Below are 56472 nucleotides of genomic sequence, written 5' to 3'. Positions count from 1 at the left end.
TCATGGCCTCGCTGGAGCCGATGAAGCCGGAGAAGACGGCGATCATGATGACCGCGGCGGCGGTGACGACCCGCGCGCCGTGCCGGAAACCGGTCACCACCGCCTGGCTCGGCTTCTCCCCGTGGACGTGGGCCTCCCGCATCCGGGTCACGAGGAACACCTCGTAGTCCATGGCGAGGCCGAAGACGACGCCCACCATGAAGATCGGCATCATCGACATGACCGGCCCGGTCTCCTCCACGCCCATCAGTCCGGACAGCCAGCCCCACTGGAAGACCGCGACCACGGCACCGAGAGCGGCGAGCACGCTCAGCAGGAAGCCGAGGGCCGCCTTCAGGGGGACCAGGATCGAGCGGAAGACGACGATCAGCAGCAGGAAGGCGAGGCCGACGACCAGGGTCAGGTACGGCAGCAGCGCGTCGTTCAGCTTCTGCGAGACGTCGATGTTCATCGCCGTGGAACCGGTGACGTAGATCGTCGCGTCGGTGGCGGAGGTGATCCCGTCGCCCGCGTCCCGGATGGAGTGCACCAGGTCCTCGGTCGTGGCCGAGGAGGGCTTCGAGTCGGGGATCACGGTGATGGTGGCGGTGTCGCCGGCCTTGTTGGCCGTCGCCGGGGTGACCGTGGCGACGTCGTCCATGCCCTTGATCTCGTCGTGGACCCGGGAGAAGGCGGCCTTCGGGTCGTCGCTGCCGCCGGCGTCGACCACGACCATCAGCGGTCCGTTGAAGCCGGCGCCGAAGCCCTCCGAGAGCAGGTCGTAGGCGCGCCGCTGGGTGGTGGACGTCGGCTGCGAGCCGTCGTCCGGGAGGCCGAGTTCGAGCGAGGCGGCCGGGACGGCGGCGGCTCCCAGGCCGACCACGCCGAGCAGCAGCACCGCGAGCGGGCGGCGCACCACGAAGCTCGCCCAGCGCGTGCCCATGTTCGGGCGGCCGGGGTTCTTCGGCGGGCGGCCGCCGCCGAACAGCCGGCTCCGCTCGCCGGTCGGCTTCACCTTGCGGCCCGCGTAGCCGAGCAGGGCCGGGATCAGGGTGAGTGCGATGAGGACCGCGATGGCGACCGTGCCGGCCGCGGCGACGCCCATCTTCGTCAGCATCGGGATGTTGACGACCGACAGGCCGACCAGCGCGATGACCACCGTCAGACCGGCGAAGACCACCGCGGAGCCCGCGGTGCCGACCGCCCGCCCGGCGGCCTGCTCGCGCTCCCGCCCCTCGGCGAGTTCGGCGCGGTAGCGGGAGACGATGAACAGGGCGTAGTCGATACCGACCGCCAGGCCGATCATGGTGGCCAGGGTCGACGTCGTGGAGCCGAGGTCCAGGACGCTCGCCAGGGCGGTGATCGACGACACGCCGATACCGACGCCGATCAGGGCGGTGAGCAGGGGCAGACCGGCCGCCAGCAGCGAGCCGAAGGTGATGACCAGCACCACCGCGGCGATGGCGATGCCGATGACCTCGGTGGATCCGGTCTCGGGCACGGCGGTGAGCGCGTCACCGCCGACCTCGACGGTCAGCCCGGCGTCCCGCGCGTGCTGCGCGGCGCCCTTCAACGCGTCCTTGTCGGCGTCCTCCAGCTCCATGCCGGAGACCTTGTACTTGACGGAGCTGTAGGCGATCGTGCCGTCCTTGCTGACGGCGTTGCCGGTGTACGGGTCGGCCACGGAGGCGACCTCGGAGCCGTCGGACAGCTCGTGCACCGTCTTCTCGACGGTCGCCTTGTGGTCGGCGTCGGTCATCTTCTCGCCCGCGGGCGCCTTGAAGACGACCCGGGCGGTGGCGCCGTCGGCGCTCATCCCGGGGAAGCGCTGCTCCAGCAGGTCGAAGGCCTTCTGGGCCTCCGTCCCGGGGATGGAGAAGGACGTGGTGCCGGGTGCCGGGGCGCTGGCCGCGCCGACACCCGCGAGCGTCAGCAGGGCCACCCAGATCAGGGCGACGAAATGCCGTCGCCGGAAGGCGAGCCGGCCGAGTTTGTAGAGGAACGTGGCCACGAGGGCGTACTCCCGGTCAGGTCGTGGGGTGGTTCAGGGCAGGGGTGGTCAGCCCGACGACGTGAGCGGTCGCGTCAGGTGCGTGATGCGGGGTGGTGCGGACGGGGAGTCCGGGGCGGGTCCGTGTCTTCCCGCCGCCCGGGGCTCGGGGGCCGGGGTCCGGCCGTCACGGCAGGGTTCCGGTGCTCCGGTGCTCCGGGGGCGGGCGGATCCGCGGGTGGGGGCTCGGGGGTGTCAGGTGGTGGGGACGCCGAGGGCGGGGAGGACGACGGCGTCGATGTACGAGAGGAGGAACGCCTGCGTGGGAGGCTGGTCCTCGATCAGTGCCCGGGTGGCGAAAGCGCCGATGAGCATGTGCACCACATACTCCCGGGCCGGGTTGTCGGCGCGGACCTCGCCGCGGTCGACGGCCCGCTGGAGCACGGCGCGGAACTCCGCCATCTCCGGCTCGACCAGTAGTTCCCGGAACGCCCGCAGCAGGTCCGGGTTGCTGTGGACCGCCATGAACAGGCCCCGCATCAGTGCGGAGTTCTGCTCCATGGTGCAGTCGTCCTCCCGGGCCACCAGGGCCTGGAAGTCGCCCCGCAGGGTCCCGGTGTCGATCTCACCGGGACGGCCCGGCTTGTCGTGCCGGATCGCCCGGGCCACCAGTTCCGGCTTGCCGCCCCACTGGCGGTAGAGCGTCGCCTTGCTGGACCGGGTGCGGGCCGCCACGGCGTCCATGGTGAGGGCGTCGTAGCCGACCTCGCGCAGCAGGTCGAGCACGGCCCCGTACAACTCGGCCTCGCGTTCGGGAGTGATGCGGCTGCGGCGCACTGTCGCTGCCTCGGTCATGTCACCGCCTCCTTCCGGCGTCGAGCGGAACGGAACCGTTTCGTATGCCTCGAGAGTAGCGCACCCCGGCAACGAAACGAAACGGTTTCGTACGTGTTCCGGGTCACGAGTGTCAGCTCCGCATAAGTTGCCCGGTCCCGCACCGCGGAAAAGCATGGGGACGTGAGCTACCTGCGCCTCCCCCACCTCAACGGCGACCTGCTGTGCTTCGTGTCCGAGGACGATCTCTGGCTGGCCCCGCTCGACGGACCGGGTCGCGCCTGGCGCCTCACCGTGGACCGCACCAAGGCCGGCCAACCGCGCTTCTCGCCCGACGGCACCCTCGTGGCCTACACGAGCTGGCGCAGTCTCGCCCCGGAGATCCACCTGGTGCCCACCGCAGGCGGGGAGAGCCGCCGGCTGACGTACTGGGGCAGCACGGACACCCGGGTGTGCGGCTGGAACCCGGACGGCGACATCCTCGCCGTCGCCTCCCACGGCCAGCCCTTCTCCCACTTCACCTGGGCCTACAAGGTCACCACCGGAGGCGACCCGGGCGGGCGGCTGCCCTGGGGACCGGTCACCGACATCCAGACCGCCGACCTGGACGGGGAGCGGCGCACCCTGCTGCTCACCGGCACCCCGCCGCACGAGCCGGCCGCCTGGAAGCGCTACCGGGGCGGCGCCACCGGACGCCTCTGGCTGCACGGACGGCGACTGCTGGCCGACCTGGGCGGCCACCTCGCCTGCCCCATGCTCGTCGGCGGCCGGGTCGCCTTCCTCTCCGACCACGAGGGCGTCGGCAACCTGTACTCCTGCGCCCTCGACGGATCCGACCTGCGCCGCCACACCGACCACGACGCCTGCTACGCCCGGCACGCCTCCAGCGACGGCACCCGGGTGGTCTACCAGTGCGCGGGCGACCTGTGGATCGTCGACGACCTGTCCGCGGACTCCGCACCGCGCCGGATCGACGTCCGGCTGTCCGGACCGCGCGCCGGACGGCGCCCGTACCAGGTGGCCGCCGCGCAGCACCTGGACGACCTCTCCGTCGACCGGACCGGCCGGGCGAGCGCCGTCGTCGTCCGCGGCAGCCTGTACTGGCTCACCCACCGGGACGGCCCCGCCCGCACCCTCTCCGACACCCCGGGCGTGCGGGTACGGCTGCCGGAGATGCTGGGCTCGGGCGACCGGGTCGCCTGCGTGACCGACGCCGAGGGCGAGGACGCCGTCCAGATCGCCTACCCGCCGCGCGCGACCGGCGACCGGGCACCGCGCCTGCTGGCCGCCGGCCGGCTGGGCCGGGTGCTGGAGATGGTCGCCGACCCGCAGGGCGAGCGGCTCGCCGTCGCCTCGCACGACGGCCGGCTGCTGCTGGTCTCCCTGACCGGCGAGGCGGACGCGGCCGTGGAGGCCGTGGAGGCGGCAGAGGCAGTGGAGACGGCAGACGCGGGAGCCTCGGGAACAGCGGGAACAGCGGGAGCGACGGAATCGGCGCGAACGGCGGGTGCAGGCACAGGCACGAACGCAGGCACAGGCACGAACGCGGGCGCGGGCACGAACGCGGGCGCGGGCACGAACGCGGGCGCGGGCGCGGGCACGAACGCGGGCGCGGGCACGGAGGGAACGGTCACCGAGTTGGTCCGGTCGCTCAACGGGCCGGTGCGGGACCTGGCCTTCTCCCCGGACGGCACCTGGCTCACCTGGTCCCATCCGGGCATCGGCCGCTCACTCCGGCAGATCAGGATGGCCCGGATCAAGGACGGGCTGATCGTCGACGTCACCGACGGCCGCTTCGAGGACGAGAACCCGGTGTTCACCAGGGACGGCCGCTACCTCGCCTTCCTCTCCTGGCGCGGCTTCGACCCGGTGTACGACGTGCACACCGGCGACCTGTCCTTCCCGCTCGGCTGCCGCCCCTACCTCGTACCGCTGTCCTCGGCGACCCCCTCCCCCTTCGCGCTCAGCCCCGAGGGCCGGCCCGCCGCCGGAGGCCTGGACCCGGTGCAGGGGGAGGACGAGCGCGCGAACGGTGCGGTGACCGTCGAGGTGGAGGGGTTGGCGAACCGGGTGGTGCCCTTCCCGGTGACCGCCTCCAAGTACTCGGCGCTGCGCCCGGTCGCGGGCGGCGGGCTGGTCTGGCTGCGCTGGCCGATCTCCGGAGCGCTGGGCGAGACCTTCGCCAACCCCAACGACGTGAGCGGCAGGCCGACCCTGGAGCACTTCAACCTCGTCCGGGCCAAGAAGGCGGAACTCGTCGGGGACCTGGACCGGTTCGCGGTCAGCGGCGACGGCAGCCGGCTGGTCGTGGTCGACGAGGGCGACCTGCGGGCGGTGCCCGCCACCGAGATCGGTGACAGCGACACGACCGTCTGGATCGACGTACGGCGCATCCTGCACGAGGCCCACCCCGGCACCGAGTGGCGCCAGGCCTACGAGGAGGCCGGCCGGCTCGTCCGCGGCTACTTCTGGGACCCGGGGATGTGCGGGATCGACTGGGAGGCGGTGCTCGCCCAGTACCGGCCGCTGGTCGACCGGGTCGCCTCCCCCGACGAGTTCGCCGACCTGCTCCGCGAGGTACTGGGCGAGCTGGGCACCTCGCACGCCTACGTCGCCGCGGCCCGCCGCAACGAGGGCCCGCCGCACTACCAGCGCCCGCAGGGCCTGCTGGGCGCCAACCTCGTCCGCCGGGACGGCGGCTGGACCGTCAGGCGGATCCTGTCCGGCGACTCCTCCGACTCCAAGGCCCGCTCACCGCTGGCCGGCACCGGCATCCGGGAGGGCGCCGTCCTCACCCACGTGGACGGCCGCCCGGTGGACCCGGTCGCCGGGCCGTACCCGCTGCTCGCGGGCGCCGGCGGTACGACGGTGGAGCTGACCTTCACCCCTGCGGAGGGCGGCGGCCGCTCCCGGCGCGTCGCCGTGGTCCCGCTGACCGACGAGCGGCCGCTGCGCTACCAGGACTGGGTCGCCAAACGCCGTGAGGTGGTGCGGGAGCTGAGCGGCGGCCGCTGCGGCTACCTGCACATCCCCGACATGGGCGGCTCGGGGTGGGCCCAGTTCAACCGGGACCTGCGGATGGAGATGTCCCGGCCCGCGCTGATCGTGGACGTGCGCGGCAACGCCGGCGGCCACATCAGCGAACTGGTGGTGGAGAAACTGACCCGGACCATCCTCGGCTGGGACCTCACCCGCAACGCGCAGCCGGTGTCCTACGCCTCCCACGCCCCCCGCGGACCCGTGGTCGCCCTGGCCGACGAGGCGACCAGCTCCGACGGCGACATGATCACGGCCGCTTTCAAGCTGCTGAAACTCGGTCCGGTCGTCGGCCAGCGGACCTGGGGCGGGGTCGTCGGCATGACCGGCCGGCACCGCCTGGGCGACGGCACGGTGATCACCGTGCCGATGAACGCGGCCTGGTTCGACGCCTACGGCTGGTCCGTCGAGAACCACGGCGTCACCCCCGACGTCGAGGCGCTGCGCACCCCGCTGGACTGGGCCGAGGGGCGCCACGCCCAACTGGACGACGCGGTGCAGCTCGCGCTGGAGATGCTGGAGACCAACCCGCCGGCCACTCCGCCGGACCTCCTGGGCGTGCCCGACCGTTCACGGCCGGCCCTGCCGCCCCGGCCGGCGCCGCCCCCACCGACGTCTTGACGGCCGGGGCGACGCCGGCTGGAACGGTTCGGCCGGGACGGTTCGGCCGGGACGGTTCGGCGGCGGGCGCGGCCCGACGGCCGGGGCGATGTCGGCCGGGGGCGGCTCGGCGGCGGCCGGGAGCGGTACCCGCAGCGGGCAACGGCCGCCGGCACGACGACGGGGTGCCCCGCAGCGCGGGACACCCCGTCCACACCGGCGCCGAAGCCGGGGCCGACCGGAACTACATGTCGTAGTCCTGGTCGAAACGCTCCTGCGCGTCCCGCTCCGCGTCATCCCGCTCCGGGCGGCCGCGCTGCGGCTGCTGCGGCTGCTGCGGCTGCTGCCGGGAGGAGCGCTCGCCGGCCTCCTCCCGGCCCTGGCCGAACTTCTTCTTGGCCTGCTGCTGCATCTGCTCGGCCTGGTCCTGGAACTTGTCCTTCATACCCATGTGGGTTCACTCCCGTGGTGGGTGGAATCTGGGGGCCGCGACCGTCGTCGACGGGTCGGCCGGATCGGCCGCTCCGCGTCGAACGCGGTGCGACCTCGACCAGACTCACACGGGCGATAACCCTGCGCATGTCGATCACTTACGGTGCGTGACGCGCTCCTGTTCGTCGGCGGCGCCGCCGGCACCGACCAGTCCGGTCCGCACCTGCTGCAGCCTCTCCCCGAACCGCCGCATCTCGCGCTGGCCGACGGTTCCGATCAGTCCGGGCAGGTACCCGCGCACCCCCTGCATGCCGCGCAGCCACCACTGGCCGTAGACGTGACTGGAGCGCCGCTCCACACCGGCGACGATCCGGTCCACCGCCGGGCCGAGCGGGTACGTCTTGTTGGACGGCCAGGGCAGCCGCTGCCGCAGCTCCCGCATGACCTCGTCCTGGTCGGCCCCGCGGACCATGTCGGTGTCCGTCCACGACAGGTAGCCGACGCCGACCCGGACGCCCCGGTGGCCGACCTCTGCCCGCAGGCTGTGCGCGTAGGCCTCCACGCCCGACTTGGAGGCGCAGTAGGCGGTCATCATCGGTGCCGGGGTGATGGCGGCGAGGGAGGCTATCTGGAGCAGGTAGCCCCGGCTCTCCATCAGCGCCGGCAGGAAGGCCCGGGCGGTGACCGCCGAGCCGACGAGGTTGACCTCGATCACGCGGCGCCAGGACTCCGGATCGGAGTCGGCGAACGGGCCGCCGGTCGCGACGCCCGCGTTGGCGACGACGATGTCCACCTTCCCGAACCGCTCCCTGACCTCCCGCGCGACCCGGGTCATCGCCTCGTGGTCGGTGACGTCGGCATGCCAGTGATCGCTCTCGCTGTGGAGCCGTCCGGAGACCTCCTTGAGGGCCTCCGGCTCCAGCCCGACCAGCGCGACCTTGGCGCCGCGCGCCGACAGCTTGCGTGCGAGCAGTTCACCCACGCCCCGCGCGGCCCCGGTCACGACCGCGACCTGCCCCTCCAGACCGACCTTGCTCATGCGCCCTCCCTGATCCGTGCGTCCGCCTGCTGCCCGTCCGCCCCGTGGTCGCCCGTGCCTTGCCCGTCCGACTCACGGTCGCCCGGCCCCTGCCCGTCCGACTCGTGCTCGCCCGCCGCCCGCGCGGCAGCCCGCCGCGCGCCGGTCGCCTGCGCCTTCGGCTCCGCCTCCGCTTTCGGCTCCGCCTCGGAGGGCTGCTCTTCCTCCGCGGCCGGCGCCGCCTCCGCGGGCGTTCCCCGCGCCGCGGGCGGCTCTTCCCCTGCCGGCGCCCCCTGCGCCGCGGGGGGCGGGGGCGCTTCATCCGCCGGTGACTCCTCCGCCACCGGTGGAACTTCGTCCGCCGGTGACTCCTCCGCCGTCCGCGGCTTGGGAAGGCGCGGATCGGCCGCCCGCTGCGGCGCGGTGCACGAGTCCGTCAGATACGTCGCGGTCAGCTCCCGGATCCTCCGGGTCACCAGCTCGGGCGCCTCCATGGGAGTCATGTGGCCGAGGCCCGGCAACTCGGCGACACCGAGGCAGTCCGGCAGCATGGCGGCCAACTCCCGCGCGTGCAGCGGCGGGGTGAGCCGGTCCACCGTCCCCACGATCACCGCGGCCGGCACCCTCAGCTCCCGTACCCCTCGGTCGAGGTCGAGCCCGTCGAGCACCTGCGACCAGGCGTGCCGCACGGTGCGCGGGCAGGCGTGCACGATCCGAGCGCAGGCGTCCACCGCATACGGGGCCGAGCGGCGGCCCATGGTGCCGTACCTGAGGATGCGCCGGGCCAGTGGCGTGACCGGTCCGAGCGGGGCGCGGGTGCCGAGGATCCGCCGGGTCAGCCGGGTGCGCAGCGGGCCGGGCCGAAGGGGCAGCACGGTGGACGAGGCGACCAGGTTCGAGCTGCCGGTGCTGCACAGCAGCACCGCCGCGGCGTGGTCGCGGAAGCCCTCCCGCGCCGCGGCCGCCATCACCGTCATGCCGCCCATCGAATGCCCGGCGATCACCGCGCGCTCGCCCGGGGCGAGCGTGGCCGCGAGCACGGCTTCCAGGTCGTCGGCGAGCGCGTCCGTACTGCACGCGTCGCTCGCGGGGCTGCGTCCGTGGCCGCGCTGGTCGTAGGCGATGACCCGGTGGTCCACCGCCAGGTCGCGGATCTGCGCCGCCCAGAAGGCGGTCGAGCACGTCCAGCCGTGGGAGAGCACCACGGCCGGGGCGGCGTCGGGACCGTGCACCTCCACGTGCAGCCGGGCGCCGTCGGAGGAGACGGCGGTCAGCTCGCGCCCCGGGGCGGGCGGGGCGAAGGGGCCGGTGGCGACGTGCGTCAGGCGACTCACGCGCCCACCTCCGCACCGCTCTGCGCACTGCCCGCACCGCTCTGCGCACTGCCCGCGCCGCTCTGCGCACCGCGCGAAGCGCGCGCACCGTCCGGCCCGGGGGCACCGTCCGGCCCGGGGGCAGCGTCCGGCCCGGGGGCAGCGTCCGGCCCGGGGGCAGCGTCCGAGGCGGCGCCGGCGTGCTCGACCGCGCCCGCGCCCTCACCGGCGGTGTCCGCGTCCGCGCGTGCGTCGTGCGTCGCCTCCCCGGCGCGCAGTACCCGGTACTCGGCCAGGTCCACCCGTCGCGTCGCCCGCCGGAACTCGCTGGTGGTGCCGGGCCAGACGGTGGTGTTGCGGCCGTTCTCGTCCAGGTACCAGCTGGTGCAGCCGCCGGTGTTCCACACCGTGCGCTCCATGCGCTCCTGCACCCGCCGGTTCCAGGCGTGCACCGCGCTCGGCCGGGCGTCGAGGGCGGCGCGGCCGCCGAGGACGCGGAGCTGGCGGAGGTAGTCGGCCATGTAGTTCAGCTGGGACTCGATCATGAGGATCATGGAGGAGTTGCCCAGGCCGGTGTTGGGCCCGATGATCGTCATCCAGTTGGGGAATCCGGCCGCGGAGGCACCGCGCAGGGCCTCCATCCCGTTCGTCCAGGTCTCGGCGAGGGTCCTGCCGTCGGCGCCGACGACCCGCTCGGCGATCGGCATGTCGGTGACGTGGAAGCCGGTGCCGAAGACGATCGCGTCGACCTCGGCCTCGGTGCCGTCGGCCGCCACCAGGGTGGAACCGCGGACCTCGCTCAGTCCGCCGGCGACGACGTCCACGTTGGGCTGGGCGAGCGCCGGGTAGTACGCGCTGGACAGCAGGATCCGCTTGCAGCCGATGCGGTAGTCCGGGGTGAGCTTGGCGCGCAGCTCCGGGTCCTTGATGGCGCGGGCCATGTTGCGCTTGGCGAGCTTCTCGACGAAGCCGAGTTCGTCGGGGTGCTTGGTGAAGGCCTGGACCTGCAGTTCGCGGATGCCCCACAGCAGTCCGCGGCGCAGTTGCGTGGTGAGCGGAACCTGCCGGTGCAGCCACCGCTCGGCGCCGCTGATGGGCCGGTCGACGCGGGGCATCACCCAGGCCGGGGTGCGCTGGAAGAGGGTGAGGCGGCCGACCCGGGGCTGGATGGACGGCACGATCTGGATGGCCGAGGCGCCCGTGCCGATCATCGCCACGCGCTTGCCGGTCAGGTCGTGGTCGTGGTCCCAGCGAGCGGAGTGGAAGACCTTGCCGGGGAAGGAGTCCAGGCCCGGGATGTCCGGGATCTTCGGATCGGACAGCGGTCCGGTGGCGGAGACGACGACGTCGGCGGTGAGGTCGCCGCCGGTGGTCTCGATGCGCCAGCGCAGTCGCTCGCCGTCCCAGGTCATCCGCTTCACCTCGGAGTCCAGGCGGATGTGGGGGCGCAGTCCGAAGGTGTCGGCGACGTGCTCCAGGTAGGCGCGGATGTGCTCCTGGCCGGAGAAGGTCCGCGGCCAGTCTGGGTTGGGCGCGAAGGAGAACGAGTACAGGTGGGAGGGCACGTCGCAGGCGCAGCCGGGATAGCTGTTGTCACGCCAGGTGCCGCCGACGCTGCCGGCCCGCTCCAGGACGACGAAGTCGGTGATCCCTTCGCGGCGCAGCCGCACGGCCGCTCCGAGGCCACCGAAACCGGACCCGACCACCGCCACCCGTACATGCTCGTGCTCAGCCATGCCGAAGCTCCTTCACCGTCCTGCGACGATCGACGTCCGACTCTGCCAGTAAACACTGGCGCAATGGGGAGAGTAGAGGAGCCGCGTACCGATGGGTAGGGGGCGGGCAGGGAAAGTTACCGGCGGTACAACATAGGCTTCCCCCGTGGAAGAGAAGCGTGAATACCGCATGGAGGAGCTGGCCGACCTGGCCGGCATCACGGTGCGCACCCTGCGCTTCTACCGTGAGCGCAAGCTCCTCCCGCCACCGCGCCGCGAGGGCCGCATCGCCTGGTACGACGAGCACCACCTGGCCCGCCTGCGGACGATCTCGGCGCTCCTGGAGCGGGGGCACACGCTGAGCGCCATCGGGGAGCTGACCGAGGCCTTCGAGAACGGCCGCGACATCAGCGAGATCCTCGGGCTCGCCCAGCCCTCCGAGGAGACCCCGATCCGGCTCACACCGGAGGAACTCGCGGACTACTTCGAGGGCGAGGTGACGCCGGAGAACCTGGCCGCCGCCCTGGACCTCGGCTACATCGGCGTGGACGGCGACGAGATCGTCCACGTCAGCCGCAGGCTGCTGGAGGTGTCCTCGATCCTGGTGCACGAGGGGCTGCCGCTCGCCGCGGTCATGGCGGCGGGCCGGCGGGTGCGCGAGCACGCGGACGCACTGGCCGGCCTGTTCGCCGAGCTGCTCGACACCTACGCCTCCACCACCGACGCCGAGCGCCTGCGCCCGCTGGCCAAGGCGGTCGTGGAGGCGGAGCTGTCGATGGCCCTCGACCGCCGACTGACCAAGCGGGACTAGGTCGGACTAGGCCGCGTCGAAGAACACGGTGACCGGAGCGTGGTCCGACCAGCGCTCCGCATGGCTGGCCGCCCGCTCCACGACCGCCTTGACGGCCCTCCCGGCCAGCCCGGGCGACGCGGCGGCGAGGTCGATCCGCCACCCCGTGTCGTTGTCGAACGCCCTCCCCCGGTACGACCACCAGGTGTACGGCCCCTCCACCCCCGGGTGGAGGGCACGCACGACGTCGGTGTAGCCGCCGTCCGCGGGGTCGAGGACCCGGGTCAGCCACTCCCGCTCCTCCGGCAGGAAGCCGGAGTTCTTGGTGTTGCCGCGCCAGTTCCTGAGGTCGGCCTGCTGATGGGCGATGTTCCAGTCACCGCACACCAGGACCTCCCGGCCGTCGGCCGCCGCCCGCTCCCGCAGCTCCTTGAGGTGGGCGAGGAACTCCCCCATGAAGCGGAACTTCTCGTCCTGCCGCTCGGTGCCGACCTGTCCGGAGGGCAGGTAGAGCGAGGCGACCGTGAGCCCCGGAAGGTCCGCCTCGACGTACCGGCCGGCGGCGTCGAACTCGGCGGAACCGAAGCCGACCCTGACCCGGTCGGGCTCCCGCCGGGTGTACAGGGAGACGCCCGCGCGGCCCTTGGCGGCGGCGGGGGCGTGCACCACGTGCCAGCCCTGCGGGGCCCGGACGTGCTCGGGCAACTGGTCCGGCTCGGCTCTCACCTCCTGCAGGCACAGCACGTCGGCCTGCGTGCCGGCGAGCCACTCCGCGAAGCCCTTCTTCGCGGCGGCCCGCAGCCCGTTCACGTTGACGGAGGTCACGGTCAGCACAGCACTCTCCTCGCCGCCACCGCCGGTCCGTCGCCAGGACGCGTTCTGCGAGGCCGCGGTGAGCACCAAGGCACGATACCGGCAGGCCGGACGACGTCCCGCCGCTCCTCCACAGGCCCGAGTGTCAAAATACGATGACCCGTATGAACCTCCGCCGTGTCCCCTTCGACCACCCCGACGCCCTCGAACTCAACGACGAGGTCCAGGCCGAGTACCACGTCCGCTACGGCGACGGCGGCGACGCCACCCCGCTCGCCGCGTCGGACTTCGCACCGCCGAACGGCATGTACGTGATCGCCTACGACGAGAGCGACCGGCCCGTCGCCACCGGCGGCTGGCGCACCCAGGACCGCAACGACGAGGGCTACCAGGACGGCGACGCCGAGCTGAAGCGCATGTTCGTCGTGGCGGAGATGCGCGGCCGGGGACTGGCCCGGCGGCTACTGGCCGCCCTGGAGGAGGACGCCCGCGCCTCCGGGCGCACCCGCATGGTCCTGGAGACCGGCACCAAGCAGCCGGAGGCCATCTCCCTGTACACCTCCAGCGGCTACGCGCCGTGCGTGAAGTTCGGCTACTACCGCTCCTACGAGGAGAGCCGCTGCTTCGCCAAGGCACTCTGAGTACGGCGGGGCGGGTCGGCCCCCGCCCCGCCGGCAGCACGACAGCGCGGCAGCGCGACAGCGCGGCAGCGCGACAGCGCGACAGCGCGACAGCACCGGCTCGGGAGGTCCGGGAAGCTCGGGAGGCCGGGAAGCTCGGGAGGCCGTTCCCCGTCGGCTCATCCGAAGCGGCGCACGCGCCGCCCGCCCCTGTGAACTCCGCAGCGCACTCCCGGATGCACGCCCCGGAGCGCGTACCCGGACCGGGTCGCCGGACCGGGTCGCCGGACCGGGTCGCCGGCCCGGGTCGCCGGCCCGTGGGCAGGCAGAGCACCCCCTCCCGGAACGGCACAGCACGCAGGGCCCCGGGTCATCCGACCCGAGCGTCGTCGCCCCGCCCGGCCACACCGATGACGATCTTCCCGGCGCCTCGGGTCTCGGCGAAGGCCCGCTGGGCGTCGTGCAGACGGGTCAGCGGGAAGCGGGCGGCGATCCGCGGCGCCAGTACGCCCGCCCGTGCCGCGCCGGCCAGGGTGGCGAAGTGCGCGCGGGTGTGCATGGAGGATCCGATGAGCGTGATGTTGTGCAGGTAGAGCCGGCGCAGGTCGAACTCCACGACCCTGCCGCCCACGGCCCCCGCGATCACCCAGCGCCCGTCGTCGCGCACCTCCGGCAGCAGCATCCCGAGGAACGGCCCGCCGACGACGTCGGCCACCGCGTCCACACCGTACGGGGCGAGCGCCCTCACCCGCGCCGCCAGGTCCTCCGCGTCCCGGAGCAGGACGTGCGCGGCCCCGGACTCCCGTACGGCGTCGGCGTTGGCCGGGCTGGTGACGGCCACCACCTCGGCGCCCCGGGCGGACGCCATCTGGACGAGCGCCAGCCCCACCCCTCCGGAGGCTCCGGTGACCAGCAGCAGCTCCCCCGAGCGCACCCCGGCGCGCTCCAGCATGCCCGTGGCGGTGCCGTAGGCGACCGGCAGACATGCCAGTTGCTCGTCCGTCAGGGGACTCCCGGTCATGTCGTGCACGTGATCGGCGTCCACGACCACGTACTCGGCGAACCCGCCGTCGATCTCGCTGCCCAGGAACCCGACCGGCGGTGTGTCGTCGCCGCCGTCACGGTAGAGCCCGGGGTCGACCAGCACACGCCGCCCCAGGAGTTCCGCGGGGGCCGCCGGGCCGAGGGCGCTGACCACACCCGCGACGTCGCCGCCCTGGATCCGGGGGCAGTCGATCGGCCCCAGCCAACCCGACACCGCGTTCGGGTCCTCGGGACTGCCGTAGGCCCCCTCCCGCGTCCAGATGTCGGTGTTGTTCACCGCCGCGGCGGTGACCCGGACCCGCACCTGACGGGGTCCGGGTTCCGGCACCGGCCAGTCGCTGCGGATCTCCAGCATGTCCGGGCCTCCGTGGCCCGTGAGCACAGCAGCAGTCATCAGATCGTCCACGCGGAGAACTCTATGCAGAATGCGCCGATAGCCCCACTTGCCACCAAAGACCCCTTTTCCTGACGCGGCCACCACCGCTGGTCTCCCCCGATCACGGTGCTGACCGAAGAATCCTGACAGAGGCCACTGACAGCGGCTGCGCGGTCCGGGCCGGCGTGAAGTACGCCGGGTTCGGCAACAGCTGCCGGACATGGGCCAGGATGGCTATGGAGGTGGGTTTCGAGAACGTCTGTTGCTCGGCGGCAGGAACGCTCCGAGCTTCGGCGTGAACGGACTGCCGGCAATCCGTTCGCGTGGCTTCCTACCGGCCTCGTACGGTCTGCGCATGACGAGGACAACGCCAGCGAGACCGGTGTCCGTGGAGGCCGTGTTCCCGGAGCTGGCCGCCCACCGCGGCCGGACGACCCGGCTGCACCCCAGGCCGGGGCGGCCAGGCATGCGCGACAGCCATATCGGTGGGCCGATGCTGTGGCCGGACGGCGAGCCTTGGCCGGTATGCCACGAGCCGCACCAGCGCGAGACCGAGGGGTACGCACCGGATGAGATCCGCAGGGCCCGGGCCGCAGGCGCCCGGCCGTCGAGCAGGCCGTGGCCCAGGGCCGGAACGCCCGGGGAGGAGGGACCGGTACCGTTCGTGGGGCTCGCCCAGTTCTTCCGCCGGGACATCCCGGTCCTGGCTGCCGGCCCGGACGATGCGGACCTGGCTCAGCTTTTCCGCTGCCCCTTCGCCCACGGCCCGTACCTGGAGCGCCGCTACCGCCTGGTGTGGCGTCAGGCAGCGGAGACTGAACGCGCGGAACGCTTCCTCGCCGCTGCGCCTGAAGTGCCCCTGCTGCGATGGGAGCACGAACTTCCCGAACCGTGTGTCCTGCATCCCGAAGAGGTGGACACCTATCCCTGGGCGGAGGACGGCACGCTGCCCGCCCCACTGATCGCCCGCATCGACGCATGGGACGACGCCCAGGCGACGGAGCACGGCCCCGACGCTCCCAACTACCAGGGCGACCTTTCGATCCCGCCCGGCTGGCGGGTCGGCGGCTTTCCCAGCTGGGCGTCGACGGGCCCGATGGCCGTCGACTGTGCGGCCTGCGCAACGCCGATGCGGCTGCTGCTGACGGCCGAGGGCTACGAGATGGACGGTGGTTCGCACAGCTGGGTGCCGCTGGAGGACCGCGACCCGTCGCTGCGGGGGATGGCCTCGATCCAGGGTGGTCGGTCCGTTGCCCAACCCACGAGGCTCCGCTTCGGCCGGGACCGGGACCTGCACGTTTTCACCTGTCAGGCCGACCCCGGACACCCGCCCCAATGGGTTCTCTCCTAGGGCCTTGTGCGCTTCGGTGCGACGGACTTGGCCGGCGAGCCGACCGCTGCAGGCTGCCGCTGCGCGACACGCGCAGAGCCCTGTTCCTTCAACGGCAGGGCCGAGAAACACGGCATCGACGTCTCCGACCCCGCGAAGCGGCTCGCACACGGACGCGTCGCGCAGACCGTCCTCCTCGCGCTGATGATCTGCAGCATCAACCTGCACATCCTCTTCGCCTGGCGCCAGAACACCGGCTCCCAAACAACCGGGCCATCCAGGCGATCAAGACGCTCGCCGGATCGGTGCCCCCGCCACCCGACACGGCCGACCTGCCACCGCCCGGAAAGGCGACCTCCAGACGACTGCCTGACGCCCCAGAGCAAGCCAGCAGGATGCCGCACGCGCAGGAGTTGCCCCACCGCGTCTCACGCACTCGAATCACCCCGGATCGCCACCCGGCCCCCATCGGCAACCACCCCGTGGACCCGCCCGCATTCGGACACCACCTCGAACAGACCCCGGAAACGCCGAGATCCCGCCCGATCAATCAGATCGGACGGGATCTCGTGAACTCTCCCTGAGTGAACTTAAGAACAGTCGATGCGTGGGGGGGGTTCACGAGTACGGCTCAGCGACGTACGGTGCGAGTCGGAAATCGCTTCCCGAATGGCGAGTGATCGTTTCCCGGAAACCGAGTCGTCGAGTCAGCCCTTGATCAGCGGGTCGTAAGGCTCATTCTCGGGTGTGAAGATCAGGACGAACTCTTTGCCCTCCTCGGTGGTGACCTTGCGCAGGCAGGCAAGGACCTCGGCCTAAGTGGGAAGGTCGAGGCCGAGAGCGGCTGCCGCGCGGTCCCGCCGAACCGCCAGGTCGGGCATGTCCTCCAGGTACTCGGCAGTCACCTCGGCGCTCTCCTCAGCGGTGAACGCGCGACAGTCGCGCCACCAGGGCGCGACCAGCAGAAGCCGAAGGAGTTCCGGCATGCCGATAGCAACGAGAGCGGCACCGCCTTCGGAGTCTGCGTACAGGACCGGGCGTTACTCGGCGCCGTTTCCGCAGAAGAAGTAGGTGCCCCCGGCGCCGTCGCCTGCGAAGCCTTCCAACGCCGCACCGGATGCCAGGTGGACTGCCTCGACGTGGTCGCCTCGGTCCAGGTCGAAGTCGCCCGGCCATGCCAGGAAGCCGACAGCGTCGTCGTTTTCGCGGATGGTGGTGATCAGCGGTCGCGACATGCATCGCACCGTAGCGGCAAGGGCCGACACTGCTCGCCGCCAGGGTCTGGGGAGGGGCGGCGCTCCCTTCGCCGCGCTGCGGTCACACGGCGGCCGAGTGGAGTTCCGTCAGGCGGGGCAATCGTCGGCCCAGTTCGTCCTCGTCCTCGAAGTCGAAGTTCCATTCCGGGTCCAGCTCCGGATAGCGGATGGTGAAGGCGTCGTTGGGGAGCTCCTCGCCGGTGGCTTCCTGGTGGGCGGTCCAGGCGATGCTCAGGGCCTCTTCGCACTCGATGTCGATCCCGTCTGCGGCGAAGGCGCGGACTGCGGGGAGATCGGCGAGCACGTCGGGATCGGCGATGACGCGCTCGAATGTCTCGCGGCCCTGGGTGATCAGCCAGCCGCGAAAGTAGTCGAATCCGTCGTCGGAGCATCCCCCGTTGATCACGTAGGCGGCGCCCCAGACTGGAGCTCGATAGGAGTCGGCCATCAAGCCCCAGAGGGCCTGCTGGGCGGCGACGATCTCCTGGGCCGGGCGAAGGGCGAGCAGTGTGGCCGCCCGCTCGGCGACGGCGTCACCGTTGTCCGGGGCCGGCACCTGCGAGCGGGCTTCCTCGATCAGCTTCCAGAACTGCTTGGTGTCCATGGCCGCCGAGAATGCCACCGCGCTCTGACAGAGCGGTCCAGACTTTGGAGGCGCCGCCGCTGATGTCAGTGGCAGGCAGTTGAATGAGGACCATGACTGTCCACGCGCTGGTGGCCTCGCTGCCCGACCCCGATATTCTGCTCGCCCGCTGTCGGGCACTGGCCCTGCTCGACGCCATCCTTGACGCGGACGCTCCCACCCACTCGTTCGTCTCCGACTGGCGCGAAGGCGTCGACCTGGCATTCATGGACAACGGTTCCGGTGACCAGTACGCCGTCGTGTTTGATCCGTCCGGGGTGTTCCTCTACGGCTTCGATCACGAGAGTGATGCCACTCCATGGCGAGAGTCGCCCCGCGCGCATTGGCCTGGCCTCCTCGACGGTCTGCCCCCGTCGCTCGCGCACTATCCGGCGGCACCAGAGTTCCAGTTCGACGGATTCTTCGACGCGACGGTGTGCGTGTGGCGCGAGAAGGATGCTGAGGCATGGCAGTGCGGTCAGGTCGAGTTCGGCGACGACGAGTCAGATGGGAGTGATTGGCTGTTCGCCCTTCTCACCGACGGCAGCACGGACGCGTACGTCAGCTTTGCCGAGGACTACTTTGAGCGGACCGTCGACCGTGATGCCGTAGCGACGATCCTGGCCCGGGAGCCGCTGAGCCACAGGACGGTGACCTCGTTGTCCTCCACGGCCGACTTCGAAACGGTGGCTGTGCAGGCCCGCACGCTGGGCTATGCCGTCCAGGATCACCCTGCGCCCTGATCCCATGGAGATTGCCCCCTGCTCGACGCGCGACGGCTGGCATCCGACCATTCGTCGCTGTTCCACATGGCGGGCATGGCGCCGACGGGTTCGAACCGGATCTGCGGGTCGTTGCTCTGGACCAGGCAGATCAGACGGCGGCGAAGTACGGCTGCCTGGCGGGCCTGGTCGGCGATGATGTCCAGGACGATCTGCGCCGCCCTGGGGCAGGTCGTCGCGAACCGGTCGTAGTCAGTGAAGGCGAGGACGAGTCCGGCGCCTTCGGGAGCATCGTCGTAGCTGCCGTAGCAGGCCACGTCGCCGAGGCAGTCGTTAAGCGCATCCAGGTTGTGCCCGTAGTAGTCGGGGAAGTCCAGGGCCGCGGCTACGGCACGGTGCATGTCTCGCTCCGTGTTCCATTGGCCGGCTTCCAGGTGGATCACGCGGAAGCCGCGGTCTTCGAGACGTTCGGTCGCCTGTGTGAGGAGACGCTTGCGCCAGAAGAGGGTGACGAAGGTGTTGATCATGTACTCGACGCCGGGAAGCCGAGTAGCCGTGGCGGTTGGCGCCGGATTCTGCGCCGCGTCGCTCCGGTAGGCGTCGAGCAGACGGAAGAACTCATCGACGGGAGTTGAGCCGTCGGGGGTGTTGCGCTCGATCTCGGCTGCCCAGGTGAGGGAGCTGGCGATGCCGCGATGCTCACGGAGCCAGCGGCTGAAGTCGTCTTCGGGCCAGAAGGCCCAGGGTTCGTCGATGCTGTGCACGCCGAGTGCTACCCGGTAGCCGGTGAGAATGGACTGCAGATCGTGAAGTGAGCCGCTGGGCAGCCACATGCCGGGCCGGAGACGGATCTGGTCCAGGAAGTCGTACACGTCCGTGCACTCTTGCCAGTGCTTGGCCGCGAGATCCGGGCTGTCTTCGGTCGGCATGTTCCGACTCTACGGCGTGGACAAGTGTTGTCGTCTGTGAGAGGGGTGCGAGCGCAAGGCGATCACATGCGGGTGTCCGGCCACAGGTGGGCGCCGGTGAAATGGGCGAGGCGGGCGACGGTGGCCACGTCCGGCCAGGAGCGTCCCGCGAGAAGGTCGGCCACGGCCTGTCTGTTCACTCCGGAGCCGGCGGCGGTCGCGCGCAAACTCAGGCCACGGTCGTCCAGGACCCGGGCGAGTGTGCGTGCGATGTGGCGGACCGCTTCGGCGGCCGTGTCGGTGCTCGGTTGTTCGGGCCAGGTTTCCGGATTGTCGGTCAGCTCCCGGGGGGAGCGTGCGCGGGCGCGTCCGCCGACCATGCGCGCACCATCCTGTCCGTTGAAGTCGATCAGCTGTGGAATGGCTGCTTGTCCAGCCGGTATGCATGGACCGTGATCCTTGATCCCGATACGTCCGCGAAGATCACCCGCTACCGGCCCGAGAGCGTGCCGCCTGTGTGGGCGGAGGTCGCGCCGCTGGTGCGGTCGGTCGTCGCCGCGGCCGTGACGGCTGTGCCCTATGACGTGGAGTGCCTGTTGCACGTGGTCGGCAGGCTGGCGTTGTGGGCCGAGGCGTCGGGTATTGAGCGGTCTGCGGACGCGTGGTTGCGCAACGAGGTGATCGACGCGTTTGTGCTCTCGCGGGCCGGGGAGATCGAGACCTCGTCGGTCCGGACGTACCGGACGTGGTTGCTGCGCGTTCGTGACGCCCTGGCCTGGAGCGAGCGTGGGGAGGCGCCTCCGGTCCGGATGCACGCCGAGGCGAGTCCGTACCAGCCCTACACGGCGGCCGAGTTGGCGGGACTGCGGCACTGGGCGACGCATCTGTCCCGGCAGCAGAGGACCGACGCGCTGGCGTTGCTGGGGCTGGGTGCCGGTCTGGGGCTGAAGCCGAAGGAGGTCGCGGCCAGCCGGGGCACCGATCTGCGCCAGCCAAGCACCGACGGGCCGTTGCTGCACAAGGGCGTCGAGCGGCTGGTTCCACTGGTCACCCGGGCCGCCTGGGACCCTGTTCTGGGTGAGCTGGCAGAGAGCGCGGGCGGCGGGTACTTGTTCCGGCCGGGGCGGACCGTCGAGTACGCGAAGAACCTGATCGGCTCCTGGTCGCTGATCCACCGGCCGCCGCGGGATCTGCCCGCGGTGTCGGTGGGCCGGTTGCGGGCGACGTGGATCGTCGAGCTGATGCGTGCGCATATCGATCACTATCTGATCGCCCAGGCGGCCGGACTCGCTTCCGCCGCGTCCCTGGCCCGCTGGCAGCACCTGGTGCCGCCGGTGGATGAGGTGACAGCGGCCCGGCTCCTGCGAGGCCCGGAGGGGAGGTGACCAGGCCTCGGGCCTGGCGGCATCCGGAGAAGATCAGACAGTGCCGGCCCCGGCCGGTCACCGACGCACCCGCCCGGATCCCGGACTCCAAGGTCGGTCAGCTCGACGCGCTCCTCCAGGAGTCCGGAGTTCTTGAGCTGATCGACACCGAGTTGGAAGGCCGACCGGGCCCGAAGGGGCTCCCGGTCCGGACTGTGCTGGTGGGGTTGTTGCTGGCGTTGCACTATCACCGCAGCGCCAGCCTCGCGGATGTCTGCAGAGTGCTGCTCGACGAGCTCCGGGCCCCCGCTCGGTCGTGGCTCGGCGTCCCGGACGAAAGCCCTGCCGACGACCACGCCAGGATCGCGTTCTCCCGCCGCGTCTACCGCTCCTTCGACCGTCTGACCACCGCCTTCGACCCCCTTCGCTGTGACCGGCGACGCCGACTGTCCGCCGAGGAGGCGCACGTCGTGGCAGCCGCCTGGGAGGACGGGGATGCCGAGCGCACACGCCGGCGGGAGCTGCTGCAGGAGGTCAGTGATCGTCTGGTGCTGATCACTGTCCGCCTCGCCCACCGCCGGGGCCTGTTCAAGGGCTGGCGGGGCGACATCGCCGCCGACACCACCCCGATCCCCGCCTGGCACCAGCCGCCCCGAGAACGGCGCGGCTTGGCCTCCGTCGAACTCACTGCCGGCTGGCACTACTGCGGAGGCTCCGAGGAAGGGATCTTCGGACACTCCGCCAGCCTCCTGGTCGCCTCCAGCCGACGCCACCCCACGGGGCACCCGCAGGCCGGTGAACGCGTCAGCCGCCATCCGCAACTGGCCCTCGGCCTCGTCCTGGACACCCCGGGCAAACGCATCGGCCCGAACGCGGTCCACTCCCTGGCCCGGCTGGCTCAACTCGGCTTCCCGACAGGACTGCTGGCGGCCGACCGCGCCTACACCGACCAGATCGCCGAGCACTTCGCCCAGCCGGTCCGCACCCTGGGCTACCAGCTGGTCCTCGACTACAAGCAGCAGCACCGGGGCGTTCAGGGCACCCACCAAGGCACCCTCCTCGTCGATGGCTCCCTCGCCTGCCCCGCCATGCCGGACGCCCTGGCCCGCGCGACCACAGGGCTCGACGACAGAGCCGTACGCGGCATCGACGACAACAGCGAGCTCCGCGATCTGATCGCCGCCCGGGAGCCGTACTTCCTCAAGCTCAAGCAGTCCGCGGACGAGCGGGGCGCGATCAGGCTTCAGTGCCCGGCCAGCGGGCCCTCGCCCGCCGTGTCGTGTCCCCGCTTCAACCAGGTCCATCTCGTCCCGGCACCGCGGCCGGCTGTGGTCGACCTGACCAACAAGCGGGCCACCGCCGCACACACCGCGGCCAAGCCCACCGTCCCGATCCCTCAAGCCGAGCGACTGCGTCCCCGGCCCAAGGGCGAGCTGCCGCGGATCTGCCGGAAGCCCACGGTCACCATCCGTCCCGGCGACCTCGGCAAGCTCGACAAGTTCCGCCAGGACCGGCACTACCTCCACTCCACCTGGCAGGACGCCTACCGGCCCGAGCGAGCGAACATCGAGGGCCTCAACGGCAGGGCCAAGCGCCTCGCCCACGGCCGGGTCGCGCAGACCATCCTGCTCGCGCTGATGATCTGCAGCATCAACCTGCACATCCTCTTCAGCTGGCACCAGACCACCGGAGCCCGAGCGACCGCGACCGCTCATGAAGTCGCCCCCATCGCCGGACCTGCCGCACGGCCACCCGACACGGCCGGCCTGCCTCCACCCAACGGCCCGGAGACCCGCACGACCACCTGAGACCCCGGCACCAGACACGCGGATCACGCACGCCCGTCGACAGTCCCAAAACGCCCTGCGCACCCGGACCACCCCGAAACCTCAGGCCGACGACCGCCAGGCAACCGCCTCCGCCACCGAACCCGTTCGGACAACACCTCGAACAAGCCCCAGAAACGCCGAGATCCCGCCCGATCAATCAGATCGGACGGGATCTCGTGAACTCTCCCTGAGTGAACTCAAGAACAGTCGATGCGTGGACCTGTGGGGATTTGAACCCCAGACCCCCTCGATGCGAACGAGGTGCGCTACCAGACTGCGCCACAGGCCCTTGCAACGAGTGAAACTCTAGCATCCCCGTCGGGGTGCTCGGAAATCCGTTGCGGACCGCCCGGGGAGCGGGCGTTCCAGGGTGCCTCACCAGGCGGGCAGCCCTTTCAGGCCAGGTCAGGCCGGGCCGGGGCCGAATCGGCCGGGAGTGGTGAAGGCCCGGCCCGGTGGCGGCGGCCCGGAGTGGCGGAGCCCCGGGCGGGGCGACGCCGGGCGGCGGGCCGTGGGGCCGGGTGCCCGAGCAATCGGCGATCGGGGGATCGGGGGATCGGGGGATCGGGGGATCGGGGGATCGGGGGATCGGGGGATCGGGGGATCGGACGATCGGGGGATGTGGTCGGCGGCGGGTCACTCGTTGGCCGCGCGCGGCCGTCCGTCGTCGTCGAACTGGTCGAACAGCGGTGTGCGTCCGCGCTCCCGCGCGCGGCGCGCGGAGGCCGCCCGGCGCGCGTCGGTGCGGCCCGGGCCCGGCTGGTCCTCGCCCTCACCGGAGTCGGGCTGCTGGTGCGGGTCCTGCTCGCGCGTCGCCTGCTCGTGCACGACGGGACGGTCCTGGGCCCGCTCCGGCGGGACGGCGCTGGAGCGGGCCGAACTCCACGCGTCCGGCGCGCCCAGGTCGACGTCGGACGTCGCCCGTGGCGCGACCGGCGCCGTCACGTAGGTGGGCAGGGGGACCGGTACGGGGTCCCAGTTGTCGCCCCGGCCGGGTCGGCGCTGGCGCTCGCGCTGCTGGTCGACCCACTCTGCGTGGTCGGTCTGCTCGACGAGTGCCCGCCGGTCCGCGGCCAGCGCGGACAGCCCGGCGTCCGTGTCGGGAGCCCCGGCGCCTTCGTCCGGCTCCTCTGCGTCGGTACGCGCCTCCGCGCCGGTGGACGTCCGGCGGCGGGGATGGCGCTCGCGCTCGCGCAGTCGCTGCGCCGCGACCTCGGCCCGGCGCCGGTCCATCTGGTAGGTGAAGCGGCGGTGCTCCTGGCGGCGGAGGTAGGCGATGTAGCCGCTGAGCAGCAGGGCCGGCACGCCGGGCGCCCACAGGAACGCGAGCCCGCCGACCGCGGCGACGACGGCGCCGAGCGTGAAGGCGAGGAAGAGCACCACGGTGGTGCGTCGACGGCGCGCGAGCACCTTGGACCGCTGGGCGCGCGCGGCGGCCGCCTGCGCCGCGGGGGTGCGCCGTGCGGCGGGAACGCCTCGGCGCGACGGTGCGGTGTGACGTTCGGGGGCAGGCTCGCCGGTCTCCGCGCGTTCCGGCCGGGGGCGGCGCTCCTGCGCCGGGGCACGTCCCTCGGCCTGGCCCTGAGGCCGGGTCGGGGGCATGGCGAAGGCCCGGACGTCGACCGAGTCGGTGACGGCGTCCGGGGCGTCGGCGTCCGGCTCCTCCGGTTCGTCGGAGCGCGACGCGAGGTCCTTGGCGTAACGGCGCTCCATGCCCGCCCGTCCGGACAGCAGCCGGATGGCGGTGCTGAAGCGTTCCGTCGGACGGGCCTCGTTCAGCTCGTCCTGCCTACGGAGCCACATCGGCACCAAGTAGGCGGCCCAGGCCCCGACGATGACTGCGTAGATGAGGCCGCTGCTGCTCACAACTCACACCGTAGAGGGGTCGGCGCGAGGCTATCCGCCAATTGGGACGGTGTGTCGCACGATCTGGCTGATATTCCGAGCTTTTTTTGTGACCGATGCGATCAGTAGGCCGTCAGGGTCGCGAATTCACCGCCCGAAGCCGGTCATGAAGCGGCAAAATTCGAACACTTATTCAATTTCCGAAGCTAGCCCGGATTCCCGGGCGTGTTCTGCGGATCGCGCGGCGTGCTCCGGGAGCGTGAACGCCGCCACCGGTTCAGCAGGCCTTCCGGCACTTCCTCGGCGGTCAGCGCGAAGACGAGATGGTCGCGCCAGGCACCGTCGATGTGGAGGTACCGGGGCCGGAGCCCCTCCTCGCGGAATCCGAGTTTCGCCACCACGCGGCGGCTGGGACTGTTCTCGGGTCGAATGCACACCTCGATGCGATGCAGTCCGACGGTGCGGAAGCAGTGGTCCGCGACGAGCGCCACCGCCGTCGGCATCACCCCGCGGCCGGCCACCGCCTCGTCCACCCAGTAGCCGATGTGCCCGGAGCACATGGAACCCCAGGTGATCCCGGCGACGGTCAGCTGTCCCACCAACCGCCCCTGGTACTCGATGACGAACGGCAGCATCCGGCCCGCGTTCGCCTCCCGCCTCAGGTACCTCACCATCTGGCGGTAGGTGGGCCGGTGCGCGACGGGCCCGATGGAGGAGGGCGGTGGGACCGTCGCCTCCCAGGGCCGCAGCCAGTCCCGGTTGCGCCGGTTGACCTCGCGCCAGGCCCGCTGGTCGCGCAGCCTTATCGGCCGGAGGACGACATCGCCCTCCACCAGCACGGCGGGCCACGATGGGCTGTTCAGCTCGCACCCCCACTACCGGGTCTCGGGTGGTCCCCGCCGCGGATCTGGTCGACGGCGTGCACCAGCAGCGGCCGCAGAACGGCGAGGCCGTCCTTCACACCGCCGCTCGAACCCGGGAGGTTGACGATCAGCGTCCGCCCCGCGACCCCGGCAAGTCCACGGGACAGCGCGGCGGTCGGCACCTTGTCCCGCCCGTACGCCCGCACGGCCTCGGCGATGCCCGGCACCTCGCGGTCGATCACCCTGCGGGTGGCCTCCGGAGTGCGGTCGGTGGGCGAGATGCCCGTGCCCCCGGTGGTGACGACGACGTCGTAGCCGGCCTGCACTCCCGCCCGCAACGCGGCCTCCACGGGGTCCCCGTCCGGAACGACCCGCGGCCCGTCCACGGCGAACCCGAAACCGCTCAGCCCCTCGGCGATCAGCGGACCGCCCCTGTCCTCGTAGACCCCGGCGGCGGCCCGGTTGGAAGCGGTCACCACGAGGGCGGAGTACGGCGCGGTCAGCGCCCCGCCCACCGCCGCTGCATCGCCTGTCATGCCCGGCTCCAGTCGCCCGACTTGCCGCCCGTCTTCTCCTCCACGCGCACGTCCGTGACGACCGCTCCCTTGTCGACCGCCTTGACCATGTCGATCACGGTGAGCGCCGCGACGGAGACCGCGGTGAGCGCCTCCATCTCGACACCGGTGCGGTCCGTCGTCCTCACCTCGGCCCGGATCTCCACGGCGTCGTCGACGACCCACAGGTCCAGTTTCACCCCGGACACCGACAGCGGATGGCACAGCGGAATCAGGTCGGGGGTGCGCTTGGCACCCATGATGCCCGCGATCCGCGCGGTCGCCAGGGCGTCGCCCTTGGGGACCCCCTCACCCCGCAGCAGCTCGACCACTCGTGGGGAGACGAGGACGCGCCCGGCGGCGCGGGCGGTGCGCGCGGTCACCTCCTTGCCGGATACGTCGACCATGCGGGCGGCGCCCGCCTCATCGATGTGCGTCAGTCGGTCCTGCGTACTCATACTCGTGCGGCGCTCCCGGTCCGGGCCCGTCGCGGTGCGGTGCACGGGCCTGCTGTGCGCGCCACGGTACCGCCAAGCCGGCCGGACCGGCGGCCCAGGACCGCACCGGCACCGCGCGGCACGGCAGGGGCGACGGCACGACAGGGGCGACGGCACCGCACGGCCGGCACGGGCGCGGGCGCCGCCTCAGCCGAGCAGGACGACCTCGACGTCGGTGCCGGGTTCCACGGATTCGACGTCCTCGGGGACGACGATCAGCGCGTCGGCGTGCGCCAGCGCGGCCACCAGGTGCGATCCCGCGCCGCCGACCGGGGTGACCTCGCCGTCGGCGTACGTGCCGCGCAGGAACTGCCGGCGCCCCCGAGGGGAGGTCAGCGCGCGCTCCGCGGCCAGGGACGCCGTCGTCCTGGGGCGGTGGACGTCCTGAAGGCCCATCAGGGCGCGGATCGCCGGCCGGACGAACAGTTCGAAGGAGACGTACGACGAAACGGGGTTGCCGGGCAGCGCGAGCAGCGGCGTGTGGTCGGGGCCGATCGAGCCGAAGCCCTGCGGTTTGCCCGGCTGCATGGCGAGCCGGCGGAACTCGACACCGCTGCCGGGCTCGTCCGCGTCGCCCGCGTGGGACAGCGCTTCCTTGACGACGTCGTACGCCCCCACGCTCACCCCGCCCGTGGTGACCAGCAGGTCGGCGCGGACGAGCTGGTCCTCGATGGTGGAGCGCAGTGTCTCCGCGTCGTCGGCGACGGCGCCCACCCGGTAGGCGATGGCGCCGGCGTCGCGTGCGGCGGCGGTGAGGGCGAAGCTGTTGGAGTCGTAGATCTGGCCGCTGCCGAGCTCCTCGTCGGGCGGGACGAGTTCGCTCCCGGTGGACAGCACGACCACCCGCGGACGCGGGCGCACGCGGACCGTGCCGCGTCCGATCGCGGCGAGCAGCGCGATCTGCGGGGGGCCGAGCACCGTGCCCGCTTCCAGGGCGCGGTCGCCGGCCCGGACGTCGCTGCCCTTCGCGCGGACGTGCGCACGGGCCTCGGCCGGCCGGTACACCTGCACCTGTCCGGAGGCGCTCTCGGGTGCCAGGCTGCGGGCGCGCATCCCGCTGACCGGGCCCTCGCCGAGGCCGCCGTCGGTCCACTCCACCGGAACGACCGTCTCGGCGCCCGGCGGGAGCGGCGCGCCCGTCATGATCCGCGCGGCGCGCCCGGGGCCGACCCGGAGCGGTTCGGCCTGACCGGCGGCGACGTCCCCGATCACGTCGAGGACCGCCGGGAACTCCTCGCTGGCGCCGGCCACGTCCGCGACCCGCACCGCGTACCCGTCCATCGAACTGTTGTCGAACGGGGGCAGCGACACCGGCACCCCGATGTCCTCGACCAGGACGCATCCCTGTGCGTCGAGCAACTGCAGTGCGATGGGTTCCAGGGGGCGGACGGTCGCGAGGACGTCCGCCAGGTGCTCGTCCACCGACCACAGGTCGTCCTGGCCGGCGGTGCGGGGCGCGGCGCTGCTCAACGTGGCTACATCTCCTCGGTGACGAAACGGCGGAGCCAGGTCCGGAACTCCGGGCCCAGATCTTCACGTTCGCACGCGAGTCTGACAATGGCACGCAGGTAGTCGCCGCGGTCGCCGGTGTCGTAGCGGCGGCCCCGGAAGACGACGCCGTGCACGGGGCCGCCGACCTTCTCGTCCTGCGCGAGCTGCTGGAGGGCGTCGGTGAGCTGGATCTCGCCGCCGCGGCCGGGCTCGGTCCTGCGCAGCATGCCGAAGATGCTCGGGTCGAGGACGTAGCGGCCGATGATGGCGTACCGGGACGGGGCGTCCGCCGGGTCGGGCTTCTCGACCAGGCCGGTCACCTTCACGACGTCGGGGTCCCCGGTGGCCTCCACCGCCGCGCACCCGTAGAGGTGGATCTGCTCGGGTGCGACCTCCATCAGGGCGACGACGCTTCCGCCCTGCTGCTCCTGGACCTCGACCATCCGCCGGAGCAGCGGGTCGCGCGGGTCGATGAGGTCGTCGCCGAGCAGGACGGCGAACGGCTCCTGGCCCACGTGGGGGGCCGCGCACAGCACGGCGTGGCCGAGCCCCCGCGGGTCGCCCTGGCGGACGTAGTGCATCGTCGCGAGGTCGCTCGACTCCTGGACCTTGGCGAGCCGCTCCCGGTCGCCCTTCTTCTGCAGGGCGGACTCGAGTTCGTAGTTCCGGTCGAAGTGGTCCTCGAGCGGCCTCTTGTTGCGCCCCGTGATCATGAGTACGTCGTCCAGGCCGGCCTCGACGGCCTCCTCGACGACGTACTGGATCGCCGGCTTGTCCACCACCGGGAGCATCTCCTTCGGGGTGGCCTTGGTGGCCGGCAGGAACCGGGTGCCGAGACCTGCTGCGGGGATGACAGCCTTGGAGATCCTGGGATGCGACTGCGTCATGCCCGCCACCTTATCCGGTGCTCCGGCAGGGCCTCCGCGCCCTGGACCATGATCGCTGAAACGGCAGGACGGGCGAGGACCGGGACTGCCGAGGACGGAGTGAGCGGTGAGCGGCTTGGGGCCCCCGACCGAGTCCGGCAAGCGGACGCTGCGGCGAGGCTTCCTCGCCGCGCGGAACAACTTGACGGCCACCGCGCGGCAGGAGGCGGCGGCCGCTCTGGCCCGCCGTGCGCTGGAACTGCCCGAGCTGGCGCGGGCGCACACGGTGGCGGCGTACGTCTCGGTGGGGAGCGAACCGGGCACGCCCACGCTGCTGGAAGCGCTGCGCGCGCGGGGCGTGCGCGTCCTGCTCCCGGTGCTGCTGCCGGACAACGACCTGGACTGGGCTCCGTACGACGGCCCGCGGTCCCTCACCCGGAGGCAGTACGACGGAAAGATCGCGCTGCTCGAACCGGCGGGCGAGCGGCTCGGCCCGGAGGCGGTGACCGAGGCCGACGCGGTGCTGCTGCCCGGCCTGGCGGTCGATGCGCGCGGTATGCGCCTGGGGCGTGGCGGAGGTTCGTACGACCGGGTACTGACCCGCCTGGAGCGCGCGGGCGCACATCCGGCGCTCGTGGTGCTCCTGTACGACTCAGAGGTCGTCGTGAGCCTCCCCGAGGAGGCGCACGACCGTCCGGTGCACGCCGTGGTGACGCCGTCCAGGGTGCGCCGGTTCGCGGGCTGAGGGACGCGCCGGACGGCACGGGGAGACGGGGAAGGGGGCCCGCACTCGGGTGTGCGGACCCCCTTCCCACGCCGGTCCACTCATGGCCTCACGGCGCCGCCAGCACCGCGGATTCACGGCGCCGCCAGCGCTGCTGCGGCTTCACGGAGCCACAAGCGCTGCGGCTTCACGGCTTCAGCACGAGTGTGTCGCGTGTGCTGTCGTCGACGGCCTTCTGCGAGAAGGACCAGGGCAGCAGCTCGCCGTCGGCCCACTTGCCCGTCTGGTCGGTGTAGTGGGAGCTGAAGGCGTGCCCCGAGGCACCGGTCAGGTTGATCCACTTCGACTTGTCGAGGTCATCGAGGTTGACCACCATCCGCATCGAGGGCACCCAGACGACCCCGTAGCCGCCTGCGGCGTTCCAGCCGGTGGCGTCGACGGCCGCCTCGCCGCCACCGAGCTTCCACGGGCCGCGGTTGAGGACGTACCGCAGGGCGGAGGGGCCTTCGGTGCCCAGCGTCTGGTTCTTCAGGAACAGGCGGTGCAGCCTGCCCCAGCTCCAGGTGTCGATGTCCTTGCCGAGCTTGGCGGTCAGCTCCCAGCGGGCGTCGATCAGAGCGCGCTTGAACAGCTCGTCGCGGTTGTGCGCCGCCGGGCGGGTGCCCGTCCTGGGAGTCGTCCACCAGTCGCTGTCCGGCTTGTCCATCAGCTTGCGCACCACCTCGAACCACCGGTCGCCGCCGTCCGGCTGCGCCTGGTCGGCGTCGCGGCTGCCGCACTCGCGCACCTTCTCCGTGTCGTCGACGGGGCCGGTGGTGTCGGCCGGGTCGACCCACAGGCACTGTCCCTCGACCCTCAGTTCCTTGGGCAGCTTGTTGCCGAACGCCAGCTTGAGGATGTTGCGCCAGACGGCGTTGAAGTAGGCGGCCGCGGCCGAGTCGGCGTCCTGGGTGTAGTCCCAGCCCTCCAGCAGCTTCTGCGCGCGGCGGACGTCGGGGTCACCTATGTCGATCTTCAGGAGCGTGGGCACCAGCAGCTTCGCGATCTCGCTGCTGTTGTCCAGCTGCATCTGCCGCATGTCCTCGGTCGAGATCTTGCCGTTGCCCTTGATCTTCTGCTGGATCAGGTCGTTGATCCGCTGGCTGCGGGTGCCGTAGCTCCAGTCGGTGGTGAGCGTGTAGGGGTACGCGTCCTTGTCGATCACGGCCTGGTTGGCGGTGACGATGTAACCGCGCTCGGGGTTGTACTCGTAGGGCAGTTCGTCGAAGTCGATGTAGCCGGTCCAGCGGTACTTGGAGTTCCAGCCCGGCGCGGGCACCGAGCCGTCGTCGCCCTTCGTGCGCGTGGGGATCTTCCCGGGGAGCGTGTAGCCGATGTTGTTCTCGGTGTCGGCGTAGATCAGGTTCTGCGAGGGGACGTCGAACAGTTTGGCCGCGGCCCGGAAGTCCTTCCAGTCCGTCGCCCTGTCCATCGCGAAGACGGCGTCCATGCTGGTGCCCGGGTCCAGTGCGGTCCACCGCAGGGCTATGCCGTAGCCGTCGCCGCGGTCGGGTGCCGAGGTGGTGACGGTGGCCTTCTTGCCGACCTGCACCAGTTCGTCGTCGCGGTCGGACAGCAGGGGCATGCCGTCCTCGGTCTGGCGGACGACGATCTGCTTGGCCTTGCCTCCGGCGACCTCGATCGTCTCCCGGCGCGTGGTGAAGGGGACGACCTTGCCGTCGTACAGGTAGCCGTCGCCGGTGAGCTTCTCCAGGTAGAGGTCGGTGACGTCGACTCCGGAGTTCGTCATGCCCCAGGCGATGTGCTGGTTGTGGCCGATCACGACGCCGGGCATGCCGGCGAAGGTGTAGCCGGTGACGTCGAAGGGGCACGCGTCGGAGACGCTGCGGCAGTGCAGGCCCATCTGGTACCAGACGGAGGGCAGCGCGGGCGACAGGTGCGGGTCGTTGGCCAGCAGCGGCTTGCCGGTGATGGTGTGCTGCCCGCCGACCACCCAGGAGTTGGAGCCGATCCCGTGGCCGTTCACCCCGACCGCCGTCGGGACGTCGTCCAGGACGTCGTAGAGCCCCGCCAGCTGACTCTGCAGGGCGGCGGAGGCGTCGGAGGTGTCCGTCGTCCCGCCGTCCGCGGCCGTGCCCGAGCCGCTCGCACCGGCGGCCGGCTTGAACGTCCCGGTCGCCTCGTCGTACCCGCCCTCCCGCACGATCGGCTTGTTGCGGTCGTAGGGGTACGCGGGGTACAGGTCGGCGATCTGCTTCGGGCCGAGCCTGCTGGTCATGAGGGCGCGGTCGATCTCGTCCTGCATGTTGCCGCGCAGGTCCCAGGCCATCGCCTTGAGCCAGGCGATGGAGTCGACCGGGGTCCACGGGGCGGGCTTGTAGTCGTTGACGAAGCCCAGGGCCGCGTACTCCAGGGAGATGTCCTTGCCGTCCTTGCCCTCGAGGTAGGCGTTGACTCCCTTGGCGTAGGCGTCGAGGTACTTCTTGGTGGAGGCCGACAGTTCGGTGTCGTACTCCTTCTTGGCGACGCGGTCCCAGCCGAGGGTGCGCAGGAACGCGTCGTTGTCGACCTGGCCCTCGCCGAACATCTCCGACAGGCGCCCGGAGGTGAGGTGGCGGCGCACGTCCATCTCGTAGAACCGGTCCTGCGCCTGGACGTATCCCTGCGCCATGAACAGGTCCGCGTCGGAGGAGGCGTAGATCTGCGGGATGCCGTAGCCGTCGCGCCTCACCTCGACCGGGCCCGACAGCCCGTCGAGGGTGAGGGAGCCCTTTGTCTGGGGGAAGGAAGCGCGGACGGTACTGACGGACCAGTACGACCCGTAGGCCACGCCACCGATGAGGGCCAGCACCAGCACGAGCACGATGAGACGGGCTTTGCGCCCCTTCTTCCTGCCTGACTTGCCGGGCTTGTCACCCGTTGTGGCGGTGGTGTTGGGGGGCATCGCTGTCCTTGCTGTCCTAACGCGAGCGGCAGGCGGTCCTGGAGTGCTGGAGCAACCATAGGCGCAGGGTCCGGTGGCACTTGACGCGGAGTCGTGAACCGGAGCGGGCGGATGTTCGATCCCACCTCGGCGAGCGTCAAGAAATCGTCAAGAGTTAGGTAAGGTAATGAAGTAGTTTCGTGTGGTGCGCGCCGTGTTGTGGAGAGATGGGTGTGCGCGGTGCGCAGGGTGCGCACGGGCACCCACCGCACGTACCGACCGCGAACACCCACGGAACGCGGACGGAACGCGCAGCACTCGCGGCACGCAGAACACTACAGAGCACACACAGCACACACAGCACGCACGGAAACAGACAGCACGCACAGCACGCGCAGCGCACAGACGGCATGTGCGGCACGCAGAGCACGCAGAGCACGTAGAACACGCAGAGCACGTAGAACACGTAAGACACGCAGAGCGCGCACGGTGTGCGCGGCACGCACGGCGCGCTCGCAGGCGAAGGGAACCGCCACTGACTGTCCACCATCTCAACCAGCTCCTGCTCGCCAGCTCGCTGGTCCTGCTCGTCGCCGTGGCGGCGGTGCGGGTCTCCTCGCGCAGCGGGCTCCCCAGCCTGCTCGTGTACCTGGGCATCGGCGTGCTCATGGGCCAGGACGGCATCGGCGACATCCACTTCGACAACGCCGAACTGACCCAGGTCATCGGCTACGCCGCCCTTGTCGTGATCCTCACCGAGGGCGGCCTCGGCACGAAGTGGACGGAGATCAGGCCGGCCCTGCCCGCCGCCTCCACGCTGGCGCTGGCGGGCGTCGCGACGAGTGTGGGCATCACGGCGGCGAGCGCCCACTACCTGATCGGGCTCGAGTGGCGGCACGCGCTCATCATCGGCGCGGTCGTCTCGTCGACCGATGCGGCGGCGGTGTTCTCGGTGCTGCGGAAGATCCCGCTGCCGGCGCGCGTGACGGGCACGCTGGAGGCCGAGTCGGGGTTCAACGACGCACCCGTGGTCATCCTCGTGGTCGCCTTCTCCACCGCCGGCCCGGTCGAGCACTGGTACGTCCTGCTGGGCGAGATAGCGCTTGAGTTGGCCATCGGCGCGGCGGTGGGCCTGGCCGTCGGCTGGCTGGGCTCCTGGGGGCTGCGGCACGTGGCGCTGCCCGCCTCCGGCCTGTATCCGATCGCCGTCATGGCCATCGCGGTCACGGCCTACGCCGGCGGCGCCCTGGCGCACGGCAGCGGCTTCCTCGCCGTCTACCTGGCCTCGATGGTGATGGGCAACGCCAAGCTGCCGCACTGGCCGGCGACGCGCGGGTTCGCCGACGGGCTCGGCTGGATCGCCCAGATCGGCATGTTCGTCCTGCTCGGCCTGCTGGTCACACCGCACGAGCTGGGAGCCGACGTGGGCCCGGCGCTCCTGATCGGGCTCGTACTGACGATGGTGGCGCGCCCGGTGAGCGTCGCGCTCTGCCTGCTGCCGTTCCGGGTGCCCTGGCGGGAGCAGGCACTCATGTCCTGGGCGGGGCTGCGCGGAGCCGTGCCCATCATCCTGGCGACGATCCCGATGGTGAACGGCGTCGTCGGCAGCCGCCACATCTTCAACATCGTGTTCGTCCTGGTCGTCGCCTACACGCTGGTCCAGGGACCGACCCTGCCCTGGCTGGCCCGCAGGCTCCGGTTGGGCGAGGAGCAGGAGGCGGCCGACCTCGGCATCGAGTCAGCCCCGCTGGAGCGGCTGCGCGGCCACCTGCTGTCCGTCGCCATTCCGGCCGGGTCGCGGATGCACGGCGTCGAGGTCAACGAGCTGCGGCTGCCCGCCGGGGCCGCGGTCACCCTCGTCGTCCGGGACGGGACGTCGTTCGTGCCGCTGCCGACGACTGCGCTCCGCCGCGGGGACGAGCTGCTGGTCGTCGCCACCGACCCGGTGCGCGACGCCGCGGAGCAGCGCCTTCGCGCCGTGGGTCGCGGCGGCAAGCTCGCCGGCTGGCTGGGCACGGGTGGAGCCGGCGCGGGTGGAGCCGGCCCGCACGGAGCCGGCGCGGGACGCTGACGGAGCGAAGGGGTCTTCGACTGCTGGTCTTCGAAGTCGGGTGTGTGCGGTTGTGGGGGTGCAGCGGGGTTCGCTTGGTGGAGTGCGTCTCGTACTGTTCACACCACGGCGAATCGCAGGGGAACCAGTGCCATGGTGGGCGTTTTCACAGGAACACCGGGAGATTCCCCCTGTACGATGAAGGCGCACTTTGATCGAACCAACTCTGCCTGACGCAGAGCTGGCGCGACCGTATGGCGGCCGGGGCGCCCCCACCGTGGGCACCGGCATCTACCGCAGTCCGCGCAAGAGGACAGCTCTCGGCGACCGCGCCCCTTACGAGGGGGCCGCGCTACCAGGCGGCGGAAAGGCACGGACCGTGGCATCCACGGTCACCACCCGACCGGAGAACTCGCCGGCCACCGCACGCCCCGGCTACGGACGGCTGCTGCGCACCCGCGGCGTCTGGACGTTCCTGCTCCCCGGTTTCGCGGCACGCCAGCCCTTCGCGATGCTGACGATCTCCATCGTGCTGCTGGTGCAGCACACCACCGGCTCGTACGGGATCGCCGGCGCGGTCGCGGCCGCCACCGGCGTCTCCATGGCGCTCTTCGCGCCCTACAGCGGGCGTCTCTCCGACCGCTACGGGCAGCGCGCAGTGCTGCTGCCCGGCGTGTCCGTACACGCGCTGTCGGGGCTCGCACTGACCGCGCTCGCCCTCGCCCACGCGCCCCTGTGGGCGCTGTTCGCGGCGGCCGTACCCACGGGCGCCTCGGTTCCGCAGGTCGGCCCCATGGTGCGGGCCCGCTGGGGCGTGAAGCTGAAGGGCTCGCCGCTGATGACGACGGCGGCGGCCTTCGAGTCCGTCACGGACGAGCTGACGTTCGTCGTCGGGCCGCTCCTGGCGACCGCGCTGTGCACGGCGGTGACGCCGGCCGCGGGTCTGCTGGCGGAGGCCGCACTCACCCTGGTGGGCGGTCTGCTGTTCGCCGCGCAGAAGCGCACGCAGCCGGCAGTGGTGCACGCCGGCACCCGAACGCACGTGGAGCACTCCTCCGCGCTGCGCGTGCCCGGGGTGCGAGTGCTGATCGTGGTATTCCTCGGCATCGGTTCCGTCTTCGGCGGCATGCAGGTGTCGCTGGCCGCGTTCACCGAGTCGATCGGCAACCCGGGCCTGAACGGCGTGCTCTACGGGGTCTTCGCCGCCGGCAACATGCTCTCCGGCGTCGCCTGCGGCGCGATCGCCTGGAAGGCCGCACCGCAGCAGCGTCTCGTCGTCGGCTACACGGCGCTCGCGCTGACCGCTTCCTCGCTGTGGACCGCTCACTCGGCACTCCTGCTCGCCGGTCTCGGCCTGCTGGTCGGCATGTGCATCGCACCCGCCCTGGTCACCGGCTACACGCTGGTCGAGGGACTGGTCCCGGCCGGGGCGCGCACCGAGGCGTTCACCTGGCTGACCGGCGCGGTGGCGCTCGGCCAGGCAGGCGCGGTCACGGTCGCCGGCCAGTTGGAGGACCGGTTCCGGGACGGCGCCGGATTCCTGGTGCCGATGGCCGGCACCGCCCTGGCCCTGGCCACCCTGATCGCGCTGCGCTCGAGGCTGGCAGGACGGTCCGGCGGCCGCACCGTCGCACGTGGCGTCGGTCACCGGGTGCCGTTGGCAGTGGACTGATCCCACGGAATACGTCACTATGGACCGTCGTTAGCACTCATCGAGTGAGAGTGCCAGGAGGAAGACAGTGCCGACCTACCAGTACCAGTGCACCGAGTGCGGCGAGGGCCTCGAGGCGGTGCAGAAGTTCACCGACGACGCCCTGACCGAGTGCCCCCGCTGCGACGGCCGCCTGAAGAAGGTGTTCTCCGCGGTCGGCATTGTGTTCAAGGGATCCGGTTTCTACCGCAACGACAGCCGGGGCTCCTCGTCGAGCAGCTCGCCTGCGTCGTCGAAGGCGTCGGCGTCCTCCTCGGAGTCCTCGTCGGGGTCCGCCTCCGGTTCCGCTTCGGGGTCCGAGGCCAAGTCCTCCGGCACGAAGTCCTCCGACGCGAAGTCGTCGGGCTCCAGCACCTCGGCGGGCACCACCGCCGCCTGAGCACTGTCACCCGGCCCTGCCGTCGTGCGACGGCAGGGCCGTCGGCGTACCCGGAGCCCGGGCACCGGTGCTCCGCGGCAGGCCGTCGGTGACCCGGCGCGGGCGGCCCACCGCCGGAGGCCCACCGCCGGAGGCCTGGCTCGGCGGCCTGTGGAGCGGGGCACCGACGGCGGCCGGGAGCATGACACCGGCAGCCCGAAACCGGACACCGGCGGTCCGTAACGCAAGCCGTCGGCGGTCCAAAGGAGCAGGCCGTCCCCGGTCCGAGGCGCAAGCCCTCGGCGGTCCAAGGCGCAAGCCCTCGAAACCCCGGGGCGCAGGCCGTCACGTCCACCGGGCGCAGGCCGTCACCGGTCCGAACACCGGTCATCGGCGCCGGACCGCACCGGCTACTGTGCGGGGCATGGTGAACGCAGAGATCGGTGTAATCGGCGGTTCCGGGTTCTACTCGTTCCTCGACGACGTGACCGAGATACAGGTGGACACGCCCTACGGGCCGCCCAGCGACTCCCTGTTCCTCGGCGAGATCGCCGGGCGGCGGGTCGCGTTCCTGCCCCGGCACGGCCGCGGCCACCATCTGCCGCCGCACCGGATCAACTACCGGGCCAATCTGTGGGCGCTGCGCTCGGTCGGGGTGCGCCAGGTCCTCGGGCCCTGCGCGGTGGGCGGACTGCGCCCCGAGTACGGACCGGGCACGCTGCTCGTGCCCGATCAGATGGTCGACCGCACGAAGTCCCGGGCGGGCACGTATTTCGACGGGCTGGAGCTGCCCGGCGGCGCGACACCGAACGTGGTGCACGTGTCGCTCGCGGATCCCTACTGCCCGGCCGGCCGTACCGCCGCGCTCAAGGCCGCCCGCGGGCGGGACTGGGAGCCGGTGGACGGCGGGACCCTCGTCGTGGTGGAGGGGCCGCGTTTCTCGACGCGTGCCGAATCGTTGTGGCACCAGGCGCAGGGCTGGTCCGTGGTGGGCATGACCGGTCACCCCGAGGCCGCACTCGCCCGGGAGCTGGAGCTGTGCTACACGTCGCTGACACTGGTGACGGACCTGGACGCGGGCGCGGAGACCGGGGAGGGCGTCTCGCACGACGAGGTGCTGCGGGTGTTCGCGGCCAACGTGGACCGGCTGCGCGGGGTGCTGTTCGACGCGGTGGCGGGGCTTCCGGCGAACGGGGAGCGCGACTGCCTGTGCACGCGGGCACTCGGCGGGATGGACCCCGGCTTCCCGCTGCCGTGACACGAGTGGTGCTGTAGGTAGGGGCGTACGGGGGTGCGCCGGGGGTGTGCGGGGATGTTCGGGGGCGCGGAGCGTGTGCGCACAGGACGGGGCAGGGCGGGCACGGCGGAGCGGAGGTCCTCCTTCGGGTGAGGCAGTTCTCCACAAGCCGTGAGTGGTCCACCGGCCCCGGCGGGCTGCGGCGCAAGGCCTCATCGTGGGCTTTGCCAGCCGATCCCTCACCGTAGGTGGTGATCCTCCGTGCCCCAGCCACAACCCCAGCCCCAGCCACAGCCACAGCCCCGATCCCAGCCCCTTGTCGAGCCCTTCCCTCCCCCGCGGCCTTCCCCCTCGCAGGCCGCCTCCCTCCCCTTCCCACCCGGCCCGGACATCCCGCCCACGTACGGGATTCCGCAACCGGACACCCCGCCCACATGCGAGGTTCCGCAATTCGACCCGGTACGGGTCCGCGGCGGGCACCACCTCTTGCAGCGACTGCTCCGGCACCGCCGGCGTGCGGTCGCCCTCGGACTCGCCGTCACCGCCACCGCGCTCGTCGCGGCCGGTCCGCGCTCGGAACGCACCCGAGGGCTCCCCGACGGGCCGGCATCGGTTCCGGCGGCCGAGTCGAGCGGAGGTCCGCCGGCACCGGATCGGCCGCACCGCGATCGGGTGGTGACGGCGCCGGTGCGGATCTCCGACGCCGCCACCGTGCGACTGCTGCGGCCGGGGGACCGGGTCGACGTCATCGCCGTCGCGGCAACCACGACCAGCAGTGACGGCCGCAACGACCGCTACGGCGGTGACGACCGCTACGGCGGTGACGGCATCGGCGGTGACGGGGCTGACGCCCGGGTGGTGGCGCGCTGCGCCCCGGTGACCAAGGTGCCGGAGCCGGTGGACGACGCGGCGGGCGGCGGGGCCCTGCTCGTGCTGTCGGTACCGGGAGCGACCGCGCTGCGTCTGGTGGCGGCGAGTGCTACGGCCCGACTGGCGGTGACCCTGTGCTGACCCGAGCGGTGAAAGTTACGCCATCTCTTGTCAAGTCGCTCGATGGAGTCACGCAATTGGACAGAGCGGCGGCGCTCTGACGTAGGTTGCGGAGCGTTCTGTTCCACAATCCGTACGCACGAAAAGAGGCACCGAGGTGAGCGAGAAGAAGGAGCCGGGCGTCTGGGACGGCTTCAAAGCCTTCCTGATGCGCGGGAACGTCGTCGATCTGGCGGTCGCGGTGGTCATCGGCGCCGCCTTCACCAACATCGTCAACTCGGTGGTGAAGGGGATCATCAACCCGCTGGTCGGGTCGATCGGCACCCAGAACCTCGACAGCTACAGCTCGTGTCTGAGCTCGAGCTGCGAGGGCGACAAGGGCATCCAGATCATGTGGGGCTCCGTCCTGGGCGCCATGCTGAGCTTCCTGATCACAGCCGCGGTGGTCTACTTCCTGATGGTCCTGCCGATGGCCAAGTACCTGGCGCGGCAGGCGGCCCGCAAGGCGAAGCCGGAGGAGCCGAAGGTCGTCGAGGTGACCGAGCTGCAGGTGCTGCAGGAGATCCGCGACGCGATGGTGTCGCAGCGCGGCGCCAGCGACTCCGAGTCGTACCAGGCCAAGTCCTAGCGGCCCTCGGCCGGTTCCTGCGGGCCGTGCCACGCCGGGCCGGGCGGGCTCACAGGTGGTGGGGCGGCTTCTCGTCGAGGAAACGCTTCAGGTCGGCCGCGCTGTCGCCGCGCGGCCGCTCGCCCCAGCCCCCGTCGGAGTCGTCGGAGGACTGCTGGTCGAGCGGGTCGTCGAAGACCAGCGCGGTCTTCGGCTCGCGCGGCTCGGGGGCGGAAGCGGTACTCATGCCCCCAGGGTACGGCCCCCGCTGCCCCTGCCGTAGGCGGCGGCCCCCACACTCCGGCCGCCCCGCTGCCGCGCCGGCATCGGCAGCGCCGGCATCGGCAGCGGCGGCGCTCCCGGCCGGCATCTGCTGTGCTGGGGGACATGACGACCAGACCAACTCCGTCACCCGCCCCCTCCCCGGGCGCGCCGAACGGGCGAGGACCCCTGCGCAGACTGACCGCCCGGGGGCGGGACGAGGCCCACCGGGCCGCCTCTCCGCTGGAGCTCTTCTTCGACCTGTGCTTCGTCGTGGCGGTCGCGCAGGCAGGCGTCGGACTGGTGCACGCCGTGGCCGACGCCCAGGCGGGTGAGGGCATCCTCAACTACGCGATGCAGTTCTTCGCCATCTGGTGGGCCTGGATGAACTTCAGCTGGTTCGCCTCGGCATACGACAACGACGACGTCCTCTACCGGGTCGTCACCCTCGTCCAGGTGGCAGGCGTCCTCGTACTCGCCGCCGGCGTCTCACTGGCCTTCGACAGCCGTGACTTCACCGTCGTCTGGCTCGGTTACGTGATCATGCGGCTGGCGATGGCGTCGCAGTGGCTGCGCGCCGCCCGATCGGCAAAGGGCGCCGAACGGACCACGGCACTGCGTTACGCGGGAGGCATTCTGCTCTGCCAGGTCGGCTGGCTGGGCCTGGTGGTGCTGCCGGAGCCGGCCCGCCCGTGGGTGTTCCTGGTGATGGCGGTCGCGGAACTGTGCGTACCGGTGTACGCGGAGAGGAAGCACCCGACTTCCTGGCACCCCCGCCACATCGCCGAACGCTACGGGCTGTTCACCATCATCGTCCTCGGCGAGACGATCGCCGCCGCCACGGTCGCCGTGAAGACGGCCGTGGACGAGCACGACGCACTCGGCGATCTGCTGCCGATCGCGGCGGGTGGTCTGCTCATCGTGTTCTCGGCCTGGTGGATCTACTTCGCCGTACCCGTCCACGGGCATCTGCGCTCCAACCGGCAGGCCTTCCTGTGGGGCTACGGCCACTACTTCATCCTGTCCTCCGCCGCAGCGATCGGGGCGGGCCTGGAGGTCGCGGTCGAACAGGCCGTCGGCACCAGCCATCTGTCGGCCCTGTCGGCCTCGGCAGCGGTCACCCTGCCGACCGCGCTCTACCTGATCGCGGTCTGGACGATGCACTCCCGCCACTTCAAGATCGGAATCTCCCAGCAACTGGTTCTTCCGGTGACCGCACTGCTCGTCATCTGCTGCACCTTCCTCGGCGACCTCGCGGTCCCGGCAGCGGGCCTGGTGTGCGCGCTGGCGGTGACGGCGGGCGAGACGCTGACGGCGCGCACAACGGGCGGCGCGTACGGGATCGGGCCGGCCGCTCCGGCGGGCTGACACGGCGCGCCCGGCGCCGGACCGGATCGGAGGGAGCGACACTGGCTGCCATGGCAGTTGACGCACTGACGGACGTCCGGGGCATGCGGGTCGGGCACGCGACGCACACCGGCGGCGGTCGGCTCACCGGCACCACCGTCGTCCTCGCGCCGGAGGGCGGCGCCGTCGCCGCCGTGGACGTCCGCGGGGGCGGTCCCGGCACCAAGGAGACCGACGCGCTCGATCCCCGCAACCTGGTCCGGACGGTCGAGGCGGTCGTCCTGACCGGGGGCAGCGCCTACGGGCTCGACGCGGCGTCGGGGGTGATGGCCTGGCTGGAGGAGCAGCACCGCGGGGTGCGGGTGGGCGCGGACCCCGCGCACGTCGTACCGGTGGTACCCGCCGCCTGCGTCTTCGACCTCGGGCGGGGCGGCGACTTCCGTGCCAGGCCGGACGCGGTGAGCGGCCGGGAAGCCGTCGAGGACGCGGCGGCGAGCCCACCCGGCGGCGCGGTGCCGGAGGGCTGTGTGGGCGCCGGCACGGGGGCCGTGGTCGGTGCGCTGAAGGGCGGGGTGGGCACCGCGAGCGCCGCCCTCGGCTCGGGCGTCACGGTGGCGGCGCTGGTCGTGGCCAACGCCGTGGGATCGGTGGTGGAACCGGAGACGGGCGCCCTGTACGGGGAGCTGTGCCAGGGACGTGTGCGGTACCCGGAGGAAGACGTCCATGAGGCGGCGCGGCGGCGGCTGGACGAGGCCGCACGGCAGAACGCCCCCTCACCCCTCAACACCACCCTCGCCGTGGTCGCCACGGACGCGGACTTGTCCAAGGCCCAGTGCCGGAAGCTGGCCGGCACGGCGCACGACGGCATCGCCCGCGCCGTGCGGCCGGTGCATCTGCTGAACGACGGCGACACCGTGTTCGCGCTGGCGACCGGAGCCCGCAGGCTGGACACCGACGATCCGCTCGCGTTGAACGGGATCCTGGCGGCCGGCGCGGACGTGGTGACCCGGGCGATCGTGCGGGCCGTAAGGGCCGCCGAGTCCGTCCGGGGGCCGGGCGGGGTGTGGCCGTCGTACGGAGAGCTGTACGGGGCGCCCGGAAGACGGTGAGCGCCGCCGGGAAGGCCGCGCGCCGCCGGCCGGGGAGTCAGCGTCCGCCGGCTGGGGAGTGCACCCGGCCGCACGAGCGGGCCCTTCGCCCACCGGTCCTCCGCCGTGGGAGAGCCCGACCGCGCGGGTACTCCCGAATTCCCGGCGCTCGTTTCCCGGTTCCCGGGCGGGATGTCCGACCGAGGGGCTACGGTATGCACCCACAAGGTGACATGCAGCAACGCCGGGAGATGCCTTGAGCGTTCCGTACGAGAGCGAAGCGTACGAACAACCCGAGTCGCCCGAGTCTCCGGAGGAGCATCTGGCGCGGCTCCTCGGGCGCGCGCTGAACTCCTTCGAACTGCCCGACGCCACCCTGCGGCGGCTCGATAGCGCCCTGGCTCACGACAGCGCGCTGCAGTCCGCGCACCACAGTGCGGGGCTGCACCGGGAGACATACCGGCACACGTGGCTGCTGGCCGACGGATCGGCGCTCACCCTGTGGGAGCTCGTCCACAACGCGTCCCCCGGCAGTGCACCGGAGCACGAGGTGTACACCGACGAGAACGGTCTGCACGCGGCCCGGTCCCGGCTGTTCCCGCCACCGGACACACCCGACTTCGACCTGCCGGATCTGGTGGAGCAGTGTCCGGTCCCGGAGCCCCGGAGCGCCTACGTGCCGGACGAGTCGGCAGACCACGCGCGCCGGGTACTGCGGCGTGCGGAGAATCCGGACCGGCCGGGTGGGGACACGGCCGCGCAGCTCGCCACCGCGTCCGCACACCGGATCAGCCAGGCTTTCGGGCACCCCTGCCGCGTCGGGCGGGTCGGTCGGGCGGGGTTGTGCTTCTCGCTGTACGAGCACGCCTTCCTGCTCCGCGACGGGCAGGAGGTGTCGCTCTGGGAGGTCGAGCACACGGCCACCCCGGACGGGCGTCACATGTGCGAGGTCTACGCGACGGAGCAGGCGGCGCGCGATGCGATGGAACGGCGGGCCGGGCGGGTCTCCTGAACCGGGCGCGTGCGGGCGCGTGCCGGCGGGGCAGGTACCGGCGCGCGCCCGGGAGCGGACGCGTCGAGCCGCTCGCCCGTCCGTCCCCTGGCGGGACGCCGCGCGGGACCGCGGTTCGGACCCGGCCGCGAGCCGCGAGCACCGAGCCGCGCGGCCAGCAGCCCCCAGCCAGCGACCGGCGACCAGCGACGAGCGACCGGCGACCAGCGACCAGCGACCAGCGACCAGCGACCGGCGACCGGGCAGCATCCCCGGCACCGTCGAGAGGCGTGAAGTCGAGGGTCCGGCGGCTCGGCGTCCCACACGGTGGCCGAGGTGCCGCGGCTCACCGCGGCGGCCCGGCCGGAGTGAACCGCTCCCAGTCGAAGTCCCGCAGTGCACGCAGGTTCCGCAGGGCCGGCTCCGCCGGCCCTGCGCCTCCGGACGATCCGGCATCGTCCACCGCCCAGCACTCCACGGCCACACGCACCGCCGCGCTCGCGGCCGCGGCGGCGAAGCGGAACTCCGGTGCCGCGGCCAGCCGGGCTGCGGCCTCGGCGTCACCGCCGACCGTACGCCGGGCAATCGCCTCCGCCAGGGCCTGCTCGGAGGCGTGGCAGACCTCGGCCCACACCCGCCGGAGGGCGGGGCCTGCGGTAGCCATGCGGATCAGAGTGCGTACCCACTCCCAGGAGGCCGCCGAGACCTTCCTGCCGGGCACCAGCGTCTGCTGCGCGGCGTGCCGCAACGCGTCCGGCACGTTCAGCTCCTGCGGTGCCTCCAGGACCGCTTCGGTCCAGCGCCGGGCGCCGGCCGCGTAGAGCGGGGCGACGGCCTCCTCCTTGGTCGCGAAGTAGCGGTAGAAGGTGCGTGGTGCGACGCCTGCGGCCTGCGCGATGTCCTCCGCCCGGGTGGCCCGCAGCCCGCGGGTGGCGAAAAGGTGCGCTGCCGCTCGGGCGATCGCCATCCGGGTCTCCGCCTTGCGCCGCTCGGTCAGCGACAGCGCGGTCGGCGGTGCTGCCGAGGAGGAGCCGGCGGTCGCGGGCTGGGCGGTCCCGCGCGGAGCGGGGGCGCGGAAGGGCTCCGACGGTGACCCGGTGGAAGGCGGAACGCCGGGTCCGGAGGTCGTGCTCATGTTCGGCAGGCTATGCCTCTGTGACACAATCTGCCATTCGTGGGCCACCCCGTGGTTCAGGTACGGGGTGGCCCACGTGCCAGGGCGCGACCCCGCCCGCCACCGCCTGTCCGACGGTGTGGTGGAACCGCGTGGGAGCCGGACTCCGGCACCCGGGGGGAGTGGCGCCGAAGCCCGGCTCAGGGAGAGTCCCGACGCCGGGGGGAGGACGCCTGGACTCGGTCCGCGGACCCGGGAGGGCTCCCCTCTCGCGGGCCGAACTCTTGAGCCCTGAGGTCTTGTTCCCGGGCTCGTGCGATTGAAGCGGCGTTACATCGCCATGTTTGCGCGGTCTTTCGCCACCCCGCGTACGCGGTGGGCATATCCTCCCGAGCGCAGTCCCTCCCTGCTCGGGCGGCGGAACACGTCGGCGCCACCGCCCGAACCGGGCCGTACGGCCCCCGGCAGAGCCGGTTCGGTCAGGCCACCGCGTCGAACCCGGTGTCGCGTGCCAGCTTCTTCAGTTCCAGCAGCGCGTGCTTCTCGATCTGACGGATGCGCTCCCGCGTCAGCCCGTGCTCCTTGCCCACCTCGGTCAGCGTGCGCTCGCGGCCGTCATCGATGCCGTAGCGCATCTTGATGATGGACGCAGTGCGCTGGTCGAGACGGCCGATCAGGTCGTCCAGTTCCTCGCTGCGCAGCAGGGTGAGCACCGACTGCTCAGGCGACACGGCGGAGGTGTCCTCCAACAGGTCGCCGAACTGGGTCTCGCCCTCGTCGTCGACGGACATGTTCAGAGAGACCGGGTCGCGGGCCCAGTCCAGAACGTCGGTCACGCGCTCCGGCGTCGATCCGAGCTCGGCAGCCATCTCCGCGGGCTCCGGTTCGCGGCCGTTCTCCCGGTTGAACTCTCGCTGCACGCGCCGGATCCGGCCCAGCTCCTCCACGAGGTGGACGGGCAGGCGGATGGTGCGCGACTGGTCGGCTATGGAGCGGGTGATCGCCTGGCGGATCCACCAGGTGGCATACGTGGAGAACTTGAATCCCTTGCGGTAGTCGAACTTCTCCACCGCGCGGACCAGGCCGGCGTTGCCCTCCTGGATCAGGTCGAGGAGCGGCAGGCCGCTGCGGGGGTAGCGGCGGGCCACGGCCACGACCAGGCGGAGGTTGGAGCGGATGAATATCTCCTTGGCCCGCTCCCCCGCGGCCACGAGGGCCTCGAGTTCCTCGCGGGAGGCGTCCGTGGCGGACTCCGCGGACCCGCCGAGGACCTGCCGCGCGAACACACCCGCCTCGATGGTCTGCGAGAGCTCGACTTCCTTGGCGGCGTCGAGCAGCGGCGTACGCGCGATCTCGTCGAGGTACATGCCGACCAGATCGCGATCGGCGATCTCGCCGCCGGTGGCGCGAACGCTGCTTGCCGCGTCGGCCGTCTCGCCGGTGGCAGACTGACGACGGGCGACGGCACGGGTTGCCATGCGTGCTCCCCTTCGATGGTGGGTCAGCGGGTGGTCCTTCGGACACTCGGCACTCGACCGGTTTCGCATCCGGACTTGCTTCCGGGTACGCCGGTCCCGACGGGACCGGTCTCCCTTCCGGTCCCCTCGGACTCTGCTCGAGTGCCCTGCATCCATGGGAAACAACGACTGGAATCCGGACAGAATTCCCAAGCCGTCCCTCGATTTTTCCGATCATGCAGTACCCTGTCGAGCCGCAGGAGGGGACCCCGATGCCGTCAACGCACACAGAAGTACAGGTCAGGCCGGGAACCGAGGGCGATCTCGACGCCCTCACCGGCCTCTACAACCACTACGTGCGTGAGACGCCGATCACATTCGACACCGGAGCCTTCACTTCCGAGGAGCGCCGCCCCTGGCTGCTCTCCCACCCCGAAGACGGCCCGTACCGGCTGCTGGTTGCCGCGGACGCGGACTCACAGGAGATTCTGGGTTACGTCACCTCCAGCCCGTTCCGGGCCAAGCCCGCGTACGCCACCTCCGTGGAGACCACGGTGTACGTCGCGCCGCATGCCGGCGGGCGGGGCATCGGCACCCGCCTGTACCGGGCCCTCTTCGCGGCCCTGGCCGACGAGGACCTGCACCGCGCCTACGCGGGCATCACCCAGCCGAACGAGGCGTCCGTGCGACTCCACGAACGGTTCGGCTTCCGGCACACTGGTACGCACGGCGAGGTGGGCCGCAAGTTCGGCCGCTACTGGGATGTGGCCTGGTACGAGAAGCGGCTGTGACCCGTCCGGGGCGGCGCGCTCAGCCGAACTGCACCGACCGCTTGGCCAGCCCCATCCAGAACCCGTCGATCACCGACCTCTGTTCCCCGAGTTCCCCGGCAGCGTCCGCCGCACCCATGGTCACGAAGAGGGGGGCGAAGTGCTCGGTGCGGGGGTGGGCCAGCCGGCCGGCGGGTGAGGTGCGGGTGAAGTCGAGCAGCGCGTCCACGTCCGCGCCTTCCAGGGCGCGCCGACCCCAGTCGTCGAACTCGGCGGACCAGGCGGGGACACCGCCCTGGCGCAGGGCCGCCAGGTTGTGGGTGAAGAACCCGGAACCGACGATCAGCACGCCCTCGTCGCGCAGCGGGGCGAGCCGGCGGCCGATCCCCATCAGGCGGGCGGGGTCGAGGGTGGGCATGGAGACCTGCAGCACCGGGATGTCGGCGTCCGGGTACATCTCCACCAGGGGGACGTAGGCACCGTGGTCGAGGCCCCGGTCGGGGACGTCCTGCACGGGAGTACCGGGGCCGCGCAGCAGTTTCCGCACGGACTCCGCCAGCTCGGGGGCACCGGGAGCCTCGTACCGCACTCGGTAGTAGTGCTCGGGGAAGCCCCAGAAGTCGTAGACGAGGGGGACCGGGGCGGTCGCCGCGAGCGCGAGCGGCGCCTCCTCCCAGTGGGCGGAGACGACGAGCACGGCCCGGGGACGCGGCAGCGCGGCAGCCCAGTCGGCCAGTTGCCCGGGCCAGACCGGGTCGTCCGCGAGCGGCGGCGCGCCGTGACTGAGGTAGATCGCGGGCATGCGCCCCTGCGCGGCGACGGACATGGCGGCGGCTCCTTCCGAACAGTGCGCTCCAGCACGGTGCGCTTCAGCACTCCTGCACTCCTGCACTCCCGGCTATGGCTGCGGCGGACTGCGGGGACGCGATGTCACGGACCCGGCAACCAGGAGGCCGGCGGGTCGACACCCTCGGCCCCGGCGGACCGGCGGACCGGCGGACCGGCGGACCGGCGAGCACAGGAACTACTTGAATATTAAAGCTTACCGTTCCGGATGCCGACTCGACCATCTCACTCCCGGACGGCAGAAGCCCCTCGGCGCAATCCTGCGGATCGTCGCCGAGGGGCTCCGGCCCGGCGGAGCCGGGGCCGACCCGCCCCGCCTCCGTCCAGTGGAGACCGGTGCAGGGCCGGACTTTGCGTGCGTACGGGCAGGGCGTCCCCTTCCCTGCCCGTACGGCTTGTCCCGTGGGTACCTCGTTCAGTGGACGCTCAGCGGGCCTTCCGCGAGGTCGCGGCGGACCCGATGGCCCCGATGAACGGTCGGTGCGGTCGGTGCGGTCAGTGGGCGACCACCGGCACCGGCGCCTCGTCCTCGGCACCCTCACCGGCACCGGCGGCGACCGCGGCGCTGCCCGGACGGCCGGCGTTGACCAGGGTCACGACGATGGCAGAGGCCAGGACCAGCATGCCGACGGCGAGCCAGATGGCGTTGGTGTAGCCGTGCACCATGCCCTGCAGCTGGACCAGCTGCTGCTGGGACTTGGTGCTCGCGGACCCGATGTGGTCGCTGACGTAGGCGGTGGTCGCGGAGGCGGCGATGGTGTTCAGCAGGGCCGTCCCGATCGCGCCGCCCACCTGCTGCGAGGTGTTGACCATCGCGGAGGCGACACCGGCGTCCCGGGGCTCGACGCCCAGGGTCGCCAGCGACATGGCCGGCATGAAGGCCGTACCCATGCCGAGGCCGAGCAGCACCATCGCCGGCAGGATGGTCGGAGCGTACGAGGAGCCGATCTCCAGCTGCGTCAGCAGGAACATGCCGGAGGCGGCGACCAGGAAGCCGGGCCCCATCAGCGCACGCGCCGGAACCCGGGTCATCAGCCGGGCACCGATCTGCGTGGAGCCGACCATCATGCCGAGCACCATCGGCAGGAAGGCGAAGCCCGTGGTGATCGGCGTGTACCCCTTCACGACCTGCAGGTAGTAGGTCAGGAAGAGGAAGGTGCCGAACATCGCGACGATCGCGATACCGAGCGACAGGTAGATACCGCCGCGGTTGCGGTCGGTGACCACGCGGAGCGGCAGCAGCGGGGCCTTGACCCTGGACTCGGTGACGACGAACGCCACCAGCAGCACCACGGACGCGACGAACAGGCCGACGGTGATGGTGTCGGACCAGCCGTGCGACTCGGCGCGGGTGAACCCGTACACGAGCGAGACCAGGCCGAGGGTGGACAGCAGGACGCCCGGGATGTCGAGCGGGGAGCGGTTGCGGCCGCCCTCGGGCTCACGGATGACGAAGTAGGCGCCGGCCGCGGCGATCATGGCGAACGGGATGTTGACGTAGAACGTCCAGCGCCAGTCCAGGTACTCGGTGAGCACACCGCCGAGGATGAAACCGACGGCACCGCCACCACCGGCGATGGCACCGTAGATGCCGAATGCCTTGGCCCGCTCCTTGGCGTCCGTGAACATCACGGCGAGCAGGGACAGGGCGGCGGGGGCGAGCATCGCACCGAACACACCCTGGAGGGCACGGGCGCCGAACATCATGGCGCCACTGGTCGCGGCACCGCCCAGCGCGGAGGCGGCGGCGAAGCCGGTGAGGCCGATGACGAACGCGCGCTTGCGGCCCCACAGGTCGGCGACACGGCCTCCGAACAGGAGGAGACCACCGAAGGCGAGCGCGTAGGCCGTGACGACCCACTGGCGGTTGCCGACGGATATGCCCAGGTCGTGCTGGGCGGAAGGCAGCGCGATGTTCACGATGGTGGCGTCGAGGACCACCATCAGCTGGGCGAGCGCGATGAAGACGAGCGCCTTCCAGCGGTTGGCGTCACCGGACTGCGCCGGTGCGCCGGAAGCCTTGACGGCTGTTTCGGACATGGGAGTACCCACTTCGGGACTTCGTGACGGAAAAGGTTCTTGGTACTGGGTGAAGCGTGGTGGAACCAGGTGAAGCGCGGTGGAACGGGGCGGAGCGGGATGCTCCGCAGGTCGGGTCGTCGGCGTCGGCCTTCGTGATGGTGCGTACGGACTGGTGGTGGGCCGGGGAGGGATCGGGTGCCGTCGGCCGGTCGCGGACGACGGCCGTGGTGGGTGGATTCGGTGTGGCGTTCGCCGGTGCCGCCCGTGCCGCCCCCGCCGTCAGTACTGACGGACGGGGTGCGCGGAACTCATCGCTCTGAAGCGCTCACGCCGGGGGCCGCGGCTCAGCTGGTTTCTTCTCGGATCGCATCGGATCAGGCTTGGCGGAGATCCTCCATGGTCAGGGCCGTACCCGGCAGGACGGACCGGGCCGGCGCCCGCAGCCCGTCCAGGAAGAGCTGGAGATGACGGTGGACGAAGGGGTCTATGTCGAAACACGCGGTCCCGGCCGGGGGCCTGCTGAGCTGAGCGACGGCGACGAGGAGGTCGCCGAGAGACACGTCGCGGCGGAGCTGACCGGCCGTCCTGGCACGGTCCATGATCTCCTCGACGAGGCTCTCGCAGCTCCCGCGGGCGGCCTCCAGGTCGGGGTGGTGTGAATCGAACGCGCTGGAGACCATCGGGCACAGTGCGCTGATCCGCACGTCCGCAGCAGTGTGCACGAAGCGTTCCAGAGCCTCGAAGGCGTCCCCGGTCTCCGCGAGCGCGTCCTCGGCCGCTGCGGCCATGCGGTCCATGACCGAGCAGACGACCTCACGCACCAGCGCGTCGCGGTCCGGGAAGTTGCGGTACACCGTGGCGTTGCCGACGCCGGCCCGGCGAGCGATCTCGTCCAGCGGCACATCGGGGCCGAACTCGACGAACATCTCCCGCGCGGCGGCGACGATCCGCTCCCGGTTGCGCAGGGCGTCGGCGCGCGGCCGGCTCGCCTTGCGCGGTTCGGGAAGGGCGGTCTGCACGGCGTACTCCAGAGAATCGATGGTGCTGCGATCCGGGGAGCCAGTCCCCGTTTCGCGCGGACACCTGTCTAAACGGGGAAGACCTCCCCGGTTATTTCCCACCGCCCACCCGATTCCTGTGACCCGCACCACACCCGGCGGCCCACTTCCCCAGCCCTCCCCCTCCTTCCCTCCCCGCCCCCCTGCCCTTCTCCCTACTCCCTACTCTCCCTTCTCCCCGCTCTCCCTTCTCCCCGCTCTCCCTTCTCCCCGCTCTCCCTTCTCCCCGCTCTCCCTTCTCCCTCCCCCCTCCCCCCTCCCGACCAGCGAGAACCGCACGATCGGCCCCCTCCAACGCGCGCGGCCACCGCCCCCGGCACAGGGTGATCGCAAGGGGTGCAGCCGGACATACGCGTGCTGCCCGGAGCGAAAGGCCCTGCATGCAGCCGCAGCCCGAGCGAGCGAGGCAGTCCCCGGGACGCCGTCGCATATGCCCGCACCGGGTCGCCGCCCTCGCCTTCGTGACCGCACTCACCCTCGCGGTCAGCACCTCCGCCCAGACGTCCAGCCCGGAGCCGGGCCCCACGGCCGCCGGCCCCGTCGCACCCGCGGCCCGCTCAGCCGGCCTCACCCCCTGCAGGATCAGCGGCGACAGAGCAGTGCAGATGTCGGAGGGGGTGCCGACTTCCGGCGGCTACGCCCGCTCCACCGGCACCGTGCACGCCCTCACCCTGATGGTCGACTTCCCGGACGCCCAGGGCCAGGGCAGCGCCATGGACCGCTTCCACGAGTTCTTCCCGCAGACCCGCAGGTGGTTCCGCACCAGCTCCTACGGCCGCCTCGACTACCGCCCCGAAGCCCCCATCACCCACTGGCTGCGCATGCCGAAGCCGTTCTCGGCATACGACATAGGGCGCGGTGCTCCTTTCGACCCGGGATACCGCGAGCTGGTCCAGGACATCGTCGCCGCCGCCGACGCGAAGGTGGACTTCCAGGACTACGACATCCTCAACGTCCTGGTCACCCCCAACGCCGGTCCCTCCGCCCTGGACACGGTCCTCTCCGTCACCTTCGCCGGCAACAAGGAGGCGCCCGTCGCGGACGGCGTCCCGGTGGCCAACGCCTCGTTCGTCTACTCCCGCCAGGACGACGGCTCCGGCTCCTACGGCCGCACCGGCTACCGCGTCCTGCCGCACGAGAACGGGCACACCTTCGGCCTGCCCGACCTGTACACCGCCGAAGGCGGGGGCGCGGTCGGCCACTGGGACATCATGAGCGAGGACTGGGGCGCCGACAACGACCTGCTGGGCTGGCACAAGTGGAAGCTGGGCTGGCTGGACGACGACCAGATCGACTGCGTGTCGAACCCCGGCAGCACCGAGTACACCCTCACCCCGCTGGCCAGGCCCGGCGGCCGGAAACTGGTTTTCGTCCCGCTCAGCGACCACACCGGCTACGCCGCCGAAGTGCGCACCCGCGAGGGCAACGACGAGGCGGTCTGCCGACCGGGCGTACTGATCTACCGGGTGGACGCGGACGTCGACACCGGCATGGGGCCGGTGAAGGTCTACGACTCCCGCCGGGACAGCGGCGGCTGCACCCGCAGCCCGAACGTCCACGCCGAACTCTCCGACGCGGCCTTCACCCCCGGCGAGACCTTCGAGGACCCGGCGCGGGGAGTCCGCATCACCGTCGCCGGTACCGACCTGTCGGGCCACTACCGGATACGGGTGACGCGCAGACCGCCGTGAGCACGGGACCGACGGGGCGGCTGCCCACGCCGCGGGCCGACCACCCCGGAAAACGCTGGACTGCTGGTCAGGGCACCTGCCAGGGTCCGCCTCATGGAGATACTCGACGTCCTGACCAGCATGGCGGAGACAAGCCGACTGGGCCCGGTGTTCAGCGGAGCCGACTGGAACGACATGACCGCAGCACTCGGCGAGCCATGCCATGGAACGTCGGCGCAGTGAGCCGGAGCAGAGAGTGGCCGAGGCTCTTCGCCTACGGGGACCTGGAGCTGAGCGCACGCATCCGAACGTGCGCGACAGCTCAGCCGCCCGCGCGTCGGTGGGCCTCACAGAGCCTCCGTCAACTTGAAGTCGCAGGTGAAAGGTCTGGTGTGACTCGTGCCCGGGGCGCTCACCCTGGTCGTAGGCGGGAGTCTGTGGGGAAGATCGTCCGCCAAGGGGTGGTTCGCGGCCCCATGCCGGTTCTGCCGATGGCGTTGGGCTGTTTCATTCGGATCTTGCGAGGCTTGTCATACTGCCCGGATGGATACGCAAGGCGTGGAGGCGGCACGGCGTTGGCTGGCTGATCAGGGCATCCACCAGGTACGCGACGGGTGGGTGAGCGACGAGAAGCCGGACGTGCTGCTCACCGCCAACCAAGTGGCACATTCTTGGGCCGGTGATGTGTTCGCCGAGGACCTGAGTACAGCCGACCAGGTGCGATTGGCCTTCGGACTGCTGGATCTCCTCGACGATTACTGGGTCACCTGCGAGATCCGATTCGCGGACGGGAGCGGAGAGGGCCCCTTGCCGGCCGACGTCCTATGGGGCGGCTACCGTCAGCGGCTGGAGGCGGACCGGGACGTCGAGGCCGTTACCTACTCGCTGTGGGTGGATTGGTTCGAGGACCACACCACTTCCGCGACGGCTTTCGCCGAGGTCATCGGAAAGGACATCGACCGAGTAGTGGCCGAGCGATCGGAAGCCCTGCTCCGCCGGGCCCGTCGGGTTTTGGAGTGTTCGGGCCCGGTGCGCTGGACTGTGAAGGAGCCGACATACCGCACCGCCGCGCGGCTTCCCGCCCTGCACTCAGCTCTCTTCCTCGGTCTTCGGGCGAGCTTCCACGACGTCTACGGTGACCTGGAACCGGCCGCTGCACTGGCCCTCCTCGACCAGCTAAGCCTTCCCATGAACACCCAATACCTTGCCGAACTGCGGCACGTACTTGCCGCAGGGCACACAAACCACGACCGCAGTCCCGGTGCCTGGGGCGATGCGGTTCGCTCCTGCTCAGGTAGCTGAACTGTCCGCTTCCTGTTCGCTACGCCTCGGCTACCTTCTACGATCCGGTGCATGTTGGATCCCGAGTTGCTGGAACGGATCACCGCGCGGCGCGCGGAGCTGGATGAACTCGAAGAACAGCTGGTCAAGCAGCTGGCGGACGTGCGGGCCGAGCGGGACGAACTCGCTGTCGCCGAACGTGTCCTTGAACGGATGACCGGGCAGCTCGCCCAGGAACGCGCCTCCGCCCGGCCGATGCCCGGGCAGGTGGGCGGCCGGGCGGTGATGCTGATCCCGCACCGCGAACCGGGAGTGGAGGAGGACGCGCTGCCGTGGGACTACCAGCGCATCATCACCGCCGTGCGGCAGGCCGCCGGACCGGTCATGGCCCGCGAGGTCGGCGAGGTAGTGGGGGTGGACGTCAGCGTGAAGGCCAAGCTGGAACCGCTCCGCAGCAAGCTGGTCAGACTCGTCGACCGCGGCTGGCTCCGGAACTGCCCGACGGCCGGTTCACCACCCGCCTGTGACCAGCAACACCGCCACTCGGAGCGGCCCGGAAACAGGGTAACCAGGGTGCCCCCAGCGGCCGTTGGAATTGTGTGACGAACACCGAAGAGCACGCCGAAGACACCTACCCGCTTGTCTACCAGTGCCGCCTGCCGCTGTCCACGCGCACCGTCAACCACCTCGCCGACCTGCTACGACGGCATCTGAGGGCGATCCGGTCCCGGTGGCGGATCCTGCCGCCCGGGAAGATCGCGGTGATCGTCCTGGCCGTACTGCGTCACGACCAGCGCCTGGCCAACATGGCCGGCGGCAACGGCGTCTCCGAGTCCACCGTCCGCCGCTGGCGCGACGAGCTGATCGGACTGCTCGCCGCCCAGGCCCCGCGCCTGGACCGCGCCCTGAAAAAGATCGCCAGGCAGGGCGGGGAGGTGGTCCTGATCGACGGCACCCTCATCCGCACCAGGCGCCGCACCGGCAAGGCCGACCGGCGCAACTACTCCGGCAAGCACCGCAGCCACGGCCTGCACTTCCTCGCCCTGACCGACGAGAAGGGCCGCCTGATCTGGATATCCGCCGCCCGGCCCGGCCGCACCCACGACGACAACACCGCCGCCCGCCACGACCACATCCTGGCCCACCTGCGCGCCGCCGGCCTCGGAGCGTTGGCCGACCTCGGCTTCCGCGGCCTGGACAACGACGTCCTCGACCCCGTGGTCGTCACCGGCTACGCCGCCAGCCGCACCCACAAGCTCACCCCAGGCGAGAAGGAAGCCAACCGCGTCCTTGCCGTCGGACGCGCACCGGTCGAACACGGCTTCGCGCACCTCAAGAACTGGCCGATCCTCACCAAGCTTCGCACCGACCCCGCGCGCGCCACACAACTCCTGCGCGCCCTGCTCGTCCTGACGAACCTCGAAGTCAACCGCTGACGGATGATCTACTCCGAGGACTCCCGCCCACGACCAGCATGGACGCTCCGAGGACCGGTCACACCAGCCCTTTGACCTGCGACTTCAAGTTGGCGGAGGCTCACACACCACCTCGTCAACTTGATTCGGAGTGCGGGTGGTTGGGGGGTGGACGCTGGTCCGCCCCGGCGGCGAACCAGCGATTCCTGCCCTGCTCCGCAGGAGCTTCGTTTCCTTCCCCGGCTGAAGCCGGGGGTATCCACGAAGAAAGGCCCTGATGAAGTCTTCACAGGACAGCGGGAACCAGGGCCTCGGCCCGCTGACGCTCGCGACTCCGTCGTTCGCGGCGACCGCCGGCTGAGGCATCGTCTGCGCCCGCAACCTGACGTACCCGGTCTGGGGCTGGGAGCTCTACCCGACGGACGCCTGGGGCGGCCCGAGCCCGGCCGGCGCGGTCACGCTGCACTTCTTCTCCGGTGTCGTGGCCTTCTTCGCCCTGCCGTGGGTGGTCGTACGGATCACCGAGTGGCAGCGGGCCGCCGTACGCCGGTTCGCAGTCGGGTGACAGCGGCCCCGCCCCGATGTGGGGCAGCACTCACGCGAGTCCCCCACGACCGCCACGACCGCCACGACGAAGGGGCACCCCTGCTGAGCCCCACCGCCTGACCATCCCGGCACCACCCACCCACACCAGCGCCCGCCGGAGCCCCGATCCGGTACGCTGTAGACCGAGCGCCCCGGCGGGCGCTGCGGCATGTCAGCAGGCCAGCCTGCTCACGCCACAGCGGTCGCCCCCAGGACGCTCAGGGCTTGACAGAGACCTGGTCACGGGCACTTCACCGGGTTCCGTCCAGGGTTTCGATCAAGCCCCGCCTTCGTAGCTCAGGGGATAGAGCACCGCTCTCCTAAAGCGGGTGTCGCAGGTTCGAATCCTGCCGGGGGCACCAGCGGAAAGGCCCCGGACCGATCTTGGTCCGGGGCTTTTGACATCCACATCGACATCAACGTGGGCGGTCACCCGTGGCCAGGGTGCCTCTTCCTCAGCAGCCGGTCCATGTGGCTCATGGCCTCCCGCTGGGTGTCCTGCACGACGTGCGTGTAGACGTCCATGGTGATGCTGATCTGGGAGTGCCCCAGGATCTCCATCACCACGCGGGGCGCCACTCCCGCCGCCGTGAGGAGCGTGGCCGTGCCGTGCCGGGCGTCGTGCAGCCGGATCACGCGGAGGCCGGCCGACTCGGCGACGCGGGTGAAGGAACGGAAGAGGTTGCGCGGCTCGATGGGGCGGCCGGTCCGGGTGGCGAAGACGTAGTCGGAGTCCTGCCGCTTCTCCCCCGCCTTGCCGCGAGCCGTAGGCTGCCTCAGGCGGTGTCGGCGCAGCGACGCGATACAGAGAGCGGGCAAGGGGACGGCACGGCGACGGCGGCTCTTGGGGTCGTCGTCGTACAGGACGCCACGGCGCCGCTGCACCTGATGACGGACGTAGAGCACGCGGTTGCCGAGGTCAAGGCCCGCCGGCACGTAGCCCATCGGGTCGACAACCAGCCCATGCGTAAAAGCCCTGTTGGTCCCGCAGGACGCCGGTATGTGGCATCGCGGCGACTGTCGATGCGGGGACGCGCTTACTCGCGTTGCCGCTTGGATCTCTCCCAGGCCGCAGCCCCTCCCTGATCTCCCTTTACGCCCTTCCGTATCAGAGACAGACTGGTGGGCGGCCTGTTCGCCGGTGCTTCAACCCCCTCCCCGGGTCGGCAGAGCCCTGAAGGTCGCCCCCTGGTGGGGCCCGGGATCGGAGAAAAGGAAGCACCATGAGACGCTCCACGCTGCTCACTCGCACACTGGGCA

Annotated in this window: 48 protein-coding genes, 2 tRNA genes and 3 pseudogenes (1 of these 53 only partly in view); 25 read left to right on the top strand and 28 right to left on the bottom strand. The window is 71.5% G+C overall.

Features of this window, described 5'->3' with window-relative positions:
- On the bottom strand, positions 1-1990 hold the 5' portion of the coding sequence (locus tag ACL02U_RS08525; RefSeq protein WP_412790054.1) for an MMPL family transporter. The gene continues 230 nt to the left of window position 1, outside the view; only the first 1990 of its 2220 coding nucleotides appear in the window; the start codon lies at positions 1988-1990; the stop codon falls past the left edge of the window.
- A 234-nt stretch (positions 1991-2224) separates the two neighbouring features.
- Positions 2225-2824 carry a TetR/AcrR family transcriptional regulator gene (locus tag ACL02U_RS08520; RefSeq protein WP_412790053.1) on the bottom strand — a complete coding sequence of 200 codons (600 nt, stop codon included), beginning with the start codon at positions 2822-2824 and terminating at the stop codon, positions 2225-2227.
- A gap of 162 nt (positions 2825-2986) precedes the next feature.
- Here ACL02U_RS08520 and ACL02U_RS08515 point away from each other — a divergent pair, with 162 nt between their 5' ends.
- Positions 2987-6460 (top strand): S41 family peptidase, encoded by a 3474-nt coding sequence (locus tag ACL02U_RS08515; RefSeq protein WP_412790052.1) that lies wholly within the window; start codon positions 2987-2989, stop codon positions 6458-6460.
- Between the two features lie 223 nt (positions 6461-6683).
- On the opposite strand, the gene ACL02U_RS08510 is transcribed toward ACL02U_RS08515, so the two are convergent.
- The 4 genes and pseudogenes from ACL02U_RS08510 to ACL02U_RS08495 form a co-directional block, all read right to left on the bottom strand.
- Positions 6684-6890: a hypothetical protein gene (locus ACL02U_RS08510; protein WP_412790051.1), complete on the bottom strand. Its 207-nt coding sequence runs from the start codon at positions 6888-6890 to the stop codon at positions 6684-6686.
- Between the two features lie 135 nt (positions 6891-7025).
- Entirely contained in the window at positions 7026-7910 is an 885-nt protein-coding gene (locus tag ACL02U_RS08505; RefSeq protein ID WP_412790050.1) for an SDR family oxidoreductase, read from the bottom strand.
- Positions 7911-8326: 416 nt separating this feature from the next.
- Positions 8327-9223 (bottom strand): annotated as a pseudogene (locus ACL02U_RS08500) (alpha/beta fold hydrolase); the annotation flags it as partial.
- Positions 9220-10938: an NAD(P)-binding domain-containing protein gene (locus ACL02U_RS08495; RefSeq protein WP_412790049.1), complete on the bottom strand. Its 1719-nt coding sequence runs from the start codon at positions 10936-10938 to the stop codon at positions 9220-9222. The pseudogene ACL02U_RS08500 and the gene ACL02U_RS08495, both read right to left, overlap by 4 nt.
- Before the next feature lie 169 nt (positions 10939-11107).
- Between ACL02U_RS08495 and ACL02U_RS08490 the strand changes: the two genes are divergently transcribed.
- The gene (locus ACL02U_RS08490) at positions 11108-11728 is read left to right on the top strand and encodes a MerR family transcriptional regulator (protein ID WP_412790125.1); all 621 of its coding nucleotides are present in this window, start codon (positions 11108-11110) and stop codon (positions 11726-11728) included.
- A 6-nt stretch (positions 11729-11734) separates the two neighbouring features.
- Here the strand turns inward: ACL02U_RS08490 and ACL02U_RS08485 are convergent, their stop codons facing one another.
- Positions 11735-12541, bottom strand: coding sequence for an exodeoxyribonuclease III (locus ACL02U_RS08485; protein ID WP_412790124.1), 807 nt, complete (start codon positions 12539-12541; stop codon positions 11735-11737).
- Positions 12542-12684: 143 nt separating this feature from the next.
- On the opposite strand from ACL02U_RS08485, the gene ACL02U_RS08480 reads away from it, so the two are divergent.
- Positions 12685-13161 carry a GNAT family N-acetyltransferase gene (locus ACL02U_RS08480; RefSeq protein ID WP_412790048.1) on the top strand — a complete coding sequence of 159 codons (477 nt, stop codon included), beginning with the start codon at positions 12685-12687 and terminating at the stop codon, positions 13159-13161.
- Positions 13162-13510: 349 nt separating this feature from the next.
- Here the strand turns inward: ACL02U_RS08480 and ACL02U_RS08475 are convergent, their stop codons facing one another.
- A complete protein-coding gene (locus ACL02U_RS08475; protein ID WP_412790123.1) occupies positions 13511-14578 on the bottom strand; it encodes a zinc-binding dehydrogenase in 1068 nt (355 codons plus the stop codon).
- 337 nt (positions 14579-14915) lie between these two features.
- On the opposite strand from ACL02U_RS08475, the gene ACL02U_RS08470 reads away from it, so the two are divergent.
- Positions 14916-15911, top strand: coding sequence for a hypothetical protein (locus tag ACL02U_RS08470; RefSeq protein ID WP_412790047.1), 996 nt, complete (start codon positions 14916-14918; stop codon positions 15909-15911).
- 794 nt (positions 15912-16705) lie between these two features.
- On the opposite strand, the gene ACL02U_RS08465 is transcribed toward ACL02U_RS08470, so the two are convergent.
- From ACL02U_RS08465 to ACL02U_RS08455, 3 genes are all read right to left on the bottom strand, one after another.
- On the bottom strand, positions 16706-16876 hold the full coding sequence (locus ACL02U_RS08465; RefSeq protein ID WP_412790046.1) for a hypothetical protein: 171 nt from the start codon (positions 16874-16876) through the stop codon (positions 16706-16708).
- Between the two features lie 54 nt (positions 16877-16930).
- Complete coding sequence (locus ACL02U_RS08460; RefSeq protein ID WP_412790045.1) at positions 16931-17125, bottom strand: hypothetical protein; 195 nt, start codon at positions 17123-17125, stop codon at positions 16931-16933.
- A gap of 82 nt (positions 17126-17207) precedes the next feature.
- A complete protein-coding gene (locus tag ACL02U_RS08455; protein ID WP_412790044.1) occupies positions 17208-17750 on the bottom strand; it encodes a DUF4240 domain-containing protein in 543 nt (180 codons plus the stop codon).
- A gap of 92 nt (positions 17751-17842) precedes the next feature.
- Here ACL02U_RS08455 and ACL02U_RS08450 point away from each other — a divergent pair, with 92 nt between their 5' ends.
- Positions 17843-18511: a hypothetical protein gene (locus tag ACL02U_RS08450; RefSeq protein ID WP_412790043.1), complete on the top strand. Its 669-nt coding sequence runs from the start codon at positions 17843-17845 to the stop codon at positions 18509-18511.
- Here ACL02U_RS08450 and ACL02U_RS08445 read toward each other — a convergent pair.
- A complete protein-coding gene (locus ACL02U_RS08445; RefSeq protein WP_412790042.1) occupies positions 18496-19419 on the bottom strand; it encodes a barstar family protein in 924 nt (307 codons plus the stop codon). The two genes, ACL02U_RS08450 and ACL02U_RS08445, sit on opposite strands and share 16 nt — an antisense overlap.
- A gap of 62 nt (positions 19420-19481) precedes the next feature.
- Complete coding sequence (locus ACL02U_RS08440; RefSeq protein ID WP_412790041.1) at positions 19482-19778, bottom strand: helix-turn-helix domain-containing protein; 297 nt, start codon at positions 19776-19778, stop codon at positions 19482-19484.
- A 72-nt stretch (positions 19779-19850) separates the two neighbouring features.
- Here ACL02U_RS08440 and ACL02U_RS08435 point away from each other — a divergent pair, with 72 nt between their 5' ends.
- A complete protein-coding gene (locus ACL02U_RS08435) occupies positions 19851-20783 on the top strand; it encodes a hypothetical protein (protein WP_412790040.1) in 933 nt (310 codons plus the stop codon).
- Entirely contained in the window at positions 20780-22570 is a 1791-nt protein-coding gene (locus tag ACL02U_RS08430) for a hypothetical protein (RefSeq protein WP_412790039.1), read from the top strand. Before ACL02U_RS08435 ends, ACL02U_RS08430 begins: the two co-directional genes overlap by 4 nt.
- 236 nt (positions 22571-22806) lie before the next feature.
- Here the strand turns inward: ACL02U_RS08430 and ACL02U_RS08425 are convergent.
- The 7 genes from ACL02U_RS08425 to galU all read right to left on the bottom strand — a co-directional run bounded on the left by ACL02U_RS08425 (position 22807) and on the right by galU (position 28728).
- Positions 22807-22880, bottom strand: a tRNA-Ala gene (locus ACL02U_RS08425).
- 347 nt (positions 22881-23227) lie between these two features.
- A complete protein-coding gene (gene glpR, locus ACL02U_RS08420; protein ID WP_412790038.1) occupies positions 23228-24457 on the bottom strand; it encodes a gephyrin-like molybdotransferase receptor GlpR in 1230 nt (409 codons plus the stop codon).
- Between the two features lie 185 nt (positions 24458-24642).
- Positions 24643-25275, bottom strand: coding sequence for a GNAT family N-acetyltransferase (locus ACL02U_RS08415; RefSeq protein WP_412790037.1), 633 nt, complete (start codon positions 25273-25275; stop codon positions 24643-24645).
- Positions 25276-25295: 20 nt separating this feature from the next.
- Entirely contained in the window at positions 25296-25835 is a 540-nt protein-coding gene (locus ACL02U_RS08410) for a MogA/MoaB family molybdenum cofactor biosynthesis protein (protein ID WP_412790036.1), read from the bottom strand.
- Entirely contained in the window at positions 25832-26311 is a 480-nt protein-coding gene (moaC, locus tag ACL02U_RS08405; RefSeq protein WP_412790035.1) for a cyclic pyranopterin monophosphate synthase MoaC, read from the bottom strand. The genes ACL02U_RS08410 and moaC overlap by 4 nt, the downstream gene beginning before the upstream one ends.
- Before the next feature lie 186 nt (positions 26312-26497).
- Positions 26498-27820: a gephyrin-like molybdotransferase Glp gene (gene glp, locus ACL02U_RS08400; protein ID WP_412790034.1), complete on the bottom strand. Its 1323-nt coding sequence runs from the start codon at positions 27818-27820 to the stop codon at positions 26498-26500.
- A 5-nt stretch (positions 27821-27825) separates the two neighbouring features.
- Positions 27826-28728 carry a UTP--glucose-1-phosphate uridylyltransferase GalU gene (galU, locus tag ACL02U_RS08395; RefSeq protein WP_412790033.1) on the bottom strand — a complete coding sequence of 301 codons (903 nt, stop codon included), beginning with the start codon at positions 28726-28728 and terminating at the stop codon, positions 27826-27828.
- A 106-nt stretch (positions 28729-28834) separates the two neighbouring features.
- Here galU and ACL02U_RS08390 point away from each other — a divergent pair, with 106 nt between their 5' ends.
- Positions 28835-29452 carry a 5-formyltetrahydrofolate cyclo-ligase gene (locus tag ACL02U_RS08390; RefSeq protein WP_412790032.1) on the top strand — a complete coding sequence of 206 codons (618 nt, stop codon included), beginning with the start codon at positions 28835-28837 and terminating at the stop codon, positions 29450-29452.
- Between the two features lie 166 nt (positions 29453-29618).
- Here the strand turns inward: ACL02U_RS08390 and ACL02U_RS08385 are convergent, their stop codons facing one another.
- The gene (locus tag ACL02U_RS08385) at positions 29619-32375 is read right to left on the bottom strand and encodes a penicillin acylase family protein (protein ID WP_412790031.1); all 2757 of its coding nucleotides are present in this window, start codon (positions 32373-32375) and stop codon (positions 29619-29621) included.
- 514 nt (positions 32376-32889) lie between these two features.
- Between ACL02U_RS08385 and ACL02U_RS08380 the strand changes: the two genes are divergently transcribed.
- From ACL02U_RS08380 to mscL, 6 genes are all read left to right on the top strand, one after another.
- Positions 32890-34425 carry a potassium/proton antiporter gene (locus ACL02U_RS08380; RefSeq protein ID WP_412790122.1) on the top strand — a complete coding sequence of 512 codons (1536 nt, stop codon included), beginning with the start codon at positions 32890-32892 and terminating at the stop codon, positions 34423-34425.
- A gap of 358 nt (positions 34426-34783) precedes the next feature.
- A complete protein-coding gene (locus ACL02U_RS08375) occupies positions 34784-36076 on the top strand; it encodes an MFS transporter (protein ID WP_412790030.1) in 1293 nt (430 codons plus the stop codon).
- 67 nt (positions 36077-36143) lie between these two features.
- Positions 36144-36494, top strand: coding sequence for an FmdB family zinc ribbon protein (locus tag ACL02U_RS08370; protein WP_412790029.1), 351 nt, complete (start codon positions 36144-36146; stop codon positions 36492-36494).
- Between the two features lie 403 nt (positions 36495-36897).
- Positions 36898-37731, top strand: coding sequence for an S-methyl-5'-thioadenosine phosphorylase (locus ACL02U_RS08365; RefSeq protein WP_412790028.1), 834 nt, complete (start codon positions 36898-36900; stop codon positions 37729-37731).
- A 369-nt stretch (positions 37732-38100) separates the two neighbouring features.
- Entirely contained in the window at positions 38101-38721 is a 621-nt protein-coding gene (locus tag ACL02U_RS08360) for a hypothetical protein (protein ID WP_412790121.1), read from the top strand.
- A gap of 136 nt (positions 38722-38857) precedes the next feature.
- A complete protein-coding gene (gene mscL, locus ACL02U_RS08355; RefSeq protein WP_412790027.1) occupies positions 38858-39328 on the top strand; it encodes a large conductance mechanosensitive channel protein MscL in 471 nt (156 codons plus the stop codon).
- A 49-nt stretch (positions 39329-39377) separates the two neighbouring features.
- Here the strand turns inward: mscL and ACL02U_RS08350 are convergent, their stop codons facing one another.
- Positions 39378-39554, bottom strand: a complete 177-nt coding sequence (locus tag ACL02U_RS08350) for a hypothetical protein (RefSeq protein WP_412790026.1) — start codon at positions 39552-39554, stop codon at positions 39378-39380.
- A gap of 140 nt (positions 39555-39694) precedes the next feature.
- Here ACL02U_RS08350 and ACL02U_RS08345 point away from each other — a divergent pair, with 140 nt between their 5' ends.
- The 3 genes from ACL02U_RS08345 to ACL02U_RS08335 all read left to right on the top strand — a co-directional run bounded on the left by ACL02U_RS08345 (position 39695) and on the right by ACL02U_RS08335 (position 43015).
- Entirely contained in the window at positions 39695-40936 is a 1242-nt protein-coding gene (locus ACL02U_RS08345) for a low temperature requirement protein A (RefSeq protein ID WP_412790025.1), read from the top strand.
- Between the two features lie 50 nt (positions 40937-40986).
- Positions 40987-42024 carry a P1 family peptidase gene (locus ACL02U_RS08340; protein ID WP_412790024.1) on the top strand — a complete coding sequence of 346 codons (1038 nt, stop codon included), beginning with the start codon at positions 40987-40989 and terminating at the stop codon, positions 42022-42024.
- 235 nt (positions 42025-42259) lie between these two features.
- The gene (locus ACL02U_RS08335; protein WP_412790023.1) at positions 42260-43015 is read left to right on the top strand and encodes a DUF6227 family protein; all 756 of its coding nucleotides are present in this window, start codon (positions 42260-42262) and stop codon (positions 43013-43015) included.
- Positions 43016-43340: 325 nt separating this feature from the next.
- Here ACL02U_RS08335 and ACL02U_RS08330 read toward each other — a convergent pair whose 3' ends face one another.
- Together ACL02U_RS08330 and ACL02U_RS08325 are read right to left on the bottom strand one after the other, a co-directional pair.
- Positions 43341-44129 carry a TetR/AcrR family transcriptional regulator gene (locus ACL02U_RS08330; RefSeq protein WP_412790022.1) on the bottom strand — a complete coding sequence of 263 codons (789 nt, stop codon included), beginning with the start codon at positions 44127-44129 and terminating at the stop codon, positions 43341-43343.
- Positions 44130-44587: 458 nt separating this feature from the next.
- Entirely contained in the window at positions 44588-45586 is a 999-nt protein-coding gene (locus ACL02U_RS08325; protein WP_412790021.1) for an RNA polymerase sigma factor RpoD/SigA, read from the bottom strand.
- 251 nt (positions 45587-45837) lie between these two features.
- Between ACL02U_RS08325 and ACL02U_RS08320 the strand changes: the two genes are divergently transcribed.
- Entirely contained in the window at positions 45838-46356 is a 519-nt protein-coding gene (locus tag ACL02U_RS08320; protein ID WP_412790020.1) for an N-acetyltransferase family protein, read from the top strand.
- A gap of 19 nt (positions 46357-46375) precedes the next feature.
- Here ACL02U_RS08320 and ACL02U_RS08315 read toward each other — a convergent pair whose 3' ends face one another.
- Complete coding sequence (locus ACL02U_RS08315) at positions 46376-47137, bottom strand: dioxygenase (RefSeq protein ID WP_412790120.1); 762 nt, start codon at positions 47135-47137, stop codon at positions 46376-46378.
- 262 nt (positions 47138-47399) lie between these two features.
- Here ACL02U_RS08315 and ACL02U_RS08310 point away from each other — a divergent pair.
- Positions 47400-47504 (top strand): annotated as a pseudogene (locus tag ACL02U_RS08310) (MarR family transcriptional regulator); the annotation flags it as partial.
- A 172-nt stretch (positions 47505-47676) separates the two neighbouring features.
- Here the strand turns inward: ACL02U_RS08310 and ACL02U_RS08305 are convergent.
- Complete coding sequence (locus tag ACL02U_RS08305) at positions 47677-49221, bottom strand: MFS transporter (protein ID WP_412790019.1); 1545 nt, start codon at positions 49219-49221, stop codon at positions 47677-47679.
- A 356-nt stretch (positions 49222-49577) separates the two neighbouring features.
- Entirely contained in the window at positions 49578-50222 is a 645-nt protein-coding gene (locus tag ACL02U_RS08300) for a TetR/AcrR family transcriptional regulator (RefSeq protein WP_412790018.1), read from the bottom strand.
- A 419-nt stretch (positions 50223-50641) separates the two neighbouring features.
- On the opposite strand from ACL02U_RS08300, the gene ACL02U_RS08295 reads away from it, so the two are divergent.
- The 6 genes from ACL02U_RS08295 to ACL02U_RS08270 all read left to right on the top strand — a co-directional run bounded on the left by ACL02U_RS08295 (position 50642) and on the right by ACL02U_RS08270 (position 55574).
- The gene (locus ACL02U_RS08295; protein WP_412790017.1) at positions 50642-51952 is read left to right on the top strand and encodes a M6 family metalloprotease domain-containing protein; all 1311 of its coding nucleotides are present in this window, start codon (positions 50642-50644) and stop codon (positions 51950-51952) included.
- Positions 51953-52045: 93 nt separating this feature from the next.
- Positions 52046-52174 (top strand): hypothetical protein, encoded by a 129-nt coding sequence (locus ACL02U_RS08290; RefSeq protein ID WP_412790016.1) that lies wholly within the window; start codon positions 52046-52048, stop codon positions 52172-52174.
- A gap of 300 nt (positions 52175-52474) precedes the next feature.
- A complete protein-coding gene (locus ACL02U_RS08285) occupies positions 52475-53233 on the top strand; it encodes a hypothetical protein (RefSeq protein WP_412790015.1) in 759 nt (252 codons plus the stop codon).
- A 51-nt stretch (positions 53234-53284) separates the two neighbouring features.
- On the top strand, positions 53285-53815 hold the full coding sequence (locus ACL02U_RS08280) for a hypothetical protein (RefSeq protein WP_412790014.1): 531 nt from the start codon (positions 53285-53287) through the stop codon (positions 53813-53815).
- Positions 53812-54648: a transposase family protein gene (locus ACL02U_RS08275; RefSeq protein WP_412790013.1), complete on the top strand. Its 837-nt coding sequence runs from the start codon at positions 53812-53814 to the stop codon at positions 54646-54648. The genes ACL02U_RS08280 and ACL02U_RS08275 overlap by 4 nt, the downstream gene beginning before the upstream one ends.
- Positions 54649-55498: 850 nt before the next feature.
- A tRNA-Arg gene (locus tag ACL02U_RS08270) sits at positions 55499-55574 on the top strand.
- 67 nt (positions 55575-55641) lie between these two features.
- Here ACL02U_RS08270 and ACL02U_RS08265 read toward each other — a convergent pair.
- Positions 55642-56136: pseudogene (locus tag ACL02U_RS08265) on the bottom strand (tyrosine-type recombinase/integrase); the annotation flags it as partial.
- Between the last annotated feature and the right edge of the window lie 336 nt (positions 56137-56472).

The organism is Streptomyces sp. MS06, from assembly GCF_047200655.1.
In the GTDB taxonomy this organism is placed as follows: domain Bacteria; phylum Actinomycetota; class Actinomycetes; order Streptomycetales; family Streptomycetaceae; genus Streptomyces.
The sequence above is the reverse complement of the archived record's forward strand: the minus strand, read 5'-3'. Positions and strand labels throughout refer to the sequence as shown.

Bases quoted from the DNA above. Each gene is read 5' to 3' on its own strand.
- ACL02U_RS08520 (WP_412790053.1), bottom strand. From the start codon at position 2,824: ATGACCGAGGCAGCGACAGTGCGCCGCAGCCGCATCACTCCCGAACGC.
- ACL02U_RS08510 (WP_412790051.1), bottom strand. From the start codon at position 6,890: ATGGGTATGAAGGACAAGTTCCAGGACCAGGCCGAGCAGATGCAGCAG.
- ACL02U_RS08505 (WP_412790050.1), bottom strand. From the start codon at position 7,910: ATGAGCAAGGTCGGTCTGGAGGGGCAGGTCGCGGTCGTGACCGGGGCC.
- ACL02U_RS08495 (WP_412790049.1), bottom strand. From the start codon at position 10,938: ATGGCTGAGCACGAGCATGTACGGGTGGCGGTGGTCGGGTCCGGTTTC.
- ACL02U_RS08490 (WP_412790125.1), top strand. From the start codon at position 11,108: ATGGAGGAGCTGGCCGACCTGGCCGGCATCACGGTGCGCACCCTGCGC.
- ACL02U_RS08480 (WP_412790048.1), top strand. From the start codon at position 12,685: ATGAACCTCCGCCGTGTCCCCTTCGACCACCCCGACGCCCTCGAACTC.
- ACL02U_RS08475 (WP_412790123.1), bottom strand. From the start codon at position 14,578: ATGACTGCTGCTGTGCTCACGGGCCACGGAGGCCCGGACATGCTGGAG.
- ACL02U_RS08470 (WP_412790047.1), top strand. From the start codon at position 14,916: ATGACGAGGACAACGCCAGCGAGACCGGTGTCCGTGGAGGCCGTGTTC.
- ACL02U_RS08465 (WP_412790046.1), bottom strand. From the start codon at position 16,876: ATGCCGGAACTCCTTCGGCTTCTGCTGGTCGCGCCCTGGTGGCGCGAC.
- ACL02U_RS08460 (WP_412790045.1), bottom strand. From the start codon at position 17,125: ATGTCGCGACCGCTGATCACCACCATCCGCGAAAACGACGACGCTGTC.
- ACL02U_RS08455 (WP_412790044.1), bottom strand. From the start codon at position 17,750: ATGGACACCAAGCAGTTCTGGAAGCTGATCGAGGAAGCCCGCTCGCAG.
- ACL02U_RS08450 (WP_412790043.1), top strand. From the start codon at position 17,843: ATGACTGTCCACGCGCTGGTGGCCTCGCTGCCCGACCCCGATATTCTG.
- ACL02U_RS08445 (WP_412790042.1), bottom strand. From the start codon at position 19,419: ATGCCGACCGAAGACAGCCCGGATCTCGCGGCCAAGCACTGGCAAGAG.
- ACL02U_RS08440 (WP_412790041.1), bottom strand. From the start codon at position 19,778: ATGGTCGGCGGACGCGCCCGCGCACGCTCCCCCCGGGAGCTGACCGAC.
- ACL02U_RS08410 (WP_412790036.1), bottom strand. From the start codon at position 25,835: ATGACAGGCGATGCAGCGGCGGTGGGCGGGGCGCTGACCGCGCCGTAC.
- moaC (WP_412790035.1), bottom strand. From the start codon at position 26,311: ATGAGTACGCAGGACCGACTGACGCACATCGATGAGGCGGGCGCCGCC.
- galU (WP_412790033.1), bottom strand. From the start codon at position 28,728: ATGACGCAGTCGCATCCCAGGATCTCCAAGGCTGTCATCCCCGCAGCA.
- ACL02U_RS08385 (WP_412790031.1), bottom strand. From the start codon at position 32,375: ATGCCCCCCAACACCACCGCCACAACGGGTGACAAGCCCGGCAAGTCA.
- ACL02U_RS08365 (WP_412790028.1), top strand. From the start codon at position 36,898: ATGGTGAACGCAGAGATCGGTGTAATCGGCGGTTCCGGGTTCTACTCG.
- ACL02U_RS08350 (WP_412790026.1), bottom strand. From the start codon at position 39,554: ATGAGTACCGCTTCCGCCCCCGAGCCGCGCGAGCCGAAGACCGCGCTG.
- ACL02U_RS08345 (WP_412790025.1), top strand. From the start codon at position 39,695: ATGACGACCAGACCAACTCCGTCACCCGCCCCCTCCCCGGGCGCGCCG.
- ACL02U_RS08340 (WP_412790024.1), top strand. From the start codon at position 40,987: ATGGCAGTTGACGCACTGACGGACGTCCGGGGCATGCGGGTCGGGCAC.
- ACL02U_RS08330 (WP_412790022.1), bottom strand. From the start codon at position 44,129: ATGAGCACGACCTCCGGACCCGGCGTTCCGCCTTCCACCGGGTCACCG.
- ACL02U_RS08325 (WP_412790021.1), bottom strand. From the start codon at position 45,586: ATGGCAACCCGTGCCGTCGCCCGTCGTCAGTCTGCCACCGGCGAGACG.
- ACL02U_RS08320 (WP_412790020.1), top strand. From the start codon at position 45,838: ATGCCGTCAACGCACACAGAAGTACAGGTCAGGCCGGGAACCGAGGGC.
- ACL02U_RS08315 (WP_412790120.1), bottom strand. From the start codon at position 47,137: ATGCCCGCGATCTACCTCAGTCACGGCGCGCCGCCGCTCGCGGACGAC.
- ACL02U_RS08305 (WP_412790019.1), bottom strand. From the start codon at position 49,221: ATGTCCGAAACAGCCGTCAAGGCTTCCGGCGCACCGGCGCAGTCCGGT.
- ACL02U_RS08295 (WP_412790017.1), top strand. From the start codon at position 50,642: ATGCAGCCGCAGCCCGAGCGAGCGAGGCAGTCCCCGGGACGCCGTCGC.
- ACL02U_RS08290 (WP_412790016.1), top strand. From the start codon at position 52,046: ATGGAGATACTCGACGTCCTGACCAGCATGGCGGAGACAAGCCGACTG.
- ACL02U_RS08285 (WP_412790015.1), top strand. From the start codon at position 52,475: ATGGATACGCAAGGCGTGGAGGCGGCACGGCGTTGGCTGGCTGATCAG.
- ACL02U_RS08280 (WP_412790014.1), top strand. From the start codon at position 53,285: ATGTTGGATCCCGAGTTGCTGGAACGGATCACCGCGCGGCGCGCGGAG.